Source organism: Prevotella dentalis DSM 3688, from assembly GCF_000242335.1.
Lineage (GTDB): Bacteria > Bacteroidota > Bacteroidia > Bacteroidales > Bacteroidaceae > Prevotella > Prevotella seregens.
This window is the reverse complement of sequence record NC_019960.1, coordinates 403,078-460,748: the sequence shown is the minus strand read 5'-3', so window position 1 is coordinate 460,748 and position 57,671 is coordinate 403,078. Positions and strand designations below refer to the sequence as shown.

Annotated in this window: 49 protein-coding genes (2 of these 49 only partly in view); 23 read left to right on the top strand and 26 right to left on the bottom strand. The window is 55.9% G+C overall.

All coding sequences use genetic code 11. From position 1 onward, the window contains the following. The 12 genes from PREDE_RS01865 to PREDE_RS01810 form a co-directional block, all read right to left on the bottom strand. Positions 1–177 carry the 5' portion of a hypothetical protein gene (locus tag PREDE_RS01865; protein ID WP_005843868.1) on the bottom strand. 690 nt of this gene lie to the left of the window's left edge, so 177 of the gene's 867 nt are visible here — the first part of the coding sequence; the start codon lies at positions 175–177; its stop codon lies beyond the left edge, outside the window. A 98-nt stretch (positions 178–275) separates the two neighbouring features. Then, on the bottom strand, positions 276–2,246 hold the full coding sequence (locus PREDE_RS01860; protein WP_005843869.1) for a TonB-dependent receptor plug domain-containing protein: 1,971 nt from the start codon (positions 2,244–2,246) through the stop codon (positions 276–278). A 56-nt stretch (positions 2,247–2,302) separates the two neighbouring features. Next, positions 2,303–3,094 (bottom strand): HmuY family protein, encoded by a 792-nt coding sequence (locus PREDE_RS01855; RefSeq protein WP_005843871.1) that lies wholly within the window; start codon positions 3,092–3,094, stop codon positions 2,303–2,305. A 7-nt stretch (positions 3,095–3,101) separates the two neighbouring features. Continuing rightward, the gene (locus tag PREDE_RS01850; RefSeq protein ID WP_005843873.1) at positions 3,102–4,037 is read right to left on the bottom strand and encodes a calycin-like domain-containing protein; all 936 of its coding nucleotides are present in this window, start codon (positions 4,035–4,037) and stop codon (positions 3,102–3,104) included. After that, on the bottom strand, positions 4,038–4,514 hold the full coding sequence (locus PREDE_RS01845; protein ID WP_005843875.1) for a hypothetical protein: 477 nt from the start codon (positions 4,512–4,514) through the stop codon (positions 4,038–4,040). A gap of 201 nt (positions 4,515–4,715) precedes the next feature. Beyond that, positions 4,716–5,246 (bottom strand): hypothetical protein, encoded by a 531-nt coding sequence (locus PREDE_RS01840; RefSeq protein WP_005843877.1) that lies wholly within the window; start codon positions 5,244–5,246, stop codon positions 4,716–4,718. Between the two features lie 114 nt (positions 5,247–5,360). Further along, positions 5,361–6,425 carry a Gfo/Idh/MocA family protein gene (locus tag PREDE_RS01835; RefSeq protein ID WP_005843879.1) on the bottom strand — a complete coding sequence of 355 codons (1,065 nt, stop codon included), beginning with the start codon at positions 6,423–6,425 and terminating at the stop codon, positions 5,361–5,363. An 11-nt stretch (positions 6,426–6,436) separates the two neighbouring features. Then, positions 6,437–7,504, bottom strand: coding sequence for a radical SAM protein (locus PREDE_RS01830; protein WP_005843881.1), 1,068 nt, complete (start codon positions 7,502–7,504; stop codon positions 6,437–6,439). A 100-nt stretch (positions 7,505–7,604) separates the two neighbouring features. Then, the gene (locus PREDE_RS01825) at positions 7,605–9,308 is read right to left on the bottom strand and encodes a sigma-70 family RNA polymerase sigma factor (protein WP_015298377.1); all 1,704 of its coding nucleotides are present in this window, start codon (positions 9,306–9,308) and stop codon (positions 7,605–7,607) included. 319 nt (positions 9,309–9,627) lie between these two features. Then, positions 9,628–10,431 (bottom strand): class I SAM-dependent methyltransferase, encoded by an 804-nt coding sequence (locus PREDE_RS01820; RefSeq protein WP_005843887.1) that lies wholly within the window; start codon positions 10,429–10,431, stop codon positions 9,628–9,630. A 20-nt stretch (positions 10,432–10,451) separates the two neighbouring features. Further along, positions 10,452–12,203: an ABC transporter ATP-binding protein gene (locus tag PREDE_RS01815; RefSeq protein WP_005843889.1), complete on the bottom strand. Its 1,752-nt coding sequence runs from the start codon at positions 12,201–12,203 to the stop codon at positions 10,452–10,454. After that, the gene (locus PREDE_RS01810; RefSeq protein WP_005843891.1) at positions 12,200–13,981 is read right to left on the bottom strand and encodes an ABC transporter ATP-binding protein; all 1,782 of its coding nucleotides are present in this window, start codon (positions 13,979–13,981) and stop codon (positions 12,200–12,202) included. Before PREDE_RS01810 ends, PREDE_RS01815 begins: the two co-directional genes overlap by 4 nt. 364 nt (positions 13,982–14,345) lie before the next feature. Here PREDE_RS01810 and PREDE_RS01805 point away from each other — a divergent pair, with 364 nt between their 5' ends. The 9 genes from PREDE_RS01805 (at position 14,346) to PREDE_RS01765 (ending at position 26,231) form a co-directional block, all read left to right on the top strand. Beyond that, positions 14,346–16,940, top strand: coding sequence for an SLBB domain-containing protein (locus PREDE_RS01805; RefSeq protein WP_005843893.1), 2,595 nt, complete (start codon positions 14,346–14,348; stop codon positions 16,938–16,940). A 72-nt stretch (positions 16,941–17,012) separates the two neighbouring features. Next, positions 17,013–18,035 carry a GumC domain-containing protein gene (locus PREDE_RS01800; RefSeq protein ID WP_005843895.1) on the top strand — a complete coding sequence of 341 codons (1,023 nt, stop codon included), beginning with the start codon at positions 17,013–17,015 and terminating at the stop codon, positions 18,033–18,035. A gap of 3 nt (positions 18,036–18,038) precedes the next feature. Continuing rightward, the gene (locus PREDE_RS01795; RefSeq protein WP_005843897.1) at positions 18,039–18,941 is read left to right on the top strand and encodes an AAC(3) family N-acetyltransferase; all 903 of its coding nucleotides are present in this window, start codon (positions 18,039–18,041) and stop codon (positions 18,939–18,941) included. Next, positions 18,938–20,278, top strand: coding sequence for an oligosaccharide flippase family protein (locus tag PREDE_RS01790; protein WP_005843899.1), 1,341 nt, complete (start codon positions 18,938–18,940; stop codon positions 20,276–20,278). Before PREDE_RS01795 ends, PREDE_RS01790 begins: the two co-directional genes overlap by 4 nt. Beyond that, positions 20,275–21,633 (top strand): hypothetical protein, encoded by a 1,359-nt coding sequence (locus PREDE_RS01785; RefSeq protein WP_005843901.1) that lies wholly within the window; start codon positions 20,275–20,277, stop codon positions 21,631–21,633. Before PREDE_RS01790 ends, PREDE_RS01785 begins: the two co-directional genes overlap by 4 nt. Further along, positions 21,626–22,714 (top strand): hypothetical protein, encoded by a 1,089-nt coding sequence (locus tag PREDE_RS01780; protein ID WP_005843903.1) that lies wholly within the window; start codon positions 21,626–21,628, stop codon positions 22,712–22,714. The genes PREDE_RS01785 and PREDE_RS01780 overlap by 8 nt, the downstream gene beginning before the upstream one ends. A gap of 35 nt (positions 22,715–22,749) precedes the next feature. Beyond that, complete coding sequence (locus PREDE_RS01775; RefSeq protein ID WP_005843905.1) at positions 22,750–23,865, top strand: glycosyltransferase; 1,116 nt, start codon at positions 22,750–22,752, stop codon at positions 23,863–23,865. A 55-nt stretch (positions 23,866–23,920) separates the two neighbouring features. After that, the gene (gene rffA / locus PREDE_RS01770) at positions 23,921–25,051 is read left to right on the top strand and encodes a dTDP-4-amino-4,6-dideoxygalactose transaminase (RefSeq protein WP_005843907.1); all 1,131 of its coding nucleotides are present in this window, start codon (positions 23,921–23,923) and stop codon (positions 25,049–25,051) included. Positions 25,052–25,055: 4 nt separating this feature from the next. Continuing rightward, positions 25,056–26,231, top strand: coding sequence for a glycosyltransferase (locus PREDE_RS01765; protein ID WP_005843909.1), 1,176 nt, complete (start codon positions 25,056–25,058; stop codon positions 26,229–26,231). Positions 26,232–26,302: 71 nt separating this feature from the next. Here the strand turns inward: PREDE_RS01765 and PREDE_RS01760 are convergent, their stop codons facing one another. Then, positions 26,303–27,061, bottom strand: a complete 759-nt coding sequence (locus PREDE_RS01760) for a glycosyltransferase family 2 protein (RefSeq protein WP_005843911.1) — start codon at positions 27,059–27,061, stop codon at positions 26,303–26,305. 103 nt (positions 27,062–27,164) lie between these two features. Between PREDE_RS01760 and PREDE_RS01755 the strand changes: the two genes are divergently transcribed. After that, positions 27,165–28,271, top strand: a complete 1,107-nt coding sequence (locus PREDE_RS01755) for an MraY family glycosyltransferase (RefSeq protein WP_015298375.1) — start codon at positions 27,165–27,167, stop codon at positions 28,269–28,271. Next, the gene (locus tag PREDE_RS01750; RefSeq protein WP_005843915.1) at positions 28,268–28,843 is read left to right on the top strand and encodes a sugar transferase; all 576 of its coding nucleotides are present in this window, start codon (positions 28,268–28,270) and stop codon (positions 28,841–28,843) included. The genes PREDE_RS01755 and PREDE_RS01750 overlap by 4 nt, the downstream gene beginning before the upstream one ends. A gap of 15 nt (positions 28,844–28,858) precedes the next feature. Here PREDE_RS01750 and PREDE_RS01745 read toward each other — a convergent pair whose 3' ends face one another. The 3 genes from PREDE_RS01745 to PREDE_RS01735 form a co-directional block, all read right to left on the bottom strand. Then, the gene (locus PREDE_RS01745; RefSeq protein WP_005843917.1) at positions 28,859–29,302 is read right to left on the bottom strand and encodes a lipocalin-like domain-containing protein; all 444 of its coding nucleotides are present in this window, start codon (positions 29,300–29,302) and stop codon (positions 28,859–28,861) included. Next, a complete protein-coding gene (locus PREDE_RS01740) occupies positions 29,299–30,870 on the bottom strand; it encodes a capsule assembly Wzi family protein (protein WP_235777468.1) in 1,572 nt (523 codons plus the stop codon). The genes PREDE_RS01745 and PREDE_RS01740 overlap by 4 nt, the downstream gene beginning before the upstream one ends. A gap of 75 nt (positions 30,871–30,945) precedes the next feature. Continuing rightward, positions 30,946–32,016 carry a substrate-binding domain-containing protein gene (locus tag PREDE_RS01735; RefSeq protein WP_005843921.1) on the bottom strand — a complete coding sequence of 357 codons (1,071 nt, stop codon included), beginning with the start codon at positions 32,014–32,016 and terminating at the stop codon, positions 30,946–30,948. A 403-nt stretch (positions 32,017–32,419) separates the two neighbouring features. Here PREDE_RS01735 and PREDE_RS01730 point away from each other — a divergent pair, with 403 nt between their 5' ends. From PREDE_RS01730 to PREDE_RS01715, 3 genes are all read left to right on the top strand, one after another. Next, positions 32,420–35,503, top strand: coding sequence for a SusC/RagA family TonB-linked outer membrane protein (locus PREDE_RS01730; protein ID WP_235777469.1), 3,084 nt, complete (start codon positions 32,420–32,422; stop codon positions 35,501–35,503). Positions 35,504–35,533: 30 nt separating this feature from the next. After that, positions 35,534–37,027, top strand: a complete 1,494-nt coding sequence (locus PREDE_RS01725) for a RagB/SusD family nutrient uptake outer membrane protein (protein ID WP_015298374.1) — start codon at positions 35,534–35,536, stop codon at positions 37,025–37,027. Between the two features lie 239 nt (positions 37,028–37,266). Then, a complete protein-coding gene (locus PREDE_RS01715; RefSeq protein WP_005843927.1) occupies positions 37,267–38,322 on the top strand; it encodes a hypothetical protein in 1,056 nt (351 codons plus the stop codon). A gap of 203 nt (positions 38,323–38,525) precedes the next feature. Here the strand turns inward: PREDE_RS01715 and PREDE_RS01710 are convergent, their stop codons facing one another. Genes PREDE_RS01710 through PREDE_RS01700 form a run of 3 tightly spaced genes read right to left on the bottom strand, consistent with a single transcriptional unit; the run spans position 38,526 to position 40,805 of the window. Next, entirely contained in the window at positions 38,526–39,032 is a 507-nt protein-coding gene (locus tag PREDE_RS01710) for a histidine phosphatase family protein (protein WP_005843929.1), read from the bottom strand. A gap of 51 nt (positions 39,033–39,083) precedes the next feature. Continuing rightward, positions 39,084–39,998, bottom strand: coding sequence for a DNA adenine methylase (locus PREDE_RS01705; protein WP_005843931.1), 915 nt, complete (start codon positions 39,996–39,998; stop codon positions 39,084–39,086). A gap of 18 nt (positions 39,999–40,016) precedes the next feature. Further along, a complete protein-coding gene (locus PREDE_RS01700) occupies positions 40,017–40,805 on the bottom strand; it encodes a type II restriction endonuclease (RefSeq protein WP_005843933.1) in 789 nt (262 codons plus the stop codon). A gap of 212 nt (positions 40,806–41,017) precedes the next feature. Between PREDE_RS01700 and PREDE_RS01695 the strand changes: the two genes are divergently transcribed. Beyond that, positions 41,018–41,653: a DUF308 domain-containing protein gene (locus PREDE_RS01695; protein ID WP_005843937.1), complete on the top strand. Its 636-nt coding sequence runs from the start codon at positions 41,018–41,020 to the stop codon at positions 41,651–41,653. Between the two features lie 208 nt (positions 41,654–41,861). Here PREDE_RS01695 and udk read toward each other — a convergent pair whose 3' ends face one another. The 3 genes from udk to PREDE_RS01680 all read right to left on the bottom strand — a co-directional run bounded on the left by udk (position 41,862) and on the right by PREDE_RS01680 (position 44,280). Then, positions 41,862–42,488 (bottom strand): uridine kinase, encoded by a 627-nt coding sequence (gene udk / locus PREDE_RS01690; protein ID WP_005843939.1) that lies wholly within the window; start codon positions 42,486–42,488, stop codon positions 41,862–41,864. Positions 42,489–42,578: 90 nt separating this feature from the next. Then, complete coding sequence (locus tag PREDE_RS01685; protein ID WP_044126883.1) at positions 42,579–43,103, bottom strand: uracil-DNA glycosylase family protein; 525 nt, start codon at positions 43,101–43,103, stop codon at positions 42,579–42,581. 127 nt (positions 43,104–43,230) lie between these two features. Further along, complete coding sequence (locus PREDE_RS01680) at positions 43,231–44,280, bottom strand: endonuclease/exonuclease/phosphatase family protein (protein WP_005843944.1); 1,050 nt, start codon at positions 44,278–44,280, stop codon at positions 43,231–43,233. Positions 44,281–44,426: 146 nt separating this feature from the next. Between PREDE_RS01680 and PREDE_RS01675 the strand changes: the two genes are divergently transcribed. The 5 genes from PREDE_RS01675 (at position 44,427) to PREDE_RS01655 (ending at position 50,639) form a co-directional block, all read left to right on the top strand. Continuing rightward, the gene (locus PREDE_RS01675; protein ID WP_005843947.1) at positions 44,427–46,931 is read left to right on the top strand and encodes a TonB-dependent receptor; all 2,505 of its coding nucleotides are present in this window, start codon (positions 44,427–44,429) and stop codon (positions 46,929–46,931) included. Positions 46,932–46,945: 14 nt separating this feature from the next. Beyond that, positions 46,946–47,800, top strand: coding sequence for a DUF5689 domain-containing protein (locus tag PREDE_RS01670; protein WP_005843949.1), 855 nt, complete (start codon positions 46,946–46,948; stop codon positions 47,798–47,800). Between the two features lie 15 nt (positions 47,801–47,815). Then, complete coding sequence (locus PREDE_RS01665) at positions 47,816–49,153, top strand: hypothetical protein (RefSeq protein WP_005843950.1); 1,338 nt, start codon at positions 47,816–47,818, stop codon at positions 49,151–49,153. A gap of 202 nt (positions 49,154–49,355) precedes the next feature. Further along, positions 49,356–49,607 (top strand): type B 50S ribosomal protein L31, encoded by a 252-nt coding sequence (locus tag PREDE_RS01660; RefSeq protein WP_005843953.1) that lies wholly within the window; start codon positions 49,356–49,358, stop codon positions 49,605–49,607. 99 nt (positions 49,608–49,706) lie between these two features. Then, entirely contained in the window at positions 49,707–50,639 is a 933-nt protein-coding gene (locus PREDE_RS01655; RefSeq protein WP_005843955.1) for a DNA/RNA non-specific endonuclease, read from the top strand. A 9-nt stretch (positions 50,640–50,648) separates the two neighbouring features. On the opposite strand, the gene rsgA is transcribed toward PREDE_RS01655, so the two are convergent. From rsgA to rsmA, 4 genes are all read right to left on the bottom strand, one after another. Next, a complete protein-coding gene (gene rsgA, locus PREDE_RS01650; protein WP_005843957.1) occupies positions 50,649–51,581 on the bottom strand; it encodes a ribosome small subunit-dependent GTPase A in 933 nt (310 codons plus the stop codon). A gap of 127 nt (positions 51,582–51,708) precedes the next feature. Continuing rightward, positions 51,709–52,269, bottom strand: coding sequence for a ribosome recycling factor (gene frr / locus PREDE_RS01645; protein ID WP_015298372.1), 561 nt, complete (start codon positions 52,267–52,269; stop codon positions 51,709–51,711). Between the two features lie 82 nt (positions 52,270–52,351). Next, positions 52,352–52,828, bottom strand: a complete 477-nt coding sequence (locus tag PREDE_RS01640; RefSeq protein WP_005843961.1) for a GAF domain-containing protein — start codon at positions 52,826–52,828, stop codon at positions 52,352–52,354. Continuing rightward, positions 52,825–53,640 (bottom strand): 16S rRNA (adenine(1518)-N(6)/adenine(1519)-N(6))-dimethyltransferase RsmA, encoded by an 816-nt coding sequence (gene rsmA / locus PREDE_RS01635; protein ID WP_015298371.1) that lies wholly within the window; start codon positions 53,638–53,640, stop codon positions 52,825–52,827. Before rsmA ends, PREDE_RS01640 begins: the two co-directional genes overlap by 4 nt. A gap of 899 nt (positions 53,641–54,539) precedes the next feature. Here rsmA and PREDE_RS01630 point away from each other — a divergent pair. The 3 genes from PREDE_RS01630 to PREDE_RS01620 all read left to right on the top strand — a co-directional run. Next, positions 54,540–55,577 (top strand): lysylphosphatidylglycerol synthase transmembrane domain-containing protein, encoded by a 1,038-nt coding sequence (locus tag PREDE_RS01630; RefSeq protein WP_005843964.1) that lies wholly within the window; start codon positions 54,540–54,542, stop codon positions 55,575–55,577. Positions 55,578–55,589: 12 nt separating this feature from the next. Continuing rightward, positions 55,590–57,044, top strand: coding sequence for an aminoacyl-histidine dipeptidase (locus PREDE_RS01625; RefSeq protein ID WP_005843966.1), 1,455 nt, complete (start codon positions 55,590–55,592; stop codon positions 57,042–57,044). Between the two features lie 372 nt (positions 57,045–57,416). Beyond that, on the top strand, positions 57,417–57,671 hold the beginning of the coding sequence (locus PREDE_RS01620; protein ID WP_005843968.1) for a zinc-dependent metalloprotease. Its footprint extends 2,304 nt past the window's final position; only the first 255 of its 2,559 coding nucleotides appear in the window; its start codon is at positions 57,417–57,419; its stop codon lies beyond the right edge, outside the window.

Below are 57,671 nucleotides of genomic sequence, written 5' to 3'. Positions count from 1 at the left end.
CACGCCCGTTATGACCATCACCAGTCCGACCAATCCGAGTGCGAAGCCGGCGTAATGCACCGCCGTGGGCTGCATGAATTTCTCCATGAGAATCATCAGTGCATGGCCAAGGGGCATCGTGAACAATACGAGAACAAACGAGGCGATGGTTCGCCACCAGTAGATTTTCTTTTTCATTTTCTTTCTTGGGTATTTGAGGGAGAGAAGAATTTGAGGAGTTGTGCCAAACGGCAGTGCGTTGTCAAAGGCCCGGGGAACGGATTTGCCATGGCCATCTAAAAGAGTTTGTCGACATCGACCGACAATCCCACCATCAGATTTGCCCCATCCGTCAGGGGGCAGTTCAGGTAATAGTACTCCGGCTTGTAGTTGAAGAGGTTGTCGAGGGCGACACTTAGCTTCACCGCCTTGCCCAACCGCTGCACCAACGAGAGCTTGCAGAGCGCGTAGGCAGGATAATGAATGGTGTTGACTCCCTTGGAAATGTCATAGTAATCGACAAACTCCAGATTGTCAACAGCCGAAAGAAAGCGGGCGTCCAGCCCAATGTTCAACCCATAGTTCCTCGAAAACTGCCGGTCCCAGTCCACATGTCCCGTCAGCGAATGCTTGCGGGCCGGGATGTACTGGTTGTTCACGGAGTTGCTGTTCTTGTCCTTTGGCAAATGCTCGTCCGTATAGGCGTAGGACAGACGCGCCGTGATGCCGTCCGGCCAACGCGCCTGTGCCGTTGCCTCGCCGCCGATCACGGAATAGTTGTCAAGGTTCAGATAAGGCAGGTGAGGCATGACGTCGGAAGCGTTTTTATAGAAAGGCGCACCCGTGGCTATCTTGTTGTCGATACGGTTGTAGTAGCTGCTGACCGTGAGATTACACCGTCCTTTGGTGTACTCCCCGGAGAGATTGAAGTTGTGGCTCACCTCGGGCTTCAGGTCTGGATTGCCCTCTACCATCCAGATGCCGGCCATATCGAAACTGTAGAACTTCTCTTTCAGCGTCGGTGCGCGGAAGCCCATGCCATAGCCAAAGCGGATATTGAGGTTGTGAATGGGCTGATAGCGGACGCTCACTTTCGGCGTAAGGCGGGAGGTGCGGCCGTTTGAGAAGTAGTCGTAGCGGAGCGCACCCACCACTTCCCAGTACTTGCTTGCATTCCAGTCGTACTGCGCATAGGCGTCAAAAGTGTCCTGCTTGCGCATGTGCCCTGCCAGGTTGGTGTTGAAAAGATAGTCGTGCATGTAGTCGGCACCAGCCGAAAGCACGTCGCCACCGTCGGAAGTGTGGCTGTAGAGCAGACGGAAGCTGTTCTGCACGTTGGAGTAATCGCGTATGTCGAGCCGGGTGATGCGCTGATAATCGGACTTGTCGTACTCGTCAAAGGTGTAAGCGAGCTCCATGTTGTCGTGTTTGGTCGGCTTCCATACCGCACGAAGTCCGCCCGAAAAGTCGCGATAGCGCTCGGGTGTCTCCGTCGTGCGCACCAGTTGCCGGTAGAAATACCCGGCGCGCCCCATGATACGGAGCTTCTCGCTCGGAGCATAGGCAAGCTGTTCCCTGAAGTTCCACGTTGCGTCGCCATAAATGGCAGACACCACTCTACTGGCAGGATGGTCGCCATTGTGCACGCTATAGTTGTCAGTGGAGTTGCGATTAACCGTCAGCAGGTTGCTCCACCGTCCCTGTCCAAGCTGCAAGGACAGTCCGTATCGTTGTTCGTTGTGGCGTGCCAGCCGTGCATTCATATTGAGGGCAAACGGGCGGACGGCATCTTTGGTGATGACATTGATGACACCACCGGCGGCATTCGATCCGTAAAGAGCCGACGCAGCTCCTTTCACGATTTCGATATGGTCCACGTTCTCCATGCCGATGCGGGCGAAATCGACGTCGTCCATCGTCTCGCCGGCCAGCCGCTCGCCGTCGACCAATATCAGGATGCTCTGGCCTCCGAACCCTGCAAAATTGAGATGCACCTGCTGGTTCATCGCATACGAGAACTCAATACCGGGAATCACTTGCTCCAAAAGATCGCGCAAGTTGGTGGCATCGCTCTTCCGAATGTCAGTTGACGATATGACTTTTGTCAGCACAGGAGTTTTGGCAAGGAGTTTGGGCGTGCGCGTCCCTGTAACCACGACCTGTTCCATCTCGACACTTTTGCTGATGGAGTCAGGCAACGCGTCTGTCCGTCCCATGGTGGGGAGCGCACAAACCAATGCCGATATGATGATGGATATCCGTTTCATTTTTAAGAAAATACGGTCTGCTTCCCTTTGGAGGGAAGAAGTTAGGAGAGACTTTACTAATATGGATACTTGTAGTTGATGGTCAACCAGCACTTCGTACCAGCAGCATCCATATAGTTCTCCAGTTGCACGGCAGCATAACTGCCGCTCTTCAGGCGGATGATGAAGACGTGATTGTTCAGCGTGAATGCGGGGGGCATGGGGGGAATGTCCAACCGAAGCCAAGATGACAGCACCTTATTGATGGCAATGCCCTGGCAACCCACCAGGCTTTGGAGCATCTGCGACTGATCGGCCCAGACTTCCGTCTCCGTCCATTCGTCGGTTTGAAACGTCGCTCCAGTGAACGCAGTACTGTTCTTCGGCAGGTCGTTCAACGAGGTATAGTTGGTTTCCAGCACGGCACCACCGTTCGTTCGCACGTTGTTGCGGTGGACGGCAATGCTCCACGACGGCGGCTCGGGTTGTGCTTCGGTAGCGACAAACCCACGCTTCTCGTGGTTACCCAGGCCTTTACCGAAGACATCGAACCAATAGGTATAGAGTCCTGTCGGGTCGTTGACCGCCCCATCTGTTTTCGACATAGGGATGGGATAAGCTGTAAAATGGGTCTGCGCCCTCATCAGCCCAGCCGTATCTTTCCGTTCCACGTACTGGCGGAGCGAGTCAAAATCTATATAATACCAGTCTTTCCAGCTGGAAGCATTCACATAGACCTGTCCCTCCAAGATGGTTGGCGCGGCAGGAGCATCGTCGTATACACCGTCGAAAATGCCATTGCAGGCTGTCGCCATCATAGCAATGGCGCAGCCTGCAACGATATTTATGGTGTGGGAGACCTTGTGCATGGGCCTGTTATCGAGCGGTTTTTGTTCCGGTATAGGTTGCTGTTATCGGGAATGGCATGTTGCCTATCTGAAAAGTGTTGGTGATGGTCAACGTACCAGTCTCGCCAAGACTGACGGAAACCTTGCTGCCATCCTTGAAATCGTAATCCTTGTCCATGGTCGTCACCCCTTCGCTGACGGCTTTGAAGTGAACCGTCAACCCGTCCTTGCTGTAGTCGCGCACGAAGCTCTTCGACTCTTCATCGTATGCCAGGTTGGAAACGGTATAGGAACCAAGGGTGAGGTCGCCCATCGCCGTGGCGGTATAGTTCTCTACCGAAGTCGTAACATTGATGGTACCGTCGGCATTGGCTACGATCTTGTAGAGGGCATCGGCAGCCACATACGGCCCGAACATACCGCCAACCATCAGCGAGTTCGTCCCCGTGTAGTCGCCGGAGACCTTCAGTGCGGCCGGAGCCTTGCCGTAGTGCCAAGTGATATTTGTGCCGCCCATCAGGCCGGGAACGGAAATAGCCATCTCCGTCATCTTGCCGCCAATCGTTGCTTCGTACTCTTTCACACCACCGCCATGCTGGTTGGGAACGGAGATTTTGCCGGTTCCGGCGACTGTTCCCTTATCCATTGTGATGTTGAAAAGGCCGTTGCCCCACTGTGCATCGCTGAAGCGCGCAAGGTATTGCTCACCTACCTGCATGACTTTCATCTGGGCAGCGTCTCCATAATACATGTTGGTGAAGAACTTGCTGCTGACTGTCAGGTAACCCGTGAACTCGTGAAGCACCGTCGTGTCGGGAGTAGCCGGCCCAAATTGGATGTTCGTTATTTCATCGGCACTATAAGTAACTGACGACCCGTCTTTCTTATTGATGGTTACAGTCTGCGCCTGCATGCTGGCCGCACACAGTAAAGCTGCAACGACTAAGGTAAAAATCTTCTTCATTTACTTCTTGATAAATTTAAATGTCTTGTTTAATGATTTTACAATGAACACGCCCGACTGGCCGTTGAGAGAAATCTCGACAGAGCCGTTGGCGGTTACAATGGCTGTGCCGACAGTCTGGCCGTTAACTGCATAAACGTCAACACGGCTACCAGGCTGCAAGCCTTCGCCCTTGATAGAGGAGCCAAACCTGAACACAGCATTCCCATTCGCAGCCTGAGTAGTGGCGCCAATTCCTGTCGTCTCGTCGGTAAACTCGAAAGTAAGCACATCACTTAACGGATAATTGACCGTCTCCCGCTCAGTCTTCAGCACGAGGTCGTTTCCAGAAAACGTCACCTCGGGCTTTTCCGAAAGAGCAAAACAGGTCGCTTTTCCGTCCTTGCCACTTACCTTCACATAGCCGGCCGCAAGTGCCGACACGCTGACTGTCATAGCCAGCGACGCAAGTACGATTGTCCGAAAAATCGATTTCATTATTCTATAATTTGTAAAAGCTTTCTATTTGACTGCAAAGTTAACCATTCTATAAATGTAGCACAATACCTATTTTTTATGATTTTGCACTTTCATGAAATAAAAAACCAAAGAGCCGTTCACGGAGAACAGACCCTTTGGCAGCAATTCCCAAAGGCAGACCTACCTTTACTGTCGGCCCAATGGAAAACCCATCATGCCTTAATTTTCCGGTAAAACCATTTCGGGCTTGAGCGTTACGCTAACCTTTTTGTTCTTTACGAGATTGACCTGTCCCTGATATGCCATATCGGACTCGTCATATTTCATGTTGGTTCTGGCATAGTACACTTTCAATTGATAGTTGCCGGGCGTCAGTTTACTCATCTTGAAATTGACGTCAAAGTCGCAAATGCAGTCCGCGAGCACTTCAAGCGGCTTGTGATACACAAGCAGAATCATTTGATTGTCCTGATTGGCGATGTCCACTAAAATGTTTCTTACGGCGCAGTTGGCTTTCACATCTTCCAGCATACACCGGGCAATCCCGTCCTCTTTCAGCTCAATGTCAAGCGTAGCGGGCTTGGAATAATTTGCCGCATAGAAATCACGCTGCGTCTCTGTTGGAGACAAGGAGGTCTTGCAAGTCGAGTTTGCGACATCATAAACTTTTAATCCACTAAGGACTACATTCTCAGAGGAGCATGCCGACAGTCCAACGAGACATACCAGACTATAGAATACCTTTTTCATGATGAGATAGATTTGATATTGTTACTATTAGTATTAAAGAGGAAAAGCACACACGCTGTAGACAACGAACCTGTTGTTTTTTTAATTTCTTTACCAAGAAAATACGCGTACTGCCTAAACCTTGTTTATCTTCGCTTTTATTTCGCCCAAAAGAGAGTAGGTCGCCTTCATGCTTTCCAGTCCATACTTTTGGCTCTTTCCTATGCTTTCTTCCACCATATCAGCAAATGTTTTTATCTCCGAAAAGAAGCCTTGCGAAACAATTTGGTTGTTGGGCACGATCGGAACAAAGCCATTTCTTCCGTATAGATTGACGACAACGGTACGGCTTGGGGCAACTTTCTCCCATGGAATTCCCAACATTGCAGAGCGTCTTGGGGAGAAATCAAGTTTCTCCATTCTGTCCAACATATACTGTCCTTTATCCGTACTGATACTTAACAGCTCTTGCGCATCCTGCCAAGAATAGTCCGTTGACAGTTCCAACATGCCTGTTACGTCCTTGTGTTCCAAGATAAGAAACAAGGTCTGCCCACCATCCCTGCCGATGATTACGTCTGCCATCTTCACCTTTGCCTGGCCAAAGAGAAACACAACATAGTCAAGCGGATGGATAAACAAATCAAACAAGGCATCACCCTCCGGGTACAGTCCTGTCAGATAACGGTAATGATAATGCCGCTTACCCTCACCCCTCAAACGTTTTTGGAGAATCCGGGTAGCAGGAGCAAAGCGTCTTTGCAGTCCTACCACAATATCTTTCGTTCCATACCGCTTGACAGCATCGGTCAGAGACTCCAACTCGCTGCCGTCCCTACAAGGTGGTTTCTCTATGAACAAAGATTTCCCTGACCTAATGACCTCTCCGGCAATGTGAAAATGTGCATGCGGATTGGCGGCGACAAAGACACCGGAGACCGTATCATCACTCAAAATGTCCTGTAGAGAAGACGTTCCCTGAACTCCCCTGTACTTTTGGGAAATCAACCCTGCCTTTTTCTCTGAGGTGCAGCAGATATATTTCAGTGGCAACTGAAGATACTGTATGACCGGCAACAGATTGCTGACGCAATGGCTGCCAAGTCCAACGAGCGCATACTGACGGGTATAGACACAGCCCAACTCCCTCATGCTGCGCATGCGCTTGTATCTACCAATGATGTTGTCCAAATATCCCATGACTGTTCTGACTATGCGGTTATCGTCTTGAAATGCTTCTTATAGGTAACATGCCTGTCCTTTGTCCATTGATATTTCCCATAAAACAGCTCTATCACTCGTTTGGGAAGTATTCTTTCCAAGTTTCTCAACAGGATAATATCATACTTCCGATGGTAGTTTATCCAACATTGGTTGCATTCTCTCGAGTGTCTGCACTGGATTTTACAAGTCGTCCGTGAATTGAAAATTTCGTCAAGCGTGTTCTCATGGACGTTTCCCAGAATCACATCCAAGTTTTGACATATAGGTACATCCCCATTCGAGTGGATGACCAACTCGCTGAAAATACTATGGCACCGAAGTTTCAGCCTGTTATTCTTCCACTCGTCATACAATGCCACGAAGTCATAGTTCTCGTCAGTTTGGTGTATGGAGGGAGGTATCCGGCTGATAAAGTCCGTGTCGCTGGCTTCCATCAGCTCCTTTGTCGTATCAAAAAACGACATTGTACTGTAAATACCGATACGCACGTCAATGTCATACTTCCTCGCAATGCCTATGACGTGTTCCATATCCTCGAACGAATTCCATGGGGAAAGGCAGAACATCAGGGAAACGGGTACGATGTCCTTGCATGCTTCCACCACTTCTATTACCTTGTCATACCCATCCCGTCCCCGCATATAGCGGTAGGTTTCCCTATTGCCGTCAAGCGAAAGGTACAGGTGCTTGGGGTGATGGTTCTTCACAGACGCAATCACTTTGCTTGCAGCAAGGCAATTGGAGAGCAGCGTGTAATTGGGATGATGCGCGTCAAACCATTCCAATATCCTCTCGGCTTCGGGATGAAGGATGAATTCCCCTCCCTCCAAACCGACCATCGTTCGTTTCGTCACACATCTACTATCCATGATTTTGACAATGTCCTCCAGACTTAGATTCTCCTTTGGCTTCTTCCAGATGGAACAATGCTTGCAACGCGACTGACAGCTTGTGGTGGAATAGATCATCAACGAGGTGAGCTCCTTATGCTGTTTACGTACTATATTGTTGACAAATACCATCCCATTGTGGATGTAGTCATAGATGCTGTACATTCTTTCTCCTTGTTATTGTCTTTATAAGAAAGAGAAAAAAACAGCAAAAAGACTGCACAAAATCTATGACTTCTCCCTTATTTTCTCATCATTTATCGTCTTACCACGTGAGCCGCAGCCCGAACGGCACCGTTATGAAGAACGGATGCTCCGTGCGATAAGTCTCAAGACCGCTGCCATTGCCAAAGTAATAGAACATGTTGGGTTCCAGATACAGGCTGAACGGCTTGAATATCTTGTATTGCACACCGGCTCCCAAGTTGACGGACCACTGGCAGCGGGCCTTGATGTCGCCCCTCAACGTGAATGAAGAATCGGCCGTTACCGTGAATTTCTTGTCGAGCGAGCTGTGGACGGGCATTTCAAAGGTCACGCCACCCGTCGTGTATGCGTTGAAACGACCCTTGCCCCATATCTGCCAGGTCAGGCGGAGCGGTATGCCCACGTAGTCTATTTTCTGGGTTTTTACCAGTGCCGCCTTGTTGTATCGGCTCTCAAACTCTGACTTGAGCCTGGTATAGGTCAGGCCTGTGCCGAATGTCCACCTTGGGCCCAACTGCTTGTTGACGGAAAGGCCGAATGTCTTGGGGCGATGATGGTGCGCCACTTCACCCAAGGGACTGTCGTCATCCATAGGGTGGTTCATAAGTATCAAAGACATTCTGGCCCGCTCGACAGAATCCATCAGGGCATTGTTCCTGACAAAATAGCTCTTCAAATCGCCCCAAGTATGCAGTTTGGCAGCTGCGACGCCATTGGCATAGTCCACAAGAGACAGGTAGTCCAGATTCGAGATGGCTCCACTCGCACCGGCATTGGAGGAATAGCCGAAGTTGAATGTCCACGGATATTTCTTTTTGTGACCGGGGCGGAAGACCGTTTCTTCGTTCATCGCCACCATCTTGATTTCGGGAACCCGTGGCAAACAGTGCAGGGAGTCGCCAATGCCGATGCCTGTTGCCAGATATTTCTGCAAGGAATCTGCGCTAAATGGCACGGTCCGCAGTCCAGCTTCCACGCTGTCCTGTTGCACTTGGGGAAGCAGTTTCTCCATGGGGGCAGTTGTTGTTGCCAGCCTCCTGCCGCCATCGCCGCCGATGCCCGAGGGGACAGACTGTTCCGCTTGCCTTGTCTTCCGTGCCGTTTCCGCTCTCTGAACCCTCCCCGTTTTACCCTTACGGGTGTCCACCGCGGTCGGCCCGACATCGACGGTTCCCTCCGTCTTGTCCCTCATGATGAAATAGAGATACACCGGAATCAAGAGCGGCAACAAGAGCAGCATCCAGTAGTTGGCCAGCAGGGCCCGCAGCATTTTCTTCGCCCTGAACAGCTGTGAAGAGGAGCTGTGCGGGTTGATGCCGAGCAGTTCTCCTATTTCTTTATGCGACAAACCGTCCAGCACCGAGAGCTTGAACACCTCGCGGTTTCCCTCCGGCAGCGACTCTATGGCCGAAAGCAGCTGTCCCAGTTCTATGTTCTTTTGCTCCTCGGCTGCATCTTCTTGGATTTCGGCATCCAGACACGATAGCGGAATGGTGTCTTTCCCTATGCTTTGGAGGTACTTCAAAGACATGTTCCTCACGATGGTTATCATCCATCCCTCCAGCTTTGCATTGTCTTTCAGCGTCTTGATGGAGGAGAAGATGATGATAAAAGCGTCGTGCAAAATGTCTTCCGCCGCGCTTTCATCTGCCACATAGTGCAGGCAGACTTTCATAAGTCTGCCTGAATATGCCTTGTACAGATGTTCAAGCGCCTCCCGTTCCCCCTGTTTACATGCGTCTATATCAACGTCCGAATTCATAGATACATCTATCCTTTTTATTAAAAGGAGTAGATTGTACCTGAAAGACTGCATGGAATTTGGCACTTTTTTGGAAGAAACGCTCTTTTTTAACTCCAAATGCCACCGGCCACGACACTGGCTGCCGACCCCGTCAGGAGGGAAACGCACAGCATGAAACGGAATAGGGAATGCTTCTTCATCTGATTTTACACCTTATTATATATATGTCCTCTTCCCAAAGGAAGCACTGCAAAATTAGCAATAAAAGCCGAATCAGCAGCCCCACCCCGCCGTTTTTCTGCACCCCGGTAGGCCTTTCGGCCGGCGGCGAGGCCCATCAGGCCTGGCCGCCGGGCTTCCGTCCGTAGATGAGCCCGATGTGGCAAATCATCCACGGCGCGCGCAGGAAGCGGGGAACGAACCCCTGCCGCTCCACCTGCCCGATGTAATGCAGGTCGGTGTAGCCGTCGGCGCGCAGGCGGTCGAACAGTCGGCGGATGTCGCCATACACCATCTTGCTGTCGAAAAGATCCTGAAAGGCAAAGCTGCCGCCGGGCTTCAGCACGCGCAGTGCCTCCAGCACAAGCTGCTGTTTGTCGGGCTGCGTCTTCACCTCGTGGAACACAAAGTTGCTCACCACGGCATCGAACGCATCGTCGGCAAAGGCCAGCCGGGCCGCGTCGCCACGCTCGAACTGGATGCGGTTGACCACACTCTCGGCGGCGGCATTGCGCTCGCACTGCGCCTTGCCGTAATTCCACATCTTGCCCCAATAATCAATGCCCACAACTTCGGCCTCGGGAAACTGCTTGGCGCAGCGAATGCTCAGCGCGCCCGAGCCGCAGCCCACGTCGAGCAGCGTGCCCCGTCCGTCCCAGTCCAGATGTTCCACCAGATGCGCATGGAACATACCCATCAAGCCTCCACCGTCGAAAGCAAAGGCCCTGCGGCACAACCACATGTACACCAGCATGGCCAACATCAGCACCACGAGCAGAGCTGCCAGTCCCGTCACGACAGGTTGATGGAACGCCCACTCCACCGCAGCCAGCACAACCACCGCTCCCAAGGTGACGATCACCAAGAGTTGCAACACATAATTGGAAACCCAGTTCCCATAATCAGCTTTTCCTTTTTCCATGATTCAGTATATTTACAAGTTTAGTTTTCGTTTCCTATCTCTTCGGCGCACGTCTGCTTTTCCATCATTTCCTTGAAGAATCCGCCCTGTGCAAGCAGTTCGGCCGGCGTGCCCTGCTGGGCCACGGTGCCATTCTGCAGGACGACGATGCGGTCGGCACCGGCCACAGTCCGCATGCGGTGGGCGATGAGGAGCACCGTTTTGTCCTGAATGAGGCGGGCTACAGCCTGTTGCACAAGCACCTCGTTCTCCACATCGAGCGACGATGTGGGCTCGTCGAGCAGAATGATGGGGGCGTCCTTGAGAAAGGCGCGGGCAATGGAGATGCGCTGCCGCTCGCCTCCCGAGAGTTCCGAGCCGTTCTCCCCGATGAGCGTCTGCCAGCCGTTGGGCAGCCGTTCCACCATCTCGTCGCAGTGTGCCATCCTTGCAGCAGCCATCACTTCCTCGTCGGTGGCGTCCCGGCGGCCTATGCGAATGTTCTCCATCACCGTGTTGTTGAACAGCGTCACGTCCTGAAACACGATGGAAAAGAGCGTGAGCAGCCGTTCGGGGTCGGTCTGCGACACATCCATGCCGCCGATGCAAACCCGCCCGTCGGTGCAGTCCCAGAAGCGGGCTGCCAACCGGCTCACCGTGGTCTTGCCGCCTCCCGACGGGCCGATGAGGGCCGTCACCTCGCCTTGGCGTGCGGTGAACGTCACGTCGTGGAGCACGTCTTCACGGCCTTGGGCGCCGGCATCGTAGCCAAACGACACGTGGTCGAAGCGGATGTCGCAGCCCTGATTGGTCAGTTCGTCGCGGCCCTCCTGCACGGGATGCTCCAGTATGCCGTTCATCCGCTCGGTGCGAACACGAAGCATCAGGATGGCCGCAAGGTTGACCAACGCCCCGCCCATGGGGTCGTAGAGCCGCGAAATCACCAGCATGAACATAAAAAACGTGAGCACCGTGACGTTTCCCGCGGCCAGCAAGCCGCCTCCGACGATGGCCGTAGTGGCTATACCGACCTTGAGCACCATCTGCGCCGGGACGACAAACAGGGCCCCGCCCAGCTCGCTCACCTGCGCCCGGCGCTCCACAGCCTTGATTTTCAGGTCCAGTCCCCGCAGGTAGTCGGCCTCGGCATTGCTGGTTTTCAGTTCGCGCAAGGCTTCCAGGCACTCTTGTATGCCGTCGGCCAGCGCCATTTTGGCCCCCATCTGCCGTCGTTCCAGCCGGTCGATGACGTGGGGAGAGAGTGCTACGACCGCCAGACTCACGGGCAACGGCCACAACGAGCCCAACGCCAGCCGCCAGTCGAAGAAGAAAAGTGGCACCGCCACGAGCAGCGTGGAGGCAATGGAGCCGTAGAACTCGGGGATGAAGTGCGACGAGGCTGTCTCGATGGAGGCGCAGTCGCTCATGATGGTACTGGTAAGGTCGCCCAGGTCTTTCTTTCCGAAGAAGCTCAGCGGCAGCCGTCTCAACCGTTCGGCCACGGCAATGCGCCGCACGCCGCTCTCTATATAGGTGGCATAGAACGTTTTCTTGTATTGCCAGGCATAGCTGGCAGCAATGAGCAGCAGACAGCCGGCGGTGCCCGCAGCGTAAAGCCACATCCGCTCCGGCCGGAGCGGCCCTTGCAACAAGTCGGCCACGAGCCAGAACAGCAGCCCCACAGGCATCATCAGCACCCAGTTGCTCAGGGTGCAACTGGCGCACGCCCACATCATGTCCCTGGCTCCCCGGCGGGAGAGGGCGTACTGGTGTTGCAGTTTTTCGACAATCATCTTCTCTGATAGTTTAGGGTTTCGTTGTATTGTTTCCACATGGAGGCATAGAGCCCGCCCTGCGCGAGCAGTTCGGCATGGGTGCCCTGCTCGGCCACGCTGCCGTTGCTGAGCACAAAGATGCGGTCGGCCCTCACCACCGTGGAGAGCCGGTGGGCTATCATGAGCACGGTCTTTCCCCGGCCCAGCACGTCGAAAGCCCGCAGCACGCGCTCCTCGTTGTCGGGGTCGGCAAAGGCTGTGGCCTCGTCGAGAATCAGTATCGGCGTGTTGCGCAGCATGGCACGGGCGATGGCCACGCGCTGCTGCTCGCCCCCGGAAAGGTAGGTTCCGCGGCTGCCTATCACGGTGTCGATGCCCCGCGGCAGGCGGGCCACGATGTCGCCGCACTGTGCGGCCTCGAGCGCCGCCTCCACCTCGGCCCGCGTGGCCGCCGGACGGCCCAGGCGCACGTTCTCGAGAATGGAGGTCTTGAGCAGGCGACTGTCCTGAAAGACAAAGGAGACGGTGTCCATCATCGTGTGTTTGGCTATCTGCTTCACATCCACGCCGCCCACGCTCACCACGCCGCTGTCGGCATCCCAGAACCGGGCCACGAGGCTGGCCAGCGTGGTCTTGCCGCCGCCCGACGGCCCCACGAAGGCCACATGCTCGCCGGCTTTCACCTCCAGCGACACGTGGCTGACGGCGGCCGAGCGGCCCCGGGCCGAGGGATAAGCAAACGACACGTCGGCGAGCACTATGCCATGGTCGCGGGGCTGCCGGGGGCTGGCCGTCTCGGGCAGGGGTTCCATGGCCATCACCTCGCCAATGCGGTGCAGGGCGTCCTCCACCAACATGAGGTCTTCACTCTGAAACATGATACGCGTAAGCATCAGCGTGAGCACCGGGGACACGATGACGTAGTAGACAAGATTGAGCAGAAACGCGTGTGTGGCGGCCTCGGCGGCGGCCCAAAGCACATAGCCCACGAGCACGGCAAACACGCCATTGCTGATCGTTGTGTAGAAAATCATCGGCGTGCGCACCGAGCGCGTGTAGCCGATGACCCAGCAACTGTAGTCGTCGATGGTCTGTTTGAACCGCTTGAACGAGAACACCGTCTGCCCGAACGTCTTCACCACCGGGATGCCGCGCACGTATTCCACGGCCTCGTTCGACATGCGGTCGAGCGCATTCTGGTATTCGGTCATGGTCTGGCGGAGCGTCGGCCCTATCATGAACGCAAAGAGGATGGCAAAGGCCAGTGCCACGGTGGCCATGCAGAGCAGTCCCATGTGCCAGTCGAACCAAAACAGCAGCACCAGCATGCCCGCGGGCGTGGCATAGCTCCCGGCCATATCGGGCAGCCGGTGGGCCAGATAGGTCTCCGTGGCGGCGCTGGCCTCGTTGACCGTCTTGCGCAGCCGTCCGCTGCCCATGCCGTCCATGAAGCCCAGGGGCAGCCGCACGATGTGGCGCAGGAGCCGCCGGCGAATGTTGGTTGCCACACGGAATGCCGCCACGTGCGAGCACATCAGCGCCCCCACATAGACCGCCATCGCCGCCACGGCCCAGCCCACGGCCACCCATCCGTAGTGCGCCACGTGGGCCATGCGGCCGTCAAGCACGTCGTGCAATATCTGCCAGATATAGACCAAGGGCGCCAACCCCATCAGTGCACTCGTTGCCGAGAGCACCCACGAGCCCACCAGGAGCCAGCGCAACGGCCCAGCATAGCCCATTAGGGTGCGCAGGGCCGAGGGTTTCTTCACCTTATTATTATCAGACCTGTTCATGTTTGCGGTTTTTGTTCCTTGCAAAAGTAAGCATTCCGTCCTACTGCCGCAATACCCAATAATGGTGAAACTTTGCGGCGCAGCCGCCCGCCCTGCCCGCAGCACGCCGTGGGCGCGTGGCGATCACGCCGTATTCGCACTGAGATTGCACCGTGGACGCGCGGCGATTACGGCGCAGACGCGTTGCGATTGCACCGTCGTCGCAAGGCCGCCACGGCCCCACTGCAAAGCCCCGGCCGCGCCGCCACAAGGCCGGGGAGGCCCCAGCACACACCCGGGATGGGGCGGGAGAAGTCAAAAAGCCGCGGCAAACCTTTCGCCGTTCACCCAATTTGTTGTACCTTTGCAGCCAAAACAAGGCCGTATGAAAAAATTAATCATAGCACTTTCCCTCCTCTTGCTGGCTCCCATGGCCGTGCAGGCCCAGTCGTCGATGACCGACACGCAGGTGGCCCAGTTCGTGCAGCAGGAAGTGGAACGGGGCACTCCGCAGTCCCAAATCGTGACCAAGCTGATGCAGCGGGGCGTGGACATCACGCAGATTCGCCGCGTGCGCCGCAAATACCAGCAGATGAGCCAGGACGGCGGACTGGGCCGCGCCGACCAAAGCAAGGCCACCGACAACCGTCTGCGCACCAACAACGGCAAGGACAAGGAGGCCGACAAGGCCCGTACCCAGCGCGAGGGGCAGCAGCGCGAGACCACCACCTCGCAGCGCATACAGGGCACAAGCAAGTGGAAAGAGAAGTACGACGAGAACGATGCCGACTTCGTACAGATGCAGGACGAGCTTGCACTCATGACGCCCGAAGACTCGCTGGCCCTGCTGCGCCGCATGCTGAACTGGCAGAAAAAGGAACAGAGAAAGGTGTTCGGCCGCGACATCTTCAACAACAAGGAGCTCACCTTTGAACCGGAAATGAACATTGCCACCCCACAGAACTACCGGCTGGGGCCGGGCGACGCGGTGGTCATCGACGTGTACGGGGCCTCGCAGAAGAGCCTCACGACCACCGTCTCGCCCGACGGCGACATCGTGGTGGAGAATTTCGGGCCCATCGCCGTGAGCGGACTGACGGTGGCACAGGCCAACGCCCGTATCCGCGGCCGCTTGGGAGCGCGCTATCAGAGCAGCCAAATCAAGATTTCGCTGGGCCAGACACGTACCATCTCCATCAATGTGATGGGCGAAGTGAAGAACCCCGGCACCTACACGCTCTCGGCCTTTGCCACCGTGTTCCATGCACTCTACATGGCAGGCGGCACCAACGAGCTGGGCACACTGCGCAATATCAAGATATACCGCCGCAACAGGCTCGTCAGCGTGTGCGACATCTACGACTATATCCTGAACGGCAAGATGACGGGCAACGTGCGGCTTGCCGACAGCGACGTCATCATCGTCGGGCCCTACGACTGCCTGGTCAACCTCACGGGCAAGGTGAAACGCCCCATGTTCTACGAGATGCGCAAGAGCGAGAGCGTGGAAAGCCTGTTGCGCTATGCCGGAGGATTCACCGGCGACGCCTACACCAAGGCCGTGCGCGTGAACCGAAAGACGGGCCGCGAGTATGCCGTCTTCAATGTGGAGGAGTTCGATATGAGCAGTTTCCGCATGGCCGACGGCGACAGCGTGAGCGTGGACTCCATCCTGCCGCGCTACCAGAACACGGTGGAAGTGAAAGGAGCCGTGTTCCGTCCCGGCATGTACCAGATGGGCAACAGCATCAACAGCGTGCGCACACTCATCCAACATGCCGAGGGACTCACCGAGGAGGCCTTTACCAACCGCGCCGTGATGCACCGAATGAAAGCCGACCGCACGCTCGAAGTGGTGAGCGTGGACGTGGAAGGCATCATGAGCGGCCGCGTGGCCGACCTGCCGCTCAGGGAGAACGACGTGCTTTTCATCCCCTCCCGGCAGGAAGCCATGACCGAGCGCACCATCACCATACACGGCGAAGTGCACTATCCGGGCATCTACAAGTATGCCGACAACGAGACGCTGGAGGACTTCGTGCTCCAGGCTGGCGGCCTCAAGGAGACAGCCTCCACGGTCAAGGTAGACGTGAGCCGCCGCGTGGGCAACCCCCGGGCGCTGTCCACCGACAGCATCATCGCCCGCAGTTACAGCTTTGCACTGAAGGACGGCTTCGTGGTAGACGGCCAGCCCGGCTTCACGCTCATGCCCTTTGACGAGGTGTATGTGCGCAAGAGCCCGGCCTATTCCGAACAGAAGAACGTGTCGATCGAGGGCGAAGTGGTCTTTGCCGGCGACTACACGCTCACCCGGCGCAACGCCCGTCTCACCGACCTGCTCAAGGCGGCCGGCGGCATCACCGACCAGGCCTACGTGAAAGGCGCCCGCCTGGAGCGCGTGCCCACCGAATCAGAACGCGTGCGCATGGAGGCGGCTTTCAAGATGCAGCAGGAGCAGTTGCAGCAGCAACTCATGGCACTGGCCGCCAGCAGCAACTCGGGCAACATACAGCAGGTGGCCCAGCAGGCCAACTCGCAGCTGGACAAATACCAGGTTCCCAACACCTACCCCGTGGGCATCGAGCTCGACAAGGCCCTGGCCGACCCCACGAGCGACGCCAACATCGTGCTGCGCGAGGGCGACAAGCTCATCCTGCCACAGTACACGGCCACGGTAAAAATCAACGGAGCCGTGATGTATCCCAACACCATTGCCTACCAAAAGGGCAAGGGCGCGAAGTATTACATCAATGCAGCCGGCGGCTTTTCGCAGAACGCACGCAAGAGCAACGCCTACGTCATCTACATGAACGGCATGGTGGGCAAGCTGAGCCAGGGCGCACACATCCTGCCGGGCTGCGAAATCGTGGTGCCAAGCAAGATTAGCCGCCGCATGAGCATTGCCGAGACCATGAGCCTGGGCTCGGGTATGGCCAGCATCGCAGCCATGATTGCCACCATCGCCAACCTGGCCAAGTAACCATTACGCCCCACTCTCACACGTGACGGCCACGGCTGTCAGCCCGCCTGCACGCACGTAATCTATAGAACAATGAACGAAAAACCCCAAACGGCAGTCATAGACCTGCGGCTCATCATCAGGAGAATCAGGGAGCACGGACGGCTCTTCGCCATCGCGGTGCCCGTGAGCCTGGCCGCCTACTGCCTGCTCATCCTGAGCATGCCACGATACTACACCACCGATACCAAGCTGGCCCCCGAGACCGGCAACGCGACCAACACGGGCTCCATAGGCTCGCTGGCCTCATCGCTGGGCATCGACATGTCGCAAATCAAGAGCACCGACGCCATCACTCCACTGCTCTACCCGGAGCTGATGGAGGACAACCGCTTCGTGGCCGAGCTTTTCAGCATCCCTGTGCGCACCAGCGAGGGACAGCGATACACCTACTTCGACTATCTGGCCAACCGGCAGAAGACTCCCTGGTGGGCCGGGCTGCTGGGCAAGAAAGAGGAGCCTCTGACCATGAACAGGCTCTCGCCCTATGCCCTGGACAAGAAGCAGAGCCGCGTGGCCGAGGCCATTCGTGACAACGTGACGCTGAAAGTGGACTCCAAGGACGGTGTCATCACCATCACGGCAACTGCCCAGGACCCGCTGGTGTGCAAGACACTGGCCGACTCGCTGAGCACCCGACTGAAGGCTTTCATCACCGCCTACCGCACGGACAAGGCCCGCAAGGACGTGGCCTACTATAAAAAGATAACTCAGGAAGCGCAGACCGAATACGAGAAAGCCCGCCGCAGCTATGCCGCCTACTCGGACGCCAATCAGGATTTGGTGCTCCAGGCCGTGCAGTCGAAGATAGAAGACATGGAGAACAACATGCAGCTGAAGTTCAATACCTACTCCAATGCCCGCAACCAATACGAGGCTGCCCGGGCCAAGCTGCAGGAGAAGACGCCTGTGTTCACCCTCCTCAAGGGTGCCTCGGTGCCGGTAAAGCCGGCCGGTCCCAAGCGCATGCTGTTTGTCTTGATTATGGAACTACTCACCTGCACGCTGCTCACGGTGTGGGCCGTGCGGAAAGACGTGCTCAAAATCTTTGTCTGACCCATGCGGCAGAGCGCGCTGACCACACTGGGAATGGCCCTGAAGCGAGTGACCGGCATACGGGATTTCTCCTTGTTGCGCAAGAATTTGCACAAGCGGATGGGCATGCTCGTGTATCATCGCACGTACACGGCCGACGACATAGTGGGCGTGATGTGCGCGCTGGGCATGCGGGCGGGCAGCGTGGTGTGCATCCACGCCTCAATGAAAGAGTTCTACAACTACCGCGGAACAGCCGAAGAACTCATTGCCCGCATACAGCAAACGCTCACCCCCGAGGGCACGCTGCTCATGCCAGCCTACCCTGACCCAGCCCTGCAACACGACGACAGCCGCATCTTCGACCCCGCACACGACAAGACCTTTGCCGGACATCTGGCCGAGACTTTCAGGCAGAGTCCCGGCGTGAAGCGCAGCATCAACGTGCAGCACTCCGTGTGTGCCTGGGGCCGGCACGCCGACTGGCTGCTGCACGACCACAGCCACTGCGCAAACTGCTGGGACGAAGACTCGCCCTGGTACCGCATGACCACGCTCGGCGCACTGGTCTTCACCCTGGGTCTCGACAGCCACTACATCGGCACCTTCGACCACTGCGTGGAGGCCCTGCTCTACAAGGAACACCCTTACTGGGCGCAATTTTTCACCCTCAGGAAGACCTACCGCTACTACAACCCGCAGGGACAGGTGCGGCAGTACAGTTGCGTGGAAGGCGACCTGGAGCGCCGAACGCACGAGATGACGCTCATCCGCCACTTCGGGCCCGCCATCTACCGCAAGACGCGCCTCTCCAATCTGCTCGTCAAGGTGTTTGAGTCGAAGCCCTGCCTGGACAAAATGCTGGAGCTGGGGCGCAAGGGAGTCACCATGTACTACGTGCCCTCGCCTAAAAGATACAAGTTTTGAAGAAGATTGCCCAAAGCATCAAGAACAGTCCGCTGTTGCTCAACACGATGAAAATGTCGGCCAGCAACATCGTCATGTTCCTACTCCCCGTGGTAGTGACACCGATTCTCTCGCGCCTCTACCAGCCGTCCGACTTCGGCGAGTGGGGCGTGTTCTCATCGTTTGTCGCAATACTGACCATCGCCATCTTCGCCGGATATGAGAATACCATCGTCAAGGCTTCGGAAGAGGAGGTGCCCTACGTGTCGGCCCTCTGCCTTACACTGGGCGTGCTGGTCTCCGCCGCCACACTTCTTGTCTTTGGCTGGGGCCGCAACCGGGGCATGGCTTTCTTCGACCACTTCCCGTCGGTGGGGCTCCTGCTGGCCTATCTGCTGGCGTATGCCGCCCACACGGTGGCGAGCAACCTGTGCAACCGCTACGGACAGTACACCCATCTGGCCTTGGAAAGCGTGGTGCTGGGAGGGTCGCAGGCTGCTTTCCGGGTGCTCTTCGGGCTGGTGGCAGTCTCCGCTTTCAACGGACTGATACTCGGCACCACCCTTGCCCAGCTGGCCACATTCCTATTTCTGCTCGTCTGCCTGGTGCGCACGGGCAAGCTGCGCAGCCTCTGGGCTTTCAACATCAGGCGCATCGGGGCCATCGTGTCGCGCTACCGCAACTTCGCTCTCTACGACGCCCCCTCCAGTCTGCTGTGCTACGCGGGCTTCAGCGTGCCCCTGCTGGTGCTGGTGGGCTACTTTGACAAGTCGACGATAGGCTGCTACTCCATCATCCTGCAACTGTTACTGCTGCCCATGACGCTCGTCGGATCGGCCATCGGCCGCGTGTATTACGAGCAGCTCTGCACCAACCGCGGACAGCTGGAACACCGGCTGCGGTGCACCCGGCATGTGGGCAAGGTGGTGGCACTCATCGCTTTCGTGCCGATGCTGGTGCTTGCCTGCGGCGGCGACAAGCTCGTGGTGGTGTTCCTCGGAAGCAAGTGGGCCACGGCGGGCAACATTGCCTTGTGCCTGGCTTTCTGGTCTTTCCCCACCATTCTCACGCAACCCCTCATCCCCTTGTTCCGCTTCCTCAACAAGCAGCGCGTGCTCTTCGGCTACAATCTGGCCTATTCGCTGGTGGCTATCGGGAGCATCATTTTGGGTTGCGAGCTAAGCCACAACCTCTATCACATCCTTACGGTGTATGCCGTGGCCTGTTCCTTGGTGAACCTGGCCATGTATTTCCACATCCTGCACCTAAGTGGAACAGGCGTGGCGCCTTTCCGCCGGTACATGCCGCTGTGGGTCGTCTCGGTCGCCATACTGGCTATAAGAATCGCGTTGCTATGAAGAAGCTGCTGGCCTACATATTCGATGCCGGCAGCATGACCTCACGCATGGTCTGCGCCCTGACATACATTCTGGTGTATGACTATGCCTTTAAGGACTTCGTCTACAAGCTATTCAGCTACATGGACATCGACTACATCGACATGAGCGCGGGCCGCTTCATGGCATGGGCCGTGCTGTCGGTGGTGCCGATGCTGTTCTATCGGGGCATACGCAACGTGTCGGCGTTCTTCACCATCTTCCTCTACGTCCTCGTTTACATCCCGTTTGTGCATGCCTTGTTCACCATGTGGAACCTCGACGGCTTCAGCATGGCCAGCTACGGCATCGTGCTCTGTGTGCTCTTCGTTCTCTACTTCAGCATCGGCGAGGAGAACACCATCCTCAAAGACCTCGTCATCCGGCCGCAGATACCATTCAAGTGGGTGGAGCTGGCTACGCTGGTTCTCACGGTCGTGCTGGTTGCCACGAGCATCGGATCGATGCACTTCGTCAACATCTTTACCCAGTCGGACCTGATGTATCAGCTGCGCGAGGAGAACTCCGAGGGAGGAACGGGCATCGGGGCCTACATCAAGGGCTGGCTGTTCGGCGGTTTCTACCCGTTCCTGCTGGTGAACTATCTGGGGCAGAAGCGGTGGGCAGCCACGGCGATTATCATTGGAGCCTACTTCGTGCTGTTCATGATCGACATGCAAAAACTCACGTTCTTCATGCCTTTCGTGCTGATTCTGCTCTACTTCCTCATCAAGCGAGAGCGCGAAGCCATCACCAACAGGCTGCATGCTTTCGTCATGTACTTCTTCACGGCCGCCAGCATCCTTGTCGTGACTCTCAAGAACGAGGTGCTTCAGCTGGCCATCGGCTTCATCGTCATCCTGCGCACGTCGGCCGTGGCGGGGTGGCTCTCGCAGTATTACCTGCGCTTCTTCTGCATCAACGACAACCCTTTCACCTACTATTCCCACATCAATGTGGTGAATATCGTGACTCAAAGTTACCCCTACTCGCAGCCGCTCGGCAAGGTTGTGGCCTACGGCTTGCAGAATGCCAACGCCAACTTCTTCCTCACCGATGGGCTGGCGGCAGCCGGATTCTGGGGTGTGCTGGGTATAGGTCTCGTATTCTACCTGCTGCTGCATCTGGTCAATTCTATCTCGTATCGGTATCGGATGTCCGACCTGCTCATTATCTTCCTGCCGTCGCTGTCGTACATTCTCAACACCTCACTCTTTACAACGCTCCTGTCCAACGGGCTGCTCATCCTGTTCCTGCTCATTGCCGGAACCGACTGCCCCATGGACATATACAACAATAGGAAAGCAGACGATGAACAAAAAGTAGACCATGGATAAAAAGATACACATTACTTTTTTCTATTTGATTTGCTTGCAAACCTGCGTGCTACTTGCAGGTTGCGAAAAAGATTTGGACATCCCACACCATCATGGCCCCCAATCTGCAGAGCCCTATTGGTGTTACTATGCACCAGAAAAAGAAATATTGCCCAATGGGCAGACGGTAGCCACTATCTTCATTGGGGGAATCCAAAACGGAACAGACCAGAAAAGTGCCGTCATGACTTTTGGGAATAAAATCGGGACTCCGAATCTCAACTTCGATTTAGGAAACATTTACGTAGTTCCCAAGTCAGATTCGACCCTCCGTCCAAATAACAACAGCCAATATTGGATATTTGGACATCAGACCGACAATATACTGCCCATACGGTTCAAAGTAAAGAACCATGCAGACGGAGACTTTTTGGATGACGGCCAGAGCTTCTTTACTGGAGGCTTTCACGGCTATAAGAACATGACTTCCATTGATGCCACTCCAACATTATACGAGAAAGAGAAGGTTGTAATCGTAGATGGAGATACCATGAAAATGGGAGAAATCAGAAAAGGGAACCATGTCCAAATCATAGTAAGAAACCTGCTTCAAGCCAGCAATACTCAGAAAAAGGACGGCCAGGGACGCTATGCCATGGAGCAAGATATATACATGGATTTTTGCAGAGACACCGCTTTTGTCCGCGTTGACTTTACGCCTCTGGAAGATATACTTGCCTATCAGATTGATGGCTTGGGGTTTTACAATGATTTGGATAGCATACAATTCATAGGTTCCCGCACCAAAATGGGTACCTACAAGAACTATATTGTCAACAGAGCAGACAAGTCTGTAAAAGCCATCCGGCAATTTGACAGCGAATACAAGCTGGACGCCTTTATCGATCCTCATTATGGAATAGGAGATTTAAAGTATAATTCGGAGAGTTACAATGCACAAACCACAGAGGTTCAGAAATCCTATTTTCATTTGTTAGCCTCTCCCAATGATACGCCCTGGACATTTACAAAAGGCGAAACCATTTCTTTTAGAGGAGGATATGTCTTCTCTTTCAAGGGAATCCCAGGCTGTCGGCCATGAAAAAGGAGCATCATGACTATATAAAATAACCAACGATGAAGAATCCCCATAGTCTCTGCATCATCACGAACATGGCTCCCCACTACCGGGAACCTATCTTCCGGCTGATAGATCAGCACTTCAACTGTGCGTTCTATCCCGGTGACAAGATCGAGACGCCCATCAAGGCCCTCGACTGCAGCAGTCTGAAAGGCTATCGCAAAACCCTGCACAATGTTTTTCTGGGCCACTTCTACTGGCAGCGGGGCTCGGTGCGGCTGGTCTTTGCACCCTATCAATACTATGTGCTCGACGGCGAGCCTTTCTGCCTCTCTTCGTGGTTCATCCTTATTCTTGCACGCCTCCTGGGCAAGACCACGGTCTCCTGGTCGCATGGCTGGTATGGCCGCGAGCGGGGAGTCAAGCGGCTGGTGAAGCGTATTTTCTTCTCCATGTTCTCCAAACTGATGATTTACAACGAGTATTCCATCTGTCTCATGGAGCAAGAGGGGTTCGACCGGTCGCGCCTCTACTGCATTGCCAACTCGCTGGACTCCGACCGAGAGCAAGCCATCAGGCAGACGCTGAAGCCCACCGACATCTATACTGCCCACTTCGGCAACGCCCATCCCACCGTCATCTACTGCGGACGCATACAGCAGCGCAAGAAACTGCCCCTGCTGCTCGATGCCATCGCCCTGCTGAAACAGCAGGGCCGGCTGGTCAATCTTGTTGTCGTGGGCAAGGATTCCGAGCAGGTGGGGCTGGAGCAGGAGGCCCGGCAGCGAGGCATCGACGGGCAACTATGGATGTACGGCCCCTGTTACGACGACAGCCGGCTGGGCGAGCTGTTCTACAATGCCGCCGTCTGTGTGTCGCCGGGCAACGTGGGACTAACGGCCATCCATGCACTGACCTTCGGATGTCCGGTCATCACCCACGATAACTTTCCATACCAAATGCCCGAGTTCGAAGCCATACAACCAGGCATCACTGGAGACTTTTTCAAGCAGGACAGTATTACGGATTTAAAAGAAAAAATAGAGAAATGGATCTTGACAGACGGCAAAAAAAGGGACGAAACAAGACAAGCCGCATACCAAGAGATTGATAGAAAATGGAACTTACATTATCAATTAGATACCATTAAAAGCATCATTTACGAAAGATGATACAATCTTTTTTTCATCAAGGCGTTCTTATTAAATAGGTATAACAATAACAAACATGGATATAGCTTTTAACAAACCAGCCCGTTTCCAGTCTGACATAGAATACATCTCAGAAGTTCTTAACCAAAGACACCTCTGTGGGAACGGCACTTTCACCAAGCAATGCAACACTTTCTTCACTGGGAAATACGGTTTCAAGAAAGTACTATTGACCACATCATGCACTGACGCCCTCGAAATGGCAGCCATCCTGACAGGAGTTGGTCCCGGCGACGAGGTAATCTTACCCTCCTATACGTTCGTTTCAACAGCCATTGCCTTTCTGAGGCAAGGTGCCAAGCTCGTTTTTGCAGACAGCGGTTCCAAGCACCCCAACATCACTCCAGAGGAAATCCGAAAGTACATCACCCCCAAGACAAAGGTTATAGTCCCCGTGCATTATTCCGGTGTCTCCTGCGATATGGATGCCATCATGGATTTGGCACATCAGCATGGCATCGCCGTGGTAGAGGATGCAGCCCAGTCTCTGGATGCTTATTATAAAGGAAAGCCATTGGGAAGTATCGGCGACCTGGGATGTTTTTCGTTTCACGACACCAAGAATGTCACATCGGGAGAGGGCGGCATGCTGACCGTCAACAACGAAGCATTCATACGGAGAGCAGAAATCATTTGGGAGAAAGGGACAAACCGTTCCGAATTTTTCCGCGGCGAGGTGAACAAATATGGATGGATTGACACAGGATCATCGTTCCTAATGGCAGACCTTAATGCAGCATTGCTCTATTCTCAACTGCAACATCTTGAGGAGATTCAGGCACGCCGCATCCAAATATGGAATAAATACATGGAGGCCCTTACACCTTTCAACACAGAAGTGCAGCTTCCATACATTCCCGACTATGCTACCAACAATGCCCACATCTTCTATATGACATTCAAGTCTCTGGAAGAAAGAACTGCCTTTGTAAGCCACATGAGACAACACGGCATCGCTACACCTTTCCATTACCTGAGTCTCCATCAATCCCCTTACGCAGTCGCACATGGATTGAACCAAGAGATTCTGCCCCATGCAGACCGTTATACCGACTGCCTAATCAGGCTTCCGCTGTTCTATGACATGACCGACGATGAGGTTGCATATGTCATTGATACCACAACCCACTATTTTAGTGGCAGGTAAGCACATGAAGGTTTTGATTATCAACACTTGTGGAACCTATACGTCTACAGGAAACATAACAACAGCACTCTACAAACGCCTTATCTCACTGGGGCACGAGGTAGAGGTATGCTATGGGTACAAAGACGGATATGACAAAAACTTCCATAAGGTTTGTTCCCGCATGGAGTATTATATCTCTGTGCTGGTCTGCCGATTATTCGGCATACTGGGGTTCAACCCTCTCTCTACACGGAAGGTCAAGCGAATCATCGACCGCATGCAGCCAGATGTCATACAGTTGTACAACCTTCATGGCTATTATATTGACGACATTGCATTGCTCAAATATATCAAAACTAAAGGCATTAGGACAGTATATAGCATGCTGGACGAATATCCGTATATGGGCAAATGCGCCTATCCCGGCCCATGCACGAAGTTCCAGTCGGGATGCCGCAAGTGTCCCGCCATCAGTCTTTATCCCCGCTCTCTTTTCTTTGACACAGCCCACCGCTACTTCAAGAAAAAAGCAGAAGCCTACGCACAATTCGAGCACATTACATTCACCGGGCCCCAATGGGTCATAGAGCGTGCCCGGCTCTCTCCGCTGCTTCATGGCAAACATCTGTTTATGCTCAATGAACCCATCGACACTGACATATTTCATTCTCGACAGACAGTACCTCATTCTCTTTCCAAGGAACAGCTTCAGGGTAAGATCATCATACTCACTGTTGCCGTGTTGAGCAATCCAAGAAAAGGAGGAAGAGACTTTATCAGGCTGGCTGAACGGTTTGTCGACAAGCCTCAATTCCTCTTTATCTACGTCGGGTACGACCTGTCCCTTGCCCACTCCGATAACCTCATCGCCATCCCCTACGTCTATTCGCAGGAGGAACTGGCTGAATACATGTCTTTAGCAGACTTGTTTGTTTGTAACAGTAAAGAAGACACCATGCCAAACGTCTGCCTACAAGCCATGCTGTGCGGTTCTCCCATCTTGTGCTACAACACTTCGGGAATGCCCTACCTTGCTCCCTCGCCGATAGGAAAATATGTGAATGACATGGACGACATGGCCCACGAAATTGAACAATGCCAGAAAAAGGATAATCAGATAAGCCAGAACTGCGTGTCTTTTGCCAAAGAGCAATATGGGCACAACGATGTTTTCGACAGACTGTTAAGCCTCTACTAAAGGTGATTAGGTCAATACGGACTGAGTATAGGTTCGAGCACAGGTTCATAGCTGCACTGGCTCTGCCATCATCACCTACGCAATAACCCGAAGAGCTTGTACACAAACTTCGTGCATATCATCAGCGTGTTGGTGTACACTCCATTGTCACGGCACGCCCGCACATCTTCACGGATGAGCGTCAGTCGGCTACCGATGTTGCGCGTACTGGCACCGCCGGTGCGCATCGTGACAAAATCCTGGGGCAGATAGCGTGCCTTGATGTGGTGTTTGAAGAACAGGCGCACCATCATTTCATAGTCGGCCCCGATGCGATAGTCCAGCCGGTATCCGCCCGCCTGCCTGTAAATATCGCGCCGCAGATAGAAAGAGGGATGGGCCGGCATGAACCCAAAGCGCAGCCAGCAAGGGCGGAACAGACGCGAAGAGTAGTAGCGCACACACTGCCCGGGATTGCCGACGTTCACAAAATGAATGTCGCCATATACAGCATCCGGCGTACCATCGGCAAAGGCTGCCACCAACCGCTCCACCACTTGGGGTGAGGTGAAGTAGTCATCGGAGTTCAGAATACCCACTACATCGCCCGTAGCTTGACGTATGCCCTTGTTCATGGCATCGTAGATGCCACGGTCGGGTTCCGACTGCCACCGGAGCCGCCCGTCGAAAGCTGGCTCAAACGACCGAATGATCGCAATGCTGCCATCGGTCGATCCACCGTCCACCACGATGTATTCGATATCTCCGTAGGTCTGGTTAAGCACCGACTGCATGGTGTCTGCCAGCGTAGCTTCACTATTATATGCGACGGTAATGATGGAAACTCTCATTCTAATTCGTTTTAGTATTAAACCCTTTTACCCGAATTTTTATTGTTCGGTTGTACAATAAATGTTTAAAAAACATGTTTTATCTATAAAAGCGCATAGCGACATGACTCTATACATACTGTTGATTTTGGGTGCACTGGGCATCAGCATGGGGTGCGGCTTCGTTGCCATACCCGTCATTCTGGACTATTGCAAGGAAAAGAAGCTGTACGACATTCCCAACTCTCGCAAGATGCACAAGACTCTCATTCCACGCCTTGGCGGCGTATCATTTCTGCCCAGCATGCTCATAGCCTTTATCCTGGCCCTGCTGGTCATGGCTTACGACCGCCAAAGCAAACTGCTCTCCATCAATCTCTGGTCCCTTTACTTCATGGTAGGGCTACTCGTTATCTATTTCGTGGGGCTCATCGACGACTTGATAGGACTCGGTGCCAACCTCAAATTTGCAGCACAGCTCATTGCCGCCACAGTGCTTCCCTTGTCCAACCTATACATCAACAACCTGTACGGACTCTTCGGGCTGCACGAAATACCATTCTGGGCCGGGGCACCACTCACTGTATTGGCCATCGTTTTCATTTGCAACGCCATGAACCTGATCGATGGTATCGACGGTCTCTGTGCCGGTCTCACAGAGATAGCTCTCGCCGGATTCATGTATGCTTTCTATGAAGAGCGCATCTACGTGTACTGCATTCTCATAGCTGGGCTTATGGGCGCACTGGTGCCCTACCTGTATTACAACCTGTGGGGCAAGGAAAGCCGCAACCGAAAGATCTTCATGGGCGACAGCGGGAGCCTCACACTAGGCTTTATCCTGGGTTTCTTATTTGTGAAATACTCCATGAACAACCCTACTGTCATGTACTATGCTCCCGAGCGCATGCCTTTCGCCATGACGCTATTGCTCACCCCTACATTCGATGTGGTGCGCGTAGTGCTCCATCGCCTGCGTACCCATCGACCTATCTTTGATGCCGACAAAAACCATATCCACCACAAATTCATGCGGTTGGGCCTCTCCATGAACCAAACACTGGTCATCATCTTGTCCTTGGCCTTGTCTTTTATCGTGATCAACCGGCTGGCTTACACAGCGGCAGGCTTCACTTTCGTCTTCATTCTTGACGTTCTTTTATACACTGCCTTGCATCTGGCCCTCAACTACCTGACGGCCCGTGCCATCAAGGAGGGCCGAACGCGATGAAAAGAATTGTCGACCTTATTCTCGCTTTCGTATGCCTCGTGGTCTTCTCGCCGCTGCTGGCTGCCTGTGCACTGGCCATACGACTGGAAGACGGACTTCCTGTCATCTACCGTCAGGAGCGCATAGGCCTGCACGGACGGCCTTTCGTTATCCTCAAATTCCGCAGCATGCGCATCGATGCTGAGCATGACGGCGAGCCCCAGTTGCTGGAAGTAGAAGGCGACACGCGACTCACTCGCACAGGTCGCTTCCTACGTAAGCACCACTTGGACGAGCTGCCTCAGCTTTGGAATGTCCTTAGGGGCGACATGGCTTTCATCGGTCCACGCCCCGAGCGTAAATACTATATCGACCAAATCATGCAACACGACCCACGCTACACTTTCCTTTATCAGATACGTCCGGGTGTCACCTCCTACGCCACGCTCTACAACGGCTACACCGACACCATGGAGAAGATGCTGCGTCGACTGGAGCTCGACCTGTATTATCTGGAGCACCGCAGCTGGTGGTTCGACACCAAAATACTGGTCAAGACCTTCCTCAACATCATGTTCGGCAAGAAATTCTAATGCCGCTTACAAGCTTCAGAACTTGCGATAGTACAGCCGCAATCGGTCGCTTACAAGCGTCAGGCGGCTGCGACTGATGGCCTCAACCCGCAACACGGGCTGTAAACTGTCGAAACCAAATGGCACCAATACCATGGAATCGGTGACCAAAGGATCCCCCCTTTCGCGATCGTTGACCCGCGCATCGCTTAACGTCAGCTTGTCGTCAACATAACTATAACGAAAAATATATTGTTTTCCCTCGTCGGCATCACGCAATTGCAGGATGCCACCCTCCACGGCCATGAACTTGCGGTCGGTATGCACATCGGCTACACCACCGGTAGCCAACGTGTCAACCGTTGTTAGCAGCCAGTTTCCACCCAGCCTGCCGTTGTCCGTCGTTTCTATTAAATCGCCACAAGCAGCTACGTTCAAGGCTGCCAACAGCAGTCCCAAGGCTTTTCCAATAATCTTCATAAGCTGAATATTCCTGATTTTGACACTGTGAACTGAAAACCGGCATTGGCTCCGAGAATGTGTCCGAAGTCCATCCCGTAAGCTCCCTGCACACACCAACCTTTAGGCAGACGGTAATTTGCTTCTACCATCAAGCTCACATTGTGGTGCTTCTTGTCGTAAGGATCACTGTAAGTACCCAATCCCTCCTGCCATGTGGCCAGCACCCGGTAGCCAAACCGATCGGTCGGCTGACCGTCGAATCCAAGATGAAAGGCTACAGAGCGGTTGTTCTTCACCTCGATTGTTCCGTCCTCATTGTAGAGAGGCGACCGATAAAGCGGATTGCCCATGACCTGCCCCCAGTGCTGCCAGCCAGTAAAAATATAGTGATTGTAGAAGTTGTCTTCGCCGCCCACGTGTTCCGACCGCCCTGCTGAGTGGTCATGGTAGATCGGACCACTCTGGTATTTGCTGTAAAGATACTCCAGCACCACTCCGCGCAGCCACTTTCCATACTTCACATTCAGCTCTGCCCCCAGCATCCAGTCCTTGAACTCGTACAGGCGGAAACGTGTCTTCTTCTTCACGTTCCAGTCCTTTCCCGTGCCGTACCCGTCGTAATCGAGTTGAAACATGGACGAATGATCCTCAAAAAATTTATCGGCATAGAGTCCAATCGCCCACGTGTCGGTCTCATAGTTCAGCCGGGCAAGCCAGCTGCCCAGAATGTCTCCGGCCTCGTTCTGATAGGCAGTGCCAGCCTCCGGTGCGTCTCCTCCACCCGGTATCAGCGCCCGCCAGTAGCTCTTCAGCCCCGACGCATTCTGTATTTTCGACAAAACTCCGTTTCCGTCAGGCGTGTAGCTCGTACCGCCAAACAGGGCAGCCGACTCAAAGCCCAGCTCCAGCGACAACGGTACAAACCGCTCCTCACTGCCTATTTTTACATAACCCGCCTTGCTGTGATAGCGCACATGGTCGGAATATTTCGACTTCATCCCGGTAAAATCGTGCTGCCACCCGTCATCGGTCATCAGTCCATAGGCGATGTGTCCTTTCAGATGCACCCACCTTCCCAAGGCAGGAATTGTCCAATAGCGGGGCAAAGCCAGTCTCACCTGGGGCACTGGCCGGGCATTGATGCCCAAGGCTTGCGCCCCACTGCTTAGCCTCTGGTTCTTCAGTTCCATGGGATATTCTTTGGCACCCACGCTGAGTTGTCCGTGCAGCCACCTCACCTCGGCAAAGGCCTGCTGCACCACCACTCGGCTCGTATAGCCTGCCGCCACGGCCATGTCCACTCCGTAGCCAACGCCCCAGCGGCGTGCCGAGTCATTGTCAACGGGGCGTACCACCTGTCCGCGCAAATAGCCGTTGTCCTTGTCGAGCGACGAAAGCCCCTGCTTGTTGGCATTGAGCCACAGCGGTGTCCGCCCTCTTGACAGCGAGCCCTGCATTTCGGCCTTGTAATGGACGTCGCGGCCCAAGTCCAACCGACCGGGCATGCCGCCCTCCTGCCAGGCATACTGTGCCACCGACGAAACGGAAACAAGTGCTGTAGCCAGCATAGAGAATAGTCGTTTCATCCTTACATCTTTTATATATTGTGCAAAGGTAAGGATAAAAACCGAGAACTTGGCAGAAACAAGAGGACTTACACCTTATTTTAATGAAACCGTTGGGTCGGAATGCAGAAAGTAATCCACAGTCTCTTTGAGCATAATATCGATCGGTGCATAGTTGACAGGCCTTGGCGACGAGCCGGACATCAGATTGTCGGCTATCGCCTTTACCGCCATGTAGCCTTGGTACTCGGGGTGTTCCTCTATCAGAAACGAGATGCTGCCATCCTTGAGCAACTGCACGTTTCGGGCATTTGTTCCATAGCCGCACACCGGTACGGTGAGCCGTCCCAGCGTCTTCAGCTGATGGACAAGCAGGTGGGCCTGCGAGTTGAAGACTGCCACAGCCCCCACGGGGTAGGCGGTAAACAGCCCGTCCAGCTCGTCGAGCGTATTGCGGCTGGGCTTACAATCATACACCCCATACACATATTCAATGTCGGGGGCGTTCTCTGCCAGATATGAGATAAAGCCACGCTGCCGCTCGAACGAAGCAATGGACGTGTCGTCGCCTACTCGTTTGGACTGCAACAGGAGCACCTTCTTGGAGTGATCCATGATGGCCGTGAGCAACCGGGCCTGTGCCTTGCCGCACTGCACGTTGTCAGGGACAAATGCTGTCAGGGGTTCAGCATTCCTCACCAGGGCATCTACAAAGATGTATTTCACGCGCTGCAAGGACAGTTGACTGGCAAAGATAAAGGTCTCGTCCGAAAAAGTGGGCCCGATAATGACGGCATCTTTCTTGTAGGAAGCCGCTGTCCTGAACGTGTTCTTGCAGGAATTGATGTCAAATTGGTTGTAAGTCAGATAAGTGGTTTGGAAAGTACACTGCACGAAATGCGTCATGGCCCGCTCTATTCCTTCCCTCACCCGATCCCAATAGTCTCCCTTATGATACTGCGGAATGATAACCAACAGCCTCACCGTCTTATGGCAGGACACACTCTTGGAATGAATGCGCTTGACGTAATGGATGCGTTCGAGCACCGCCTCAATCCTTTTCCTTGTCTCGGGCGACACCTCGCCCCGTTCGTGAAGCACACGGTCTACAGTTCCAACAGAGACCTCTGCCATCGCCGCTATGTCGCTAATCTTGTATTTTTTCATGCCTGTTGCTGTTTCTTTTCACAAATCTAAGCCTTTTTCCGCTCTGTCACAACACTTTCATGCCGTTATTTTGATTTCTGTATCACTTCTTCGTCATTTTCGCACGGAAGCACGGAAATATTTTTAATAAGGCTTAAAAATATTGGTCTGAAAAGCGGTTTAATATGCCTTTATTGCTTATTTTTGCTGCGATGGGCTTTCTAATGGCAGGAAAAACTGAAAACATCCAAAAGACACGGCAACCTGCAATGGCCGGTGTTTACGCAAAAAACAACGACCGACCCTCCGCGGACATTCCATGAAAAAAGATAAATACTGTCCTATTCACTAAAAACCAACAAGTATGAACCTAACATTAAAGACGCTATTAGCGTTAAATCTGACGTTAATATCCCCTGTCGCCATGAGGCAGGCACTTGCGCAAAGCTCGGCCCAGCAGAGTAGTGTGACGGTGACCGGCGTTGTCACCGATGATGCCGGTGAGCCCATCATCGGTGCGACGGTCAAAGTTCCGGGAACCACCAAGGGAAGCATCACCGACCTGGACGGCAAGTACACCATCCAAGTGCCCCGCGGAACTGCCATCGAAGTGTCCTACGTGGGCTACGCCACCCAGAAATTCAATGCCACCGACACCCACCACAACGTGGTGCTTCTCGAAGACAAGCGCTCCCTGGAAGAGGTTGTGGTCGTGGGTTACGGCTCTGTAAAGAAGTCCAACCTTACCTCGTCCATCTCCAAAATCAGCTCCAACGCACTCGAAGACCGTCCGGTGACCAATGTCTCGGAGGCCATGCAAGGCCAACTGGCCGGCGTCAACGCCCAGGCGGCCAGCGGCGGCGTGCCGGGCCAGGAACTCACCATGCGCATCCGTGGTGTCAATACCATCAATGGCGACTCCTCGCCACTTTATGTCATCGACGGCGTGCCCCGCGACAATATGAGCGGCATCAACCCCAACGACATCTCCTCCATTCAGATTCTGAAAGATGCCGCCGCCACGGCCATCTACGGCAGCCGTGGTGCCAATGGTGTCGTTCTGATCGAAACCAAGGAGGGCAGCGGCAAGCCTACGGTGGCTTTCAATGCCTACTACGGCGTACAGAGCCCCGAGAAAAAACTCGACCTGATGAGCGGCTACGAATACATAGCCTACAACATGTTCATGCGCAATGCCAGCCATCTCCGCGAAGGCGGCTCCATGAGCGACCCCATGACCTCACGCACCATGGGTAACCGCATCCCCGGATGGTGGAGCACCACCAACGATTTTACCGACTGGCAGAGCGAAGTGCTGCGCACTGCGCCCATCCAGAGCTACGACGTGTCGGCATCGGCCAGCGGCAGCATCGGCAATATTTACGCCTCTTTCGGCTACCTCAACCAACAGGGCATCGTGCGAAACACCAACTTCAAGCGTTACAACACCCGTGTCAACGGCGAGCTCAACATCACGAAGAGCCTGCGTGTAGGCGCCAACCTTTCTTTCTCAAGAAGCGAGCAGAATGCGGCCGGCACCACTTATGCCGGTGGTGGCGGTGGCGGCAAGGAGAGTGCCCTCCACCATTCGCTCATGACCTCCCCGCTCGTGGGCATCGGCAAGGTCATCCGCACCGACGACAATCCCAGCGGCAACCTCGCCTCTACGGAGTCGTCCACCGACTTCGGCTCCTACTGGATAGACCCGCTGGCACAGCTGGCCAAGACCAAGGACGTGACCTACAACAACCGCGTGCAGTCCAATCTCTGGGGAGAATGGAACATTCTGCCCTCGCTCACCTACAAACTGCAATACAGCCAGAACTACGACGGTGAGGAATACGACTATTTCCAGCCGGCCTCTGTCAACGTGAGCGGCTATGCCTCGGCAGGCAACAGCCATTCTTCACACACCACCACCTGGGTGTTGCAGAACACACTCACCTTCGACCAGCAGTTCAAGGCACATCATCTCAACGTCCTGCTGGGCCAGAGCGCTGAGAAAGACCGCACCTATCTCGGTTCGATGGCTGCTCTCGGCTGGCCCTACGAGAACATCGCCACGCTCAATGTGGCCTCCACGCCGACCACAGCCTCCACCACCATCACGCCCTATCGCAACATGTCCTACTTTGGCCGTGTGAGCTACAACTACGACGACCGCTACCTCCTGACGGCCAGTATCCGGCGCGACGGCTCCTCGCGCTTCGGCCAAGACAGCAAGTGGGGAACGTTCCCTTCGTTCTCGGCCGGTTGGAAAATCAACCAGGAGAGCTTCATGAAGAACGTAAAATGGATTGACCTACTCAAGCTCCGCGCCTCCTACGGCACGTCGGGTAACGACCGAATCGGCAACTTTGCCTATCTGGCGCAGCTCGGAACATACTATGCCGCCTATGGCGAAGCCAAGAACAACGGCGCAGCCGCATCCAACATTGCCAACCCTGACCTGAAGTGGGAGCAGACCGGCTCGCTCGACATCGGCTTCGACTTCTCAGCTTTCCACAACAGAGTGCAGTTCAACTTCGACTTTTACTCCAACACCACGACCAACCTGCTCTTCGACGTGCCTGTTCCGGCAGCCACGGGCTTCAACTCGCAGCTCACCAATATCGGCAAGATTCGCAACACCGGATGGGAAATCGACCTCACCACACACAACATCGTGGGGCTGTTCAAGTGGACCAGCAATCTCAACCTCTCCCACAACTCCAACAAAGTGCTGGCACTTGGCGGCAACCAGACGCGCATCATCTCCAAGCTGCACAACGACTTCCAGTTCATTACCGAGGTGGGCGGCCCCGTCTCTGCTTTCTATGACTATATCTACGACGGCGTGCTTTCGGCCGAAGACATTGCCAACGGCGTGGCCATCAGGGCCGGCGAACAGGAGGGCAACGCCAAAATCGTGGACATGAAAAAAGACGGCAAGATTACCGACGAAGACCGCGTCAACCGCGGTTCGGCGCTGCCCGCCCTCACCTGGGGCTTCACCAACCGCTTCTCCTACAAGAATTTCGAGCTCAGCATCCTGCTTCAAGGACAGTTCGGCGGCAAGGTTTACTATGTGGGCTCGCGCCACAACGACGCCGGCGGCAACTACAACCGCCGCCTCTTCGCCAACTGGTTCCACTGCTACATCCCTGACAACCTGAAAGCTGCCATCCCCACAGAGTATCTGGCCGCCCACGGACTGTCGATGGATTGGGACGGCAAGACCTCCAATCCATTCAACTGGGGCCCGCAGGATAACATCTACAGCGCCACCTATTTCCGCGTGAAGAACATCACGCTGAGCTACTCTTTCCCCAAGCGGCTGCTAGCCAAGACGCCGTTCACATCGCTCCGCGTCTACGCTTCGGCCGACAATGTGGTCAAGTTCGACGGCTACAAAGGATTCACCACCGAGACCAACACCTACGGCAACGGCACCACACAGCTGGGCGTCGACTACAGCACCTACCCGCTGAGCCGCCGCTTCACCCTGGGCCTCAACGTGACTTTCTAACCATCCATTCACCAAACCATGAACCATCTTATGAAAACAAAGCATATATTAGGTGTGGCTGCACTGGCTCTGAGTAGCCTGACGCTTGCGGGTTGCAGCGATTTCCTGTCTCCCGAACCAGAATCCACCTACACCACCAACACGTTCTATTCCTCGCAGAACGATTTCGACAAGGCCATCACCGCCGCCTATGCCGTCATGGAAGACTGCTACAAGGGCGACAAGGGCTACCTGCACTTTCTCACGGCACGCTCCGACGAGACCAACAGCATCAACACCAACCTCTACTCGGACGGGGCCGAGAGCTTCACCGACAACTCCAGTTGCTCGCCCACCGAAAAGCTGTGGAACTACATGTACCAGATGATCTCGCGCACAAACAGCATTCTGGTGCACATCGACAACGTGAAATTCTCCAACGAAACCCTGAAGAACTCCATCAAGGGCGAGGCCTACGGGCTGCGCGCCTGGGCCTACGAGACGATGGGCAAGATGTTTGGCGGCGTGCCCCTGCTCGTCGACAAGGAGTACACCGTGGCCGAAACCCACCAGGTGGCACGCTCCACCCAGAAAGAAACGCTGGAGCAGGCCGTCAAGGACTACAAGAACGCCATCAGCCTGTTGCCGTCTTCGTGGGACAGCGCCGACAGGGGGCGCATGACCAAATGGGCGGCCAATGCCGCCCTCGGCCGGCTCCTCATGTTCATGAACCAGCCCGCAGAGGCCCGTCCCTACCTGGAAGCCGTCATCGGCAGCGGCCTCTACCAGATGGCCGCCAACTATGAAGGCATCTTCAGCGACGCCTACGACAACGACCCACAGAACGACCGGCTCTGGGAAGTGCAGTATGTCGGCGGACAGTCGACCGAGGGACAGGACTACAGCGAAATGATGATGATGGAAGACTGCGGCATCGATCGTGGCTGGGCTTACCGGGGCGCATCTTCTGCCATGCAGGTGTCGACCGACCTTCTGAGCACGTTCGAGCCGGGCGACGGCCGCCAGGCATGGTTCACCGTCGACGACCTCACCGACTCCAAGGCGCGCGGCTACACCTGGTGCACTAAGTTCTGCCGTGCCCGCAAGTGGGTACCCACGTCGGGTTCCGACTGGGCCGTCAACCTGCCCGTCATCCGCTACACCGAGGTGCTGATGCTCGAGGCCGAGGCCATCAACGCCACCGACGGCCCCACGGCCACCGCCATTGGCTACGTCAATCAGGTGCGCCAGCGTGCAGGACTGCCCGCCCTTGCTTCCGGCAAGACCGACACGCAGGCCCATTTCCTGGAAGCCATCAAGCAGGAACGGCGCATTGAGTTCATGTGGGAGGGGTTGCGCTGGTTCGACCTCATCCGCTGGGGCGACATGGTGTCCACCTACCAGAAATTCTTTGCCCAGAGCGACGAGGGCAACGGACAGTATGTCAAGCAGGTGGACAACAACCGCGCCATCTTCGCCATACCGCAGACCGAGATGGATATTTACGACAATACCAGCATCTTGTGGCAGAACGACGGCTACTAAGAAGCCCTCTTTCACCGTCAAGCGGAGGAATTTCCCACCAAGGGGAGATTCCTCCGCTTGGTCTTTCTCTTCTTGCCACACCCCCCGAACCAGCTTTTCCTTTTAGGGATTTTCCCCTGCCGACATAGGGAAAAACCTTTCCCCCACCCCATGTTTTCCGCTAATTTTGCAGTGTGAAGAACGGGAAGCCACGGCCTCCCGCCTCCGACAACATCACAGAACCCTAAAAGACAGAGCATATGAAAAAGTTCATGTTAGCGCTTGCAGCACTGTTTGTCATGACAGTCCAAGCATCGGCCATGAGTTATGAGCAGGCCCGCGAGCAGGCCCTCTTCCTCACCGACAAGATGGCCTACGAACTCAACTTGACCGACGACCAGTACGAGGCTGCCTATGAAATCAACCTCGACTACCTGATGAGGGTCGACAGCTACAACGATCTCTACGGCGCCTACTGGTCGCAACGCAATCTTGACCTGAGCTACATCCTGCTCGACTGGCAGTATCGCATGTATGTGGACGCTGCTTACTTCTATCGTCCGCTCTATTGGGACGCCGGCTACTGGCACTTCGGCATCTATGCCCGCTATCCGCACCGCGACTATTACTTCTTCGGCCGGCCGGGCTTCTACGTGAGTTACCGCGGTGGCCACAGCTGGTACATGAACGGCGGGCGCAGCTGGTACCATGGCCGCAGCTTCGGCGGGCCGCGCAACGGCATGGAGCGCATGGGCATGCGCGACGGATTCAACCGGGGCGACTTCGGCCGGGGAACGCGCTTCGGCACACAGGGCAACCGCTCTTTCGGCAACGGCAGCCGTTTCGGCACACAGCCGCAAGGCCGTCCCCGCTCTTTCGGCAGCAGCAACGGCAACAACGCCCCGCGCACTTTCGGCGGCTCAATCACGCCCAGTGACCGCACATTCGGCGGCGGCAACCGCAGCTTCGGCAGCAGCAACCGCACATTCGACGGCAACAGTCGCCAGAGCAGCACCCGTGCCACGGTGACCCGTCCGAGCAGCAGCTCCTTTGGCAGCCGCTTCTCTTCATCGGCCCCCAGCCGCACTTTCACCCCGAACAACAACGGCAGCACCCGCTCGTTTGGCGGCGGCAACTCCTCTGCACCCAGCAACTCCATGGGCGTTCCCTCCACCCGCTCGGGCGGCAGTTTCGGCAGCGGCGGCTCGGCGCCCTCGCGCAATTTCGGCGGCGGCAGCCAAGCCCCGGCGCGTAGCTTCGGCGGTGGCAGCAGCGGCAACAGGCCCAGCGGAGGCCATTTCGGCAACGGACGCTAAACCCCAACCCGACGAACCGGACCGGAATGAATACAGAGAGGAACCTTTAAACAGATACAGACAGTAAGGAATCTAAGGTTAGAGAGTTACATTACAGATTAGAGAGTTACATCACGAACGAAGGGCTGCTGCGGACAACAAGTTCCGCGCAGCCTTTCTTCCATGTGGATTCCCCTGCACCGGCCCGCCATGCGTCCACGTGCTCAGAACATCAGCACGCGCACCTCGGCGTTGCCCATCCTGGGCACTTCGTTCATCGGCTTGCCGAAACAGACACTTTGAATGGCTTTGTTGATGATGCCGTGCCCCACGGCCAGCACCGTCTGGTCGGGATGGGCCACTTTCAGCCACGTCAGGAAGTTGCGCGCGCGGCTCTTCATCCGTTCCAACGTCTCAATGTCGTCGGGCCACTCAACATTCTGCAGGTCGGGAATGAACCTCCCCGTGAAGCTGCCCCAGTCGCGCTCACGCAGCAGCACCGTCGTCTCCACAGGCTTGCCGTGCGGGGCGGCCACAATCTCGCAGGTCTGCACCGCCCGTTGCAGGTCGCTGGCTACAAAGGCATCAATCGGCTCCGAGCGCATCCGCTCCCGCAATTCGCGGGCCTGCGCCCGTCCCGTCTCGTTGAGTTCGCCCTGCATCTGTCCCTGCATAATTTGCGCTTTGTTGTCCACGGTCTCGCCGTGGCGCACCAAATATAGTTTAATCATCGTTTAATCCTATTCTTAAAACGTCTTAATGGCAAAGCCATGCCTCAAGAATCATATCGCCTCGACAAACAATTCCAACTGCCGACAGGGCACTGCACTTGTCTGCTTTTGCAATTCAAAGTTGAAGACCAGAGCCTCCACCATGGCATGTCGGTTCTCTATTCTCCCTCCCCCATGGTAAAAATGCTCTCTGGTCATCACGTTGAAGCGATCCCAATAACGTTCTATCATCTCATTGGGCCTATAGTCGTTGTGGTGCCATGTCGAGAGAATGAACTTGGCCCGAGTCCTTGACAGGGCCCTGAAAAGCTCTTCTTCGTCGTGCGCCGTCCACCCATTATAATAGTCCACATACCGGCCATAGTAAGGCGGATCACAATAAATCAAGTCGCCATCCCCGGCCCGTTCTATCGTCTCCAAGAAAGAATCCTGCCTAAATTCCCACTCACTTCTGCGAATTACACGGGCTACATGATCCACCTGGTTGCATATTTTGGTGATGTAAGCAGCCGCAAACCGCCCGGGCTTCTTGCAGAAAGGGATGTTCCATTCACCACGCCGATTGAAGCGCATCATCCCGTTGAACCCCGCACGCGAAAGAAAGATGAAGTCGTAAGGACTGTGCTCGGCATTAAATCGGTCGCGCACCAGCCGATAGTGTGCATAGCCATTCTCATCGGCCTGCCGGAGCAGCCGCCCCTCCCGCTCAAGGTAACTGCGCATCGAGCAGGCCGTAATCTCTCCGCGTTGTACCGCCTGATAAAACCGAATGACATGGGGATTGGTGTCGCCAACAACGTGTGCTCCATGGAGGGGCGCGTTGAAACCCACGACCCCCGTACCCAGAAAGGGCTCTACCCAGCGGGCATCCGGCGGGGTGCCCGAGGCCAATATCACATCGTTAATCCAAGGCACGAGCTTGGTCTTGATACCTTGCGACTTTATCGGTGGAACAATCGTCGGCATGCTATTTCCCCCATTTGGTTAGAATCCGACGCTCTGCATCCAGATAGTTTTTATAGGTCTCGAGATTGTGATAACGGGGCTTCCGATGCCGGCTTTCGCAGCATCGGCCGCATTGAAGAAGTTCATCCAATAATGGTCGAACACCTCTTCGCCCAGCCCGGCAAAGGGGCCCGTGCCCTCCACAAGCCTGTCTATCTCGACAACACCGCCGATATTTCTCGTGTTTCCACTGCCCGTTCTGTCGCTGGCAATCTTCCATTTGGGCTGGACAAAGAAGACAAACTGCTCGATAACCGACTTGATCCGGTCCAGTTCGTCAAGCTGATACACCGTCCTTTCACCTTGAAGGCTGGGGCTCTGCCGGTAGAGCATGCCTATCACGAGGTGGCACTGATAGTCCTTGTAAGGATAATCGGTATTCTTCTTGACCTCTCGATTTCTGAAATAGCCCCAATAGGAGCCCAGCGTCAGCCCGTTCACCCGATTGTTGTCACCATAATAACTCGACTTGAAGTCTACGGCAAAGAGGTGCCCGTCCTCGTCCTTGAAAGTAAGGTCAGGGTAGAAATTCTGTGCCGAGGGCAGCTCCAGCACAAGCTCATAACGCCCGGCAAAGGCCTCGAGCCTCGGGATAAGGATGAGTTCGAGTATCTTCGAGACCACCTTTGTATCGTTCGTCATGGTGTATATGTTCCGGCCCACGTCTATGAATCCCTTGACTATCCATTCGCTGTCCTCGGTTTCGAGCACAGCCCTATAGGTCTTCACCTCCTCCGTGAGCAGCCTCAAAAAAGTGGTTTTGTCCATATCTGTCTGATTGTTCGCATGCGCCAGACTTCGCCATCGGGCGTCTTCACGGCAAAGGTAACACTTTGTCTGCACATACAACTACGATTGAAACGATTTTTTAGGGCATTTTTTCCATGCAATTCCCGCCGTTTTTCATCTTTTCATCGTAACTTTGCAATCAGCTCACGGCTGGTTCAGCCCTGTACAAACAGACACAACAGACCCAACAAATGAAAGTATTTCAAAGCAGCATTTTCCGTGCGCTCTGCGCCATTGCCACCGGCGCACTGCTGGTCAAGTACCGCGAAGAGACCGTCACGTGGATGACGATTACCATCGGCACCGTGTTTTTCATCTCGGGTGTCATCAGTTGCGTGGCCTGGTTCTCGGCCCGGCGCAAGAGCCCCGACGTGGAAATCTACGACGCCCAGGGCCGTCCGCTCGCCGCCCCCGCGCCGTCGTTCCCCATCGTGGGCATGGGCAGCATCATCCTGGGCGGCATGCTGGCGCTGGCCCCCAACACGTTTGTCAACGGACTGGTGTACGTGCTGGCCGCCATCTTGATTCTGGGCGCGCTCAACCTCTTCTTCAATCTGGCCACGGCCACCAAGTTTGCCCACATCGGCTGCGCCTGGTGGGTGCTGCCCGCCGTGATACTGCTCGTAGGGCTTGTGGCCGTTGTCAAGCCCAGCGCCATCGCCTCCATGCCGCTCCTGGTTATCGGATGGGGCATGATGGTCTACGGTGTTGTGGAGCTGACGAACGCCATCAAGCTGCGCCAGTGCCGCAACAGCTACGAGAAAGCACACAGCGGACCTACCATCGAAGTGGAGGCCACGACGACCGATGTGGCCGACGAACAGTAGGGACCAGCCCCGTGCGCATCCGCCCGAAACAGCCCAAGGCAGAGCCACGGCCGAGGAAGCAGCGGGCCATCACGGGAAAACGCCAAATCATTACACCGCAATGGCCGAATGATTACGGTGCAGACGCAACGCGACAACGGCGTAAAGGCATTGCCTTTACGCCGTTGTCGTTTTGCCACGAAGCCGCCATTGCGGAGCCACGGGCCGTTTACTCGTCTACGGGCACCAGTCCCTCGATGTATTTGCAGAGGATGCCGATACCCTTAACGTTCTCTCCTCCCTGCGGGATGATGAGGTCGGCATGCCGCTTGGTGGGCTCGATGAACTGCTCGTGCATGGGCTTGAGCACCTTGAGATACCGGTCGACCACCATCGAGACGGTGCGGCCGCGGTCGATGGTGTCGCGCTGAATGTTGCGGATGAGCCGCTCGTCGGGGTCGGCATCGACGAAAATCTTCAGGTCCATCATGTCGCGCAGCTTCTTGTTGAGCAGGGCCATGATGCCCTCTATGATGATGACGGGCTTGGGTTCCACGTGCACAGTCTCGGGCAAACGGTTGCACAGCAGGTAGCTGTAGGTGGGCTGCTCCACGGCACGACCCTCTCGCAGGTCGCTGATTTGCCGGATGAGCAACTTCCAGTCGAACGCGTCGGGGTGGTCGAAGTTGATGGCACGCCGCTCGTCCTCGGTCATGGCGGTGGTGTCGTTGTAGTAGGAATCCTGTGGAACCACGGCCACATAGTGGGGCGGCAGGGCCTGCACAATCTTCTTGACCACGGTGGTCTTGCCGGAACCCGTGCCGCCGGCAATGCCGATTATCGTTATCTTGTCCATATTTTAAGGAGTAAAGGAGACAGGAGTTAGAGGAGTGATGGGGTTAAAGGAGTTGTGGAGTGAAAGCAAACGCTATTGCACAGCAGACCGTCAGAGCAGCCCGATGTCCTGAAACATGCGGCGGTAGTACTCGGCCTTCTGCTCCACGCGCATGGGATAGGCGCGCGACGAGCTGGGCTCGCGGTAGAGACCGATGGCCCGGTTCTCGAACGAGAAGTCCACGTGGCCGCCCATTTTGAGGTGGCGCGCGTCGATGCCGTAGTGGGTGGTGAAGATGCTCGTGGCCAGTTGGCCGGCCGCCAGCACCGCGCGGCACCGGGGCAGGGCCCGCAGCATGCCGTCGAGGTCGGCCTGTTCCACCACCTCCAGGTCCTTGTCGGAGGCCGTGCCCGTGGTGCGGCGTATGCGCAGACAGGTGTCGAAGATGGCTATGCCGCACTCGGCCAGAAAGGCTTGCAGCTCGGCCAGCCGGTAGGTTTTGCGGGCCGAATCCACGAAGTGCATCTTGTCGCCAAAGAAGCAAAGGCCGACGATGCGCCACATGTCGTTGGTGAAATTGGGATAGTACCAGTCCATGCACCAGCGTCTGGGGGCCGGCGGAAAGGTGCCGAGCATGAGCAACCGGGCCGTGGACGGGAGGAAAGGCGTGAAAGGATGCGTCTCCACCGGGGCCTCGCCGGATATGGACGAGGGCTCGGTGACGGGGAGCTCGGGCGTTGTCCGTGTCATGTGAAACCGGCCGTTACTTCTCTTTCACCAGATACACGCACACGGGCAGATGGTCGGAATAGCCGTCGAGCCACTTGCCGCCGGCCGTGGTACGCTTTACCGAGCCCTTGTATTGCCCCTCGGTCTGGAAGAGATAGGGCATGCGCTGAATCTCGTTTTTCCAGTATTTCAGCGTCGAGTAGTCCTTGGAGCCCTTGGCATTGAGCAGGTTGGGCGTCATCACAATCTGGTCGAAGAGGTTCCACGAGCCTTGGTACATCAGAGTTCCGGTGCCTTGCTTGGCCAGCACGTTATACCAGGGGTTGTACATGTCGCCGGGCCCCACGAGGGCAATTTCCTCTTTGGCCGAGAGAATCTCGTGCATGCTCTTGTTGGTGGGGTCGTCGTTCATGTCGCCCATGACGAACACCTTGCATCCGCTGTCGGCGCGCAGCAGCGAGTCTTTCACGGCACGGGCCTGGGCGGCACCCACCTCACGATAGTACGATCCGCTGAAACGGCTGGGCAGATGGCACACGATGAAGGCCACATGCTCGCCCGCCAGCTCGCCGCTCACGGTGAGGAAGCCGCGCGTGGCAAAGTCGCTGTCCTGCTTTTCGGTGGGCACATAGGGTACGAGCTTCACGTCGCGCAGCCGGAAGAGGGCGGGGTTGTAGAGCAGGGCACAGTCTATGCCGCGGCGGTCGGGGCCCTCGATGTGGCAGAACCGGTAGTTGCGGGCCTGCAGTTCGGGCTGGGCGCACAGGTCGGCGAGCACCTTGGCGTTCTCCACCTCGGCCAGTCCGATGACGGCGCAACCCACGCCGGGCAGCGTCGAGGTGCCCATGTCGCTCAGCGCGCGGGCCATGTTGTGCAGCTTATGGCTGTATTTCAGTCCGTCCCATCGGTAGGAGCCGGAGGGCAGGAAGTCGTAGTCGCGCTTGCCTTCGTCGTGGCAAGTGTCGAAGAGATTCTCCTGATTGTAGAAGCCCACGGCGTAGACATTGAAGCGGCGCTGGGCCGAAACCGGGAGCATGGCCAGCAAGAGCAAGGCCAGGAATGCAAAGTTGATTTTAGGGTTCATGGCTTATATTTTGTGCAAATATCGCAATTAAATTCGAGATAAAGGCCTTATCGCCTGAATTTTTCGGGAAAAAGGGGCATGGAAGTAGGATATATTTCGCTAACTTTGCAAAAATATATCACTATCAATAACAACTTCAGTCAACTATGCAGACAAAGCTTATCTTGGCCCTGACGGCCTTAGGCTATGCTTCGGTGGCGTTCGCCCAAAGCGACTCGACCAATGTAGGCGAGGCCGCCTTCACGTTCACAGAGGCACAGCTGGGCGAAGACGACAACATGGAGCAGAGCATCAGCATCGTCAACTCCAATTCGAGCGTCTACAGTTCCAGGGTGGGATTCCTCTTCTCGCCCGTCAGGTTCCGCTACCGTGCCCTCAATCAGAAGTACAACGACATCTATATCAACGGCGCTCCGGTGAACGACATGGAGACGGGACAGTTCCGCTACTCGCTCGTGGGCGGCCTGAACCAGCAGACGCGCAACATGGAATCGGCCCTGCCTTTCGAAGCCAACAACTTCGCTGCAACGGGTCTCGGCGGCTCCAACAACTACGATTTCCGCCCTGCAAGCATGGCCGCCGGCCAGCGCATCACGCTCTCGGCCGCCAACCGCAACTATACCATGCGCGGCATGTACACCTACAACAGCGGGCTGAACAGCCGTGGATGGGCCCTCTCGGCCAACGTCACCTACCGATGGGCCAACCGCGGATACGTGCCGGGCACGTTCTACAACGCCCTCTCCTACTTCCTCGGCGTGCAGAAACTGCTGGGCAACCGCCACTCGCTCTCGTTCTCCACCTGGGGCAACCCCACGGAGCGCGCCACGCAGGGAGCCTCGACCGACGAGATGTACTGGCTGGCCAACGACTACCAGTACAATCCCTACTGGGGCTATCAGAACGGCAAACGCCGCAACAGCCGCGTGGTGAACGACTTCGCCCCCTCGGCCGTCTTCACCTGGGACTGGGCCATCAACGACAACAACAAGCTCACCACGTCGCTCTTTGGCAAGTACAGCTGGTACTCAAGTACCAAGCTCAACTACAACGGGACCGACAATCCGCACCCCGACTACTGGAAGCGGCTGCCGTCGAGCTACTACGACGTGTGGGGTTCCAACGCCATGAACTCGCTCCAGGGCTACCAGGACTTCCTCACGGCACGCGACTATCTGATGGGAAGCGAGGCTGCACGGCAGATCAACTTCGACCGCCTTGTCTACGCCAACCGGCAGGCCACGGCGCAGGGAGCCGATGCCATGTACTTCATTCAGGCCAAGCACAACAACGTGCTCAACCTGACGCTGGCCTCGACGCTCACCTCACGCATGACGGCCAAGAGCGTGTGGAACAACGGTTTCTTCCTGGCCCGCAACGATGCCAGCCACTATCAGACCATGTCGGACATGCTGGGGGCCGGCAGCTACCACAACATCAACTACTATGCACTGGGCACTTATGCCGCCGGGTCGGACAAACTGCAGTATGATCTGAACCGCCCGAACGCCGGGGTGGGCAAGGGCGACAAGTTCGGCTACGACTATCACATCTTTATAAACCGCGCCCAACTGTGGACCAACTACGCCGAAACCTTCGGCAGCGTGCACTATACAGTGGCTGCTCGGCTGGGCTATCAGTCGATGCAGCGCGACGGCAAGATGCGCAATGGCCTCTTTGCCGAGAACTCGTTTGGCAAGAGCCGCACAGCCGAGTTCGTGGAGGGCGGCTTCAAGGCCGGGGCCAACTTCAACCTGGGACGCGGCAACACGCTCACCCTGGGCATGGGCTACGAGAGCCACGCCCCCTCAGCCGCCACGGCATTCACGGCTCCCGAGATGAACAACGACTTTGTGGGCAACCTGCACAACGAGCACATCTTCTCCAGTGAAGTGGGCTATCAGTATCTGGGCAGCTGGTTGCATGCCAACCTCAGCGCCTACTACAACCACATTACACACGTGACGGAGTGGACGTGCTTCTACTTCGACGACATCAACAGCTTCTCCTACAACTCGCTGTCGGGGCTGCGCAAGGAGTACTACGGACTGGAGGGCGGCCTCGATTTCAAGCTGGCTTCGTTCCTGAACCTGCGTCTCATCGGCACGCTGAGCGAGGCCAAGAACATCAGTAATGCCCACGTTCGCTACATCAACTCCACGCAGGGCGTGTACAACGACGACGTGGCCCTGGTGAAAGGCATGCGTGAAAGCAGCACGCCGCTCACGGCCACGGCCATCGTGCTGAGCTATCATAAGGGCGGATGGTTCGTCGATCTGAACGGCAACTGGTACGATCGCATCTACCTGGGCTACTCGCCCTACTACCGTTACCAGAGTGCTCTGCAACGCATCGGCAGTACCGACGGCAACGGCAACCTGCTCGTGTCGCCCCAAGACAAGGGCCGGGGCGGATGGATGCTGGACGGCTCCATCGGCAAGAGCATCTATCTGAAGCATGGAAGCCTGTCCATCAACCTCATGGTGAGCAACATTCTGAACAATCAACGGATAGTAACCGGCGGCTACGAACAGAGCCGTTCGGACTACACTTCGTCGGGAAACAGCCGCATGTACCGTTTCTCCAAGAATCCAAAGAAGTATTATGCCCTCGGTGCCAACGGCATGCTGAACATCGCTTACAAATTCTAAACCGCAACAAGACAATGAAGACATTCCATCATATCATGGTGCTGGCCCTGGCCTGCTGCGTGGCCACGGGCTGCATGGACGGCGACTGGGACGCACAGCAACCGACAGCCGAGCAGGCCGGCGTGGGCAACAAGGACATCGACGAAAGCAACATCATCACCATTGCCGAGCTCAAAGACCGCTACAAGACGGCCATCACCACCGACTATCGCGACGGCAAGGCCTATGCTCAAGTCGCTGAAGACACGAAGATCAAGGCCATGGTGACGGGCAATGACATCCAGGGAAACCTCTACAATGAGCTGGCCGTGGCCGACGCTACGGGCGGCATCGTCATAGCTGTAGCCGAGGGAGGTCTCTTCGGCACACTGCCGGTGGGGGCCGAAATCATCATTGACCTCAAGGGACTTTACGTGGGCAACTACGGTTTGCAGGCCGAAATAGGCACGCCCTACACCAATGCCAGCGGAGCAACCTACGTGAGCCGCATGAGCCGCGCGCTGTGGAACCAGCACTTCCGCCTCACGGGCAAGACGCAAACTGTGGAGCCTGTCGCCTTCGACAAGAACTGGAAACCGGCCAATGACGGGCTGACCTACGGCGGCCGACTGGTGAAACTCACCAACGTGTCACTGAAAGGGGCAGACGGCAAGGCCACCTACGCCACACCCGGAGGCGGTGGCGGCTCGAAAAGCGTCTACTTCAACGAGTTGGGCAACAGCGTCATGCTCTATACAAGCAACTATGCCGACTTTGCCGCCAACCCTCTGCCCACCGGCAAAATCAACGTAACGGGCATCATGAAACGGTACAACAGAACCTGGGAAATCATCATCCGCACGCTGGATGACGTGGAAGAAGTAAAATAATAAAACGAAGATACGATGAAAAAATTGATTCAGTACGCATGCGCGCTGGCCCTGGCGGTCATGACGCTGGGCAGTTGTGAGGACGTCCCCATGCCCTACAACGGCAACTACAACGGCAACGGCACAACCCCCGAAACCACAACCGACCCCATCGGCGAGGGTACACTGGCGTCGCCCTACAACGTGGCCAAGGCCCTGCAAATCATCAAGGCCGGAACCTACACCTCGGCGAAGGTGTATCTGAAAGGCATCGTCGCCAAGATGGGCGAGGTTAGCACACAATACGGCAACGCCACCTACTTCCTGGCCGACACCAAGGGCGGAACCACACAACTGGAAGTTTATCGCGGCTATGCCCTGAACGGGGCGAAATTTGCCACGGGCAACGAGATTGCCGTGGGCGACACACTGGTGGTCTATGGCGTGCTCACCATGTACAACGCCACGCCCGAGGTGACCCAGGGCAGCCAGATTGTCTCCATCAACGGCAAGGGAAACAACAGCGGCGGCGGCGGAACGGGCGGCACCGCAGCGCCCGCCGGCGAGGGTACCGAGGCCTCACCCTACAACGTGGCTAAGGCCCAACAACTCATCACCGCCGGCACTTACACCAGCGACAACGTGTATGTGGCCGGCACTGTAGTGGGTACTCCCGAGATCAGTACCGAGTATGGCAACGCCACCTACTATATATCCGACGACGGTACCGAGGCCGGAAAGCTCGAGGTTTACCGTGGCTACGCACTGGGTGGAGAGAAGTTTACGGCCACCGATCAGCTGAAAAACGGTGACAAAGTGGTGGTGCTGGGAGCACTAATCAACTATAACGGTACCCACGAGATTGCCAAACAGAACAAGATTGTGGAGCTGAACGGCAAGAAAGCATCCTCTACAGGCGATACCCCGAACCCGCCCACGGGCGGCACAGTCGTCACCATCGACGGAACGACAGTGACCGCTACGGCCCCGAATGTGACAGCCGGCAGCACCACTGTAACCATTGATCTGAACACGCTGGGGCTGGCCAATGCGGCCGATGTGGGCACCGTGACCCTCCCGGATGGCTCCACACTGACCTTCGCTGCCGGAACAAACACCGCCGCCCCGAAGTTCTACACAGCCACTAAAGGCGTGCGCGTGTATGCCAACAACACCATCACGTTTGCCTGCAAGACCAAGATTGCCAAGATTGTCTTTACCTGCGACACCTACAACGGCACCAATTATGTGGGCAATGACACGGGAACGGTGAAATTCGACGGCACAAATGCCACCTATACCAACACTTTCTCGACAGACAAGGGCGGTGTGCAGCTACGCGTTCAGACCATCACCATCACCTACGCTCAGTAGCAGAACGCACGACTTGAAGCAACAGAACGCACGATTTGAAGCAACAAAGTGCATGCCTTAAAGTAATAGAGCAAACGCCTTGAAACAAGGCAAATACTCATAGAAATATTTGGCGGGCTGCAGAATTCTTTGTAATTTTGTGCCCGCTTATTATTATATGAGCTTCCAACGTACACATTACAAACATCAATAGAGCATTAAAATGAAAAAAGGTATTCATCCCGACAACTATCGCCCCGTCGTATTCAAAGATATGTCCAACGGTGATATGTTCCTGACGCAGTCCACATGCAAGAGCAACGAGACTGTAGAGTTTGAAGGAGAAACTTATCCTGTGGTTAAGATTGAAATCTCCAGCACCTCACATCCGTTCTATACGGGCAAGAGTAAGCTGGTTGATACAGCCGGTCGCGTAGACCGCTTCATGAACCGTTACGGTAAGTTGAAGAAGTAATACTCGACATACATTCCACTGTATATACGAATTACAGAGTGCGGTCGGACGTAGTTGCATATACGTCCTGTCGCACTTTTTTTATCCCCTGCACGCAAGATGAAGAAGTTTTCCTTGCTCATAGCCCTGCCCGCAGGGCTTCTGCTGGCCTCGGCATGTGGCGGAGAAGGAGGAGTTGACGAGGAACCCACAACCCCCGTAACGCCAACAACTCCCACGACACCGTCGGTACAGGCCAACGCCAATGCCAATCCGGCCACGCCGTCAGAATACCGACGGCTGGAAATGCCAGCCTTGCACCGTGGCTCCGACACCGTCCTCGTTCACAAGACAGCGGACGGCATGGTGAACTACATCACGGAATGGGACTTCCAGAAGCGTGCCCAGCGGTGGAGTTGCTACATCCTTACCCAAGAACTGCTCAAGCAAAACACCCAGCGTTACACGAGCGACGACAACCAATATCCGCAGGATCCGCTCATCGACGCCTCCCTGCAGTGGAGCGAAGACCCTTACTACAGCAACGGGCAACGGTTCGACCACGGCCACATCTGCCCCTCAGCCGACAGGCTGAACTCCTCAGAGGCCAACTACCAAACGTTCTTCCTGACCAACATGCAGCCGCAATTCAATGCCTTCAACGCCGGTCTCTGGGCCAGGATGGAGGCCAAAGTGCGCGCCATGGCCAAGACTTGCGACACGCTCTACGTCTGCAAGGGAGGAACGATAGACGGAGGAACGTTCGGCGGATACAACAAGGTGTACCATACACTGGCCAACGGACTGCTCGTGCCACGCTATTTCTTCATGGCCCTGCTGCGGGTGAACGGCGGCAATTATTCGGCCGTGGCCCTGTGGACCGACCAGATTACCAACAGCAAGGACAGCGGAAGCAGCCTGTCACGGTATGCCATTTCAATAGACGAACTGGAGGAACGAACGGGTATCGACTTCTTCTGCAACCTGCCCGACGCCACAGAAGACACGGTGGAGAAGACTTTCTACTCCACCGTTTCATGGGGACTGAACTAAGCACAGTCCCTAAAATTTCTCACGATACTTGGCTTCTTCCTTGTCCTTGAGCATGCCCAGGTAGCTCTCATAGCGCGAGAGGGCGATGTGATGGTTCTCCACAGCCTGGAGCACGGCGCAGCCAGGCTCGTGGGTATGCGTGCAATTGCTGAAACGGCACTCCTGTGAAAACTGGAATATCTCCTTGAAATAACTCGTGATTTCTTCCGGCTCCATGTCGAAAGTACCGAATCCTTTGATACCCGGCGTGTCGATAAGATAGCCGCCATCCGGCACATCGAGCATCTCGGAAAAGGTTGTAGTGTGCATGCCCACGTCGTGGGCCTCGCTGATTTCGGCCACGCGGGCATGTGCATCGGGTATCAGGAGGTTGAGCAAAGTGGACTTGCCCACCCCAGAATTGCCGCTGAGCAGCGTCACCTTGTCGCGCAGCAGCGGGCACAATTCCCCCACCCCGCTGCCGTCGGCCGCACAAATCACGCGACATTCATAGCCTATTGCCTCGTAGAGGCCGACCATCATCGACTGGCAGCGAAGCTCTTCTTCGTTCAGCAAATCGTTCTTGTTGAATATCAATACCACCGGCACCCGATAGGCTTCGGCCGATGCCAGGAAGCGGTCTACAAAGGTTGTGGAGGTCTGCGGATGGCTCACGGTGACCAGAAGAAAGGCCTGATCCACGTTGGCCGCCAGGATATGGCTCTGCTTGGAGAGGTTCTGCGACTTGCGGATAATGTAGTTCCGCCGGTCTTCTATCTCGGTGATAAAGGCCGTTCCCTCCTCGTTGACCACTATCTTTACCCGGTCGCCCACGGCCACGGGATTGGTGCTGCGGATGCCCTTGAGCCGGAAATTGCCCTTGATCTTGCTCTCGACCATCCGCCCCCCGTCGGTCTTCACCGTGTACCAATAGCCTGTATTCTTGACAACGATCCCTTTCATCTGTCCATAGATGGCCGGGAGTTAAAGGAGTTAAGGAGTTAGGGAGTTAAGACACATGGCCCTTTGCGGTGAGCAATACTTATGTCTTAACTCCCTAACTCCTTAACTCCCTAACTCCTCCATCACATTATACGGTCATGATTTCTTTCTGCTTGTTGGCCAGTATGCCGTCAATCTCCTTGATATACTTGTCGTGCAGTTTCTGCAAGTCGGCCTCGGCATCCTTCTCCAAGTCCTCCGACAAGCCGTCCTTGACGGCTTTCTTCAGCTTGTCCTTGAAGTCGGCGCGGATGTTGCGCACCTGCACCTTGGTAGCTTCTCCCGTCTTGTTACACTGTTTCACCAGCTCCTTGCGCCGCTCCTCGGTGGGCTGCGGCAGGTGGAGAATCACCATCTCGCCATTGTTTTCCGGCGTAACGCCCACCTCGCTATCCATGATACCTTTCTCAATGTCACGAATCTGCTTGCGGTCCCAGGGCCGGATGGTGATGGTACGGGCGTCGGGCACAGCCAGGTTGGCCACCTGATTCAGAGGCACCATCTGCCCATAGGCGTTCACGCGAACGCCGTCAAGGATGGCCACATTGGCGCGGCCGGCGCGGATGCGCGCCAGCTCTTCCTCCAAATAGTCGGAAGCCTTTCTCATCTTGTCCTCGGCATCCTTCAGGGTTTTCTTTACGTCTATCATATCTTTTTCTTTTGTTAAATTTACGGTGTACAAATATAGAGATTTATTTAGAAACGTGCAAGCACTGCGTTGGCTTTTTCCTTCAGCCGGCATAAATTTCTGCAGCCATCAGCCGCATGGCCTCTTCGAGACAACGGGTGTCGGTCTCGTCGAACGCACAGGGCGTCCGACTGTCGATGTCGAGCACCCCGACGGGCTCGCCCCCCGGCCGGAACACAGGCACCACAATCTCCGAACGCGACAAGCTGCTACAGGCAATGTGGCCGGGAAACAGCTCCACGTCGGGCACCACGAGCGTGCGCCGCTCGGCAAAGGCCGTGCCGCACACCCCTCGCCCCACGGGAATGGCATAGCATGCCGGCGGCCCTTGGAACGGGCCAAGGCGCAGGGGCTGCCCCGATTCCTGCTGCATGTAGAAACCCGTCCAGAAGAAACGGTCGGACGCCTGGTGGATGGCGGCCGCCACATTGGCCAGCACACTGGTCTCGTTGGTCTCTCCTCGCACGAGTTCGGCCAGCTGCTTCAGCAGCAAGGCATAGGCACCCGCCTTGTCGGTCATGCTTCGTCTCCTTTCCGCCGGGCCTGTTCCTCGGCAATCCAGTTGGTCAGCCCCACAAACTCGGCTATGGAGAGTTGCTCCGGCCTACGCGTCATCATGTCGCGGGCAAAGAAGTCGGGGCCGGGCATCGACGCCTTGGAGAAGAACTGACGCAGCGACACCCGCAGCATCTTGCGCCGCTGGTTGAACACGGTTTTCACCACCCGCCTGAACAGCGTCTCGTCGCATCCCAGCGACGTGACGGCGTTGCGCGTCATGCGAATGACGGCGCTCTTCACCTTGGGAGGCGGGTTGAACACGTCCTCGTCCACGGTAAACAGATACTCCACATCGTACCAAGCCTGGACGAGCACACTCAAAATGCCATACGCCTTGGTACCCGGCGCAGAGGCCATGCGCTGTGCCACCTCCCGCTGAATCATGCCCGTGCAGCAAGGAATAAGGTCTTTGTTGTCGAGCATCTTGAAGAATATCTGCGAGGAAATGTCGTAGGGATAGTTGCCGGTGAGCACAAACGGCTGTCCGTCGAAAAGGCGGGCGAGGTCCATGCGCAGGAAATCCTCACCAATGATGCGGTCTCGCAGTTGGGGGTAGGCCTCGTGCAGATACCTCACGCTCTCGCTGTCGATCTCCACCGCCCGCACTTCCCGCGGCTTCTGCACCAGGTATTGGGTGAGCACGCCCATGCCCGGCCCGATCTCAAGAACGGGAATACCGGGGCAGGCGTCCACCGTGTCGGCGATGCGCCGGGCTATGTTCAAATCGGTCAGGAAGTGCTGGCCCAGGTTCTTCTTCGGCTTGACTTGCTTCATTTTGTTTGAATAAGCGCCAGGGCTGCGGAGTGCAGCCGCTACGTAGGCGCAAAAATACGAAAAATAAATCACAACCCACGTTTCGCGGCCCATATTTCTACCCTGCCGCGCCAAAAGGCCCCGGCGACCGGCCCATGCGTCCATGGCCGGCCGCCGGACGCGCAGGGGCAGGGCCGCCAACCCGGGGCATGGCGGGGGCCAAAGCCGCACGGCCGGGGGATGCCGGGCTGCCCGCAGTACCATTGCGCCGCAAACGCGTGGCCTTTGCGCCGTAAACGCATCGCGTTTACGGCGCAATCGGGGGCCCATTACAGTGCAAACGCAAGGCCATCAGGGCGTTGCCGCACGGTGCTTGCGGCCGACACTCCGCTTCGGCCGCAAGCAACCAAGCCCCGAGCAGCCGCCCGACCTGCATCCGTACCCGCCCGCACACAACGCAAACAGCGGGAACCGGCGTTGGCCGATTCCCGCTGTCTATATGAAATAAACTACTTTTTTTACTTGAAAGTGACCGTTACTTGCGGCCTTCCACCATCTTGTCCATGATGAGAGCCAGTGCAGAAGCACCGATGAAAGCAACAATCGTAACTGTGATAAACGAAATCATACTCATAATCTTTTTCCTTTCCTTAATTTATTCTTCTTTGTTATCCTTAAAGGCACCGCCCGATGCGGTTGCCATCGTCTGAAAATATCTTTTTCCTTTCGACGTTGCAAAGGTACGAAGAAACACTGTGCACGCAAACAATTATGGCTTCCAACTCTGCTTTTACCCCGTTTTATTGACTAAAATCAAACGGTTTGACCCATGTCAAGCCGTTTGGCGGGAAAACAAAAGCATGTAAAAATCGGGCAATTCCTTTGCCGTTCGCCCGATTTCCACTATCTTTGTCTCTCGAATGGAGACGAAAAAGACCATCAACAACCTGCTGAAGATAGCCCTGTCCCTGCTTCTGGGCGGCGCCATCCTCTACTGGATGTACCGCGGCTTCGACTTCCGGCGCATCGAGCACGTGCTACGCCACGAGATGAACTGGGCGTGGATGCTGCTCTCTTTCCCTTTCGGCATCCTGGCCCAGGCCTTTCGGGGCTGGCGGTGGCGGCAGACGCTGGAGCCCGTGGGCGAGCATCCGCGCGCGTCGACGGCGGTCTACTCCGTCTTTCTCTCCTACGCCACAAGTCTTGTGGTGCCGCGTGTGGGCGAGTTTGCACGTTGCGGCGTGCTGCGTCGGTGGGACGGCGTGTCGTTTCCCAAGGCCCTGGGCACGGTGGTCACCGAGCGGGCCATCGACTCGCTGCTCGTGATGGCCATCATCGGGCTCACGTTTCTGTCACAGTTTGCCGTGTTCGACAAGTTCTTCCAGACCACCGGCACGCGCGTAGACCAGATTCTGGCCGGCTTCTCCTCGGCCGGATGGCTGGTCACGGGCATCTGCGGCGTGGCCGTGCTGGTGCTGGTTTATTTCCTGTTGCGCCGCATGTCTATATATAATAAGGTGAAAGACATGTTCCGCGGACTGCTCCAAGGCATCGGCTCGGTGAGGCACATCAGCAACGTGCCCCTCTTTGTGTTCTTCACCTTGGCCATCTGGGGCTGCTACTTCATGCACTACTATCTCACCTTCTTCTGCTTCGAGGCCACGGCTCACCTCGGCTTTGCCTGTGCCGTGGTGACTTTCATCGTGGGCTCCATTGCCGTGGTAGTGCCCACGCCCAACGGGGCGGGACCCTGGCATTTCGCCGTCAAGACCATGCTCATGCTCTATGGCGTAGCCTCCACCGACGCCCTTTTCTTCGTGCTCATCGTGCACAGCATACAGACGCTGCTCGTCGTTCTGCTGGGTGTCTACGCCTGGCTGGCCCTGTCGTTCAGCAGGAAACGGGTGCGGCCTCTCCCATCAGCGAGAACCAACAACAGATCATCCTTTAACTTTTAAATTGAACCGAATATGAGTGCAATCAGCAATCTGAAGCCGGAAGCCATCTGGCGCAACTTCGATGCCCTGACCCAGATTCCCCGTCCGTCGGGCCACATGGAAAAGGTGCAGCAGTTTCTACTCGACTTTGCCCGGCAAGCGGGGGTGGAAGCCTTCGTCGACCCTGCCGGAAACGTCGTGATGCGCAAGCCCGCCACCCCGGGATACGAGAACCGCAAGACGGTGCTGCTGCAGGCTCACATGGACATGGTGCCGCAGAAATCGCCCGAGAGTACCCACAATTTCGAGACCGACCCCATCGAAACCTACGTCGAAGACGGGTGGGTGCACGCCAAAGGCACCACGCTCGGCTCTGACGACGGCATCGGCGTGGCCGCCATCATGGGTATCATGGAGGCCAAGGACCTGAAGCACGGGCCCGTGGAGGGACTCATCACCCGCGACGAAGAGACCGGCATGTACGGGGCCAACGAGCTGCCCGAGGGTGAGCTCAACGGCGACATCCTGATAAACCTCGACTCCGAGACCTGGGGCAAGTTTGTCATTGGCTCGGCCGGCGGACTGGACGTAACGGCCACACTGGGCTACCAAGAGGTGGACAACGACCAGGAGACTGCCGTCAAGGTGACGCTCAAGGGGCTGCGCGGCGGCCACTCGGGGCTGGAAATCAACGAGGGCCGCGCCAATGCCAACAAGGAAATGGTGCGTCTCGTGCGCAAGGCCATCGCCACACTGGGTGCGAGACTGGCCTCATGGGAGGGCGGCAACATGCGCAACGCCATCCCGTTCAAGGCCGAGGTGGTGCTGGCCCTGCCCCAAGCCAGCGTCGAGGGACTGAAGAAGCTGGTCGAAGCACAGCGGCAGGCCATCGAGGACGAGTATAAAACCATCGAGTCGGGCGTGGAATTCTTCTGCGAACCGGCCGAGAAACCCGCCACTCTGCTGCCCGCAGAGATTCAGGACAACCTTGTGGATGCCATCTATGCCTGCCACAACGGCGTGGTGCGCATGATTCCCGTCTACCCCGACGTGGTGGAAACGTCGAGCAATCTGGCCATCATCAACATCGGCGGAGGCCAGGCTGCCATCAAGATTCTGGCCCGCTCCAGCCGCGAGGACATGAAAGAGGTGGTGGCCACCCAGCTGGAAAGCTGCTTCAGCATGGCCGGCATGAAGGTGGAATTCAGCGGCAGTTATGGCGGCTGGGACCCCAACCCGGACAGCGAAATCCTGAAAATGCTCCAGAAGATCTACCGCGAGCAGACCGGCCAGGAGGCCCTCGTGCAGGTGGATCACGCCGGTCTGGAGTGCTCCATCATCCTCGACAAGTATCCCCATCTCGACGTGGTGAGCCTCGGGCCCACGCTTCGCAGTCCGCACACCACGAGCGAACGCTTTGAGATTGCCACGGCCGAGCCTTTCTGGCGGCTGCTCACCCAGGCCCTCGAAGAGGTGCCCGAGAAGTAAACCGACACGGTAATCCGCCCCCGTCGGGCGGTTTGTGTCAAAACGGCAACCGTGATTTTAAATGTAGGGACGCACCTTGTGTGCGTCCCTACATGGCTTTATTTTCAGACACACAGGGCGCATATCCATACGGTTTGGCCACAAATCCGGGTTTTGATATACCTGCTTTTTGTGTGGTTTGTCCGCGTCCGAGCCCTGCGCCGACACAGCCCACGCACCTCTGTAGCGGCCCGCCAATATGCTTTTTTACGTTAAAATGCTTGCCGAAAAGGAATTTTAACCGTATATTTGCATACTATTCAAGGCTTACGGCGGCCGCCGGCCGCCTCCCAATAGGTTTTTCAGAAGATTCCAATGGCTCGGCAACCACTTATGAACGCATTATCCAACCATTCCCTGCGCCGCGGCGTCATCGTTCCATTACTTGCTTTTACGTTGCTTGGCGGCGGTGCATACGGCTACGCCGGCAGCCCGTCGGCAGACATATTCGGCCTTTTCCATTCCAAGAAAAAGAAAGCAGCCCCCCCTCCGGCCTCCCCCTACAAACAGCTTACAGGGCGCGACTCCGTGGCCATGGCGGGAGTTATGAACGTGATTCAGAAAGGAGACACCTTCTTTCTGGAGCTT

Coding starts and splice junctions, on each gene's coding strand:
- PREDE_RS01860 (WP_005843869.1), bottom strand. CDS start 2,246: ATGAAACGGATATCCATCATCATATCGGCATTGGTTTGTGCGCTCCCC.
- PREDE_RS01855 (WP_005843871.1), bottom strand. CDS start 3,094: ATGCACAAGGTCTCCCACACCATAAATATCGTTGCAGGCTGCGCCATT.
- PREDE_RS01850 (WP_005843873.1), bottom strand. CDS start 4,037: ATGAAGAAGATTTTTACCTTAGTCGTTGCAGCTTTACTGTGTGCGGCC.
- PREDE_RS01845 (WP_005843875.1), bottom strand. CDS start 4,514: ATGAAATCGATTTTTCGGACAATCGTACTTGCGTCGCTGGCTATGACA.
- PREDE_RS01840 (WP_005843877.1), bottom strand. CDS start 5,246: ATGAAAAAGGTATTCTATAGTCTGGTATGTCTCGTTGGACTGTCGGCA.
- PREDE_RS01835 (WP_005843879.1), bottom strand. CDS start 6,425: ATGGGATATTTGGACAACATCATTGGTAGATACAAGCGCATGCGCAGC.
- PREDE_RS01830 (WP_005843881.1), bottom strand. CDS start 7,504: ATGTACAGCATCTATGACTACATCCACAATGGGATGGTATTTGTCAAC.
- PREDE_RS01825 (WP_015298377.1), bottom strand. CDS start 9,308: ATGAATTCGGACGTTGATATAGACGCATGTAAACAGGGGGAACGGGAG.
- PREDE_RS01820 (WP_005843887.1), bottom strand. CDS start 10,431: ATGGAAAAAGGAAAAGCTGATTATGGGAACTGGGTTTCCAATTATGTG.
- PREDE_RS01815 (WP_005843889.1), bottom strand. CDS start 12,203: ATGATTGTCGAAAAACTGCAACACCAGTACGCCCTCTCCCGCCGGGGA.
- PREDE_RS01810 (WP_005843891.1), bottom strand. CDS start 13,981: ATGAACAGGTCTGATAATAATAAGGTGAAGAAACCCTCGGCCCTGCGC.
- PREDE_RS01805 (WP_005843893.1), top strand. CDS start 14,346: ATGAAAAAATTAATCATAGCACTTTCCCTCCTCTTGCTGGCTCCCATG.
- PREDE_RS01800 (WP_005843895.1), top strand. CDS start 17,013: ATGAACGAAAAACCCCAAACGGCAGTCATAGACCTGCGGCTCATCATC.
- PREDE_RS01795 (WP_005843897.1), top strand. CDS start 18,039: ATGCGGCAGAGCGCGCTGACCACACTGGGAATGGCCCTGAAGCGAGTG.
- PREDE_RS01785 (WP_005843901.1), top strand. CDS start 20,275: ATGAAGAAGCTGCTGGCCTACATATTCGATGCCGGCAGCATGACCTCA.
- PREDE_RS01780 (WP_005843903.1), top strand. CDS start 21,626: ATGGATAAAAAGATACACATTACTTTTTTCTATTTGATTTGCTTGCAA.
- PREDE_RS01775 (WP_005843905.1), top strand. CDS start 22,750: ATGAAGAATCCCCATAGTCTCTGCATCATCACGAACATGGCTCCCCAC.
- rffA (WP_005843907.1), top strand. CDS start 23,921: ATGGATATAGCTTTTAACAAACCAGCCCGTTTCCAGTCTGACATAGAA.
- PREDE_RS01765 (WP_005843909.1), top strand. CDS start 25,056: ATGAAGGTTTTGATTATCAACACTTGTGGAACCTATACGTCTACAGGA.
- PREDE_RS01760 (WP_005843911.1), bottom strand. CDS start 27,061: ATGAGAGTTTCCATCATTACCGTCGCATATAATAGTGAAGCTACGCTG.
- PREDE_RS01755 (WP_015298375.1), top strand. CDS start 27,165: ATGACTCTATACATACTGTTGATTTTGGGTGCACTGGGCATCAGCATG.
- PREDE_RS01750 (WP_005843915.1), top strand. CDS start 28,268: ATGAAAAGAATTGTCGACCTTATTCTCGCTTTCGTATGCCTCGTGGTC.
- PREDE_RS01745 (WP_005843917.1), bottom strand. CDS start 29,302: ATGAAGATTATTGGAAAAGCCTTGGGACTGCTGTTGGCAGCCTTGAAC.
- PREDE_RS01740 (WP_235777468.1), bottom strand. CDS start 30,870: ATGAAACGACTATTCTCTATGCTGGCTACAGCACTTGTTTCCGTTTCG.
- PREDE_RS01735 (WP_005843921.1), bottom strand. CDS start 32,016: ATGAAAAAATACAAGATTAGCGACATAGCGGCGATGGCAGAGGTCTCT.
- PREDE_RS01730 (WP_235777469.1), top strand. CDS start 32,420: ATGAGGCAGGCACTTGCGCAAAGCTCGGCCCAGCAGAGTAGTGTGACG.
- PREDE_RS01725 (WP_015298374.1), top strand. CDS start 35,534: ATGAAAACAAAGCATATATTAGGTGTGGCTGCACTGGCTCTGAGTAGC.
- PREDE_RS01715 (WP_005843927.1), top strand. CDS start 37,267: ATGAAAAAGTTCATGTTAGCGCTTGCAGCACTGTTTGTCATGACAGTC.
- PREDE_RS01710 (WP_005843929.1), bottom strand. CDS start 39,032: ATGATTAAACTATATTTGGTGCGCCACGGCGAGACCGTGGACAACAAA.
- PREDE_RS01705 (WP_005843931.1), bottom strand. CDS start 39,998: ATGCCGACGATTGTTCCACCGATAAAGTCGCAAGGTATCAAGACCAAG.
- PREDE_RS01700 (WP_005843933.1), bottom strand. CDS start 40,805: ATGGACAAAACCACTTTTTTGAGGCTGCTCACGGAGGAGGTGAAGACC.
- PREDE_RS01695 (WP_005843937.1), top strand. CDS start 41,018: ATGAAAGTATTTCAAAGCAGCATTTTCCGTGCGCTCTGCGCCATTGCC.
- udk (WP_005843939.1), bottom strand. CDS start 42,488: ATGGACAAGATAACGATAATCGGCATTGCCGGCGGCACGGGTTCCGGC.
- PREDE_RS01685 (WP_044126883.1), bottom strand. CDS start 43,103: ATGCTCGGCACCTTTCCGCCGGCCCCCAGACGCTGGTGCATGGACTGG.
- PREDE_RS01680 (WP_005843944.1), bottom strand. CDS start 44,280: ATGAACCCTAAAATCAACTTTGCATTCCTGGCCTTGCTCTTGCTGGCC.
- PREDE_RS01675 (WP_005843947.1), top strand. CDS start 44,427: ATGCAGACAAAGCTTATCTTGGCCCTGACGGCCTTAGGCTATGCTTCG.
- PREDE_RS01670 (WP_005843949.1), top strand. CDS start 46,946: ATGAAGACATTCCATCATATCATGGTGCTGGCCCTGGCCTGCTGCGTG.
- PREDE_RS01665 (WP_005843950.1), top strand. CDS start 47,816: ATGAAAAAATTGATTCAGTACGCATGCGCGCTGGCCCTGGCGGTCATG.
- PREDE_RS01660 (WP_005843953.1), top strand. CDS start 49,356: ATGAAAAAAGGTATTCATCCCGACAACTATCGCCCCGTCGTATTCAAA.
- PREDE_RS01655 (WP_005843955.1), top strand. CDS start 49,707: ATGAAGAAGTTTTCCTTGCTCATAGCCCTGCCCGCAGGGCTTCTGCTG.
- rsgA (WP_005843957.1), bottom strand. CDS start 51,581: ATGAAAGGGATCGTTGTCAAGAATACAGGCTATTGGTACACGGTGAAG.
- frr (WP_015298372.1), bottom strand. CDS start 52,269: ATGATAGACGTAAAGAAAACCCTGAAGGATGCCGAGGACAAGATGAGA.
- PREDE_RS01640 (WP_005843961.1), bottom strand. CDS start 52,828: ATGACCGACAAGGCGGGTGCCTATGCCTTGCTGCTGAAGCAGCTGGCC.
- rsmA (WP_015298371.1), bottom strand. CDS start 53,640: ATGAAGCAAGTCAAGCCGAAGAAGAACCTGGGCCAGCACTTCCTGACC.
- PREDE_RS01630 (WP_005843964.1), top strand. CDS start 54,540: ATGGAGACGAAAAAGACCATCAACAACCTGCTGAAGATAGCCCTGTCC.
- PREDE_RS01625 (WP_005843966.1), top strand. CDS start 55,590: ATGAGTGCAATCAGCAATCTGAAGCCGGAAGCCATCTGGCGCAACTTC.